At 35.5% G+C, this 56,999-nt stretch carries 61 protein-coding genes (2 of these 61 only partly in view); 24 read left to right on the top strand and 37 right to left on the bottom strand.

Annotated elements, in window-relative coordinates:
• Positions 1–1,192: the start of an excinuclease ABC subunit UvrA gene (gene uvrA / locus PXG98_RS15170; protein WP_276392499.1), read on the bottom strand. Its footprint begins 1,589 nt before the window's first position; 1,192 of the gene's 2,781 nt are visible here — the first part of the coding sequence; the start codon lies at positions 1,190–1,192; its stop codon lies beyond the left edge, outside the window.
• A gap of 242 nt (positions 1,193–1,434) precedes the next feature.
• Here uvrA and PXG98_RS15165 point away from each other — a divergent pair, with 242 nt between their 5' ends.
• On the top strand, positions 1,435–2,016 hold the full coding sequence (locus tag PXG98_RS15165; RefSeq protein WP_276392498.1) for an RNA polymerase sigma factor: 582 nt from the start codon (positions 1,435–1,437) through the stop codon (positions 2,014–2,016).
• 541 nt (positions 2,017–2,557) lie between these two features.
• A complete protein-coding gene (locus tag PXG98_RS15160) occupies positions 2,558–3,139 on the top strand; it encodes an RNA polymerase sigma factor (protein ID WP_276392497.1) in 582 nt (193 codons plus the stop codon).
• A 230-nt stretch (positions 3,140–3,369) separates the two neighbouring features.
• Here the strand turns inward: PXG98_RS15160 and PXG98_RS15155 are convergent, their stop codons facing one another.
• Positions 3,370–4,035 (bottom strand): endonuclease III domain-containing protein, encoded by a 666-nt coding sequence (locus PXG98_RS15155; RefSeq protein ID WP_276392496.1) that lies wholly within the window; start codon positions 4,033–4,035, stop codon positions 3,370–3,372.
• 52 nt (positions 4,036–4,087) lie between these two features.
• Here PXG98_RS15155 and bcp point away from each other — a divergent pair, with 52 nt between their 5' ends.
• On the top strand, positions 4,088–4,540 hold the full coding sequence (gene bcp, locus PXG98_RS15150) for a thioredoxin-dependent thiol peroxidase (RefSeq protein ID WP_276392495.1): 453 nt from the start codon (positions 4,088–4,090) through the stop codon (positions 4,538–4,540).
• Positions 4,541–4,586: 46 nt separating this feature from the next.
• Here bcp and PXG98_RS15145 read toward each other — a convergent pair whose 3' ends face one another.
• Entirely contained in the window at positions 4,587–6,044 is a 1,458-nt protein-coding gene (locus tag PXG98_RS15145) for a TonB-dependent receptor (RefSeq protein WP_276392493.1), read from the bottom strand.
• Positions 6,045–6,120: 76 nt separating this feature from the next.
• Here PXG98_RS15145 and PXG98_RS15140 point away from each other — a divergent pair, with 76 nt between their 5' ends.
• Together PXG98_RS15140 and PXG98_RS15135 are read left to right on the top strand one after the other, a co-directional pair.
• Positions 6,121–6,897: an MBL fold metallo-hydrolase gene (locus PXG98_RS15140; RefSeq protein WP_276392766.1), complete on the top strand. Its 777-nt coding sequence runs from the start codon at positions 6,121–6,123 to the stop codon at positions 6,895–6,897.
• A gap of 44 nt (positions 6,898–6,941) precedes the next feature.
• Positions 6,942–7,436: a hydrolase gene (locus PXG98_RS15135; RefSeq protein ID WP_276392491.1), complete on the top strand. Its 495-nt coding sequence runs from the start codon at positions 6,942–6,944 to the stop codon at positions 7,434–7,436.
• On the opposite strand, the gene PXG98_RS15130 is transcribed toward PXG98_RS15135, so the two are convergent.
• The 9 genes from PXG98_RS15130 to PXG98_RS15090 form a co-directional block, all read right to left on the bottom strand.
• Positions 7,433–8,092 carry an alpha/beta hydrolase gene (locus PXG98_RS15130; protein WP_276392489.1) on the bottom strand — a complete coding sequence of 220 codons (660 nt, stop codon included), beginning with the start codon at positions 8,090–8,092 and terminating at the stop codon, positions 7,433–7,435. The genes PXG98_RS15135 and PXG98_RS15130 overlap by 4 nt on opposite strands.
• A 2-nt stretch (positions 8,093–8,094) precedes the next feature.
• Positions 8,095–8,427 (bottom strand): magnetosome magnetite crystal formation protein family, encoded by a 333-nt coding sequence (locus PXG98_RS15125; protein ID WP_276392486.1) that lies wholly within the window; start codon positions 8,425–8,427, stop codon positions 8,095–8,097.
• A 33-nt stretch (positions 8,428–8,460) separates the two neighbouring features.
• Positions 8,461–9,717, bottom strand: a complete 1,257-nt coding sequence (locus PXG98_RS15120; RefSeq protein ID WP_276392484.1) for a dihydroorotase — start codon at positions 9,715–9,717, stop codon at positions 8,461–8,463.
• Positions 9,714–11,636: a BatA domain-containing protein gene (locus PXG98_RS15115; RefSeq protein ID WP_276392482.1), complete on the bottom strand. Its 1,923-nt coding sequence runs from the start codon at positions 11,634–11,636 to the stop codon at positions 9,714–9,716. The genes PXG98_RS15120 and PXG98_RS15115 overlap by 4 nt, the downstream gene beginning before the upstream one ends.
• A gap of 129 nt (positions 11,637–11,765) precedes the next feature.
• Complete coding sequence (locus PXG98_RS15110) at positions 11,766–12,773, bottom strand: glycosyltransferase family 2 protein (RefSeq protein ID WP_276392480.1); 1,008 nt, start codon at positions 12,771–12,773, stop codon at positions 11,766–11,768.
• A gap of 50 nt (positions 12,774–12,823) precedes the next feature.
• Positions 12,824–14,128, bottom strand: coding sequence for an acyloxyacyl hydrolase (locus PXG98_RS15105; protein ID WP_276392478.1), 1,305 nt, complete (start codon positions 14,126–14,128; stop codon positions 12,824–12,826).
• 107 nt (positions 14,129–14,235) lie between these two features.
• The gene (locus tag PXG98_RS15100) at positions 14,236–15,459 is read right to left on the bottom strand and encodes a Gfo/Idh/MocA family protein (protein WP_276392474.1); all 1,224 of its coding nucleotides are present in this window, start codon (positions 15,457–15,459) and stop codon (positions 14,236–14,238) included.
• 7 nt (positions 15,460–15,466) lie between these two features.
• Positions 15,467–16,153 (bottom strand): SGNH/GDSL hydrolase family protein, encoded by a 687-nt coding sequence (locus PXG98_RS15095; RefSeq protein WP_276392471.1) that lies wholly within the window; start codon positions 16,151–16,153, stop codon positions 15,467–15,469.
• 142 nt (positions 16,154–16,295) lie between these two features.
• Positions 16,296–17,783, bottom strand: coding sequence for a S10 family peptidase (locus PXG98_RS15090; protein WP_276392469.1), 1,488 nt, complete (start codon positions 17,781–17,783; stop codon positions 16,296–16,298).
• Between the two features lie 168 nt (positions 17,784–17,951).
• On the opposite strand from PXG98_RS15090, the gene PXG98_RS15085 reads away from it, so the two are divergent.
• A complete protein-coding gene (locus PXG98_RS15085; protein ID WP_276392466.1) occupies positions 17,952–19,046 on the top strand; it encodes a Gfo/Idh/MocA family protein in 1,095 nt (364 codons plus the stop codon).
• Here the strand turns inward: PXG98_RS15085 and PXG98_RS15080 are convergent.
• A complete protein-coding gene (locus PXG98_RS15080) occupies positions 19,043–19,807 on the bottom strand; it encodes a TIGR02757 family protein (RefSeq protein ID WP_276392463.1) in 765 nt (254 codons plus the stop codon). The two genes, PXG98_RS15085 and PXG98_RS15080, sit on opposite strands and share 4 nt — an antisense overlap.
• 19 nt (positions 19,808–19,826) lie before the next feature.
• On the bottom strand, positions 19,827–20,489 hold the full coding sequence (locus tag PXG98_RS15075; protein WP_276392461.1) for an ABC transporter ATP-binding protein: 663 nt from the start codon (positions 20,487–20,489) through the stop codon (positions 19,827–19,829).
• Between the two features lie 185 nt (positions 20,490–20,674).
• Between PXG98_RS15075 and folE the strand changes: the two genes are divergently transcribed.
• Both folE and PXG98_RS15065 read left to right on the top strand, forming a co-directional pair.
• Positions 20,675–21,274, top strand: a complete 600-nt coding sequence (gene folE / locus PXG98_RS15070) for a GTP cyclohydrolase I FolE (RefSeq protein ID WP_276392459.1) — start codon at positions 20,675–20,677, stop codon at positions 21,272–21,274.
• A gap of 41 nt (positions 21,275–21,315) precedes the next feature.
• Positions 21,316–21,588, top strand: a complete 273-nt coding sequence (locus tag PXG98_RS15065; protein ID WP_276392456.1) for a hypothetical protein — start codon at positions 21,316–21,318, stop codon at positions 21,586–21,588.
• Between the two features lie 75 nt (positions 21,589–21,663).
• Here PXG98_RS15065 and PXG98_RS15060 read toward each other — a convergent pair whose 3' ends face one another.
• The 3 genes from PXG98_RS15060 to PXG98_RS15050 are packed head-to-tail and all read right to left on the bottom strand — an operon-like array spanning position 21,664 to position 23,188.
• Positions 21,664–21,984, bottom strand: coding sequence for a DUF6787 family protein (locus tag PXG98_RS15060; protein ID WP_276392453.1), 321 nt, complete (start codon positions 21,982–21,984; stop codon positions 21,664–21,666).
• Positions 21,985–22,015: 31 nt separating this feature from the next.
• Positions 22,016–22,495 carry a DUF6146 family protein gene (locus tag PXG98_RS15055; protein ID WP_276392451.1) on the bottom strand — a complete coding sequence of 160 codons (480 nt, stop codon included), beginning with the start codon at positions 22,493–22,495 and terminating at the stop codon, positions 22,016–22,018.
• A 60-nt stretch (positions 22,496–22,555) separates the two neighbouring features.
• On the bottom strand, positions 22,556–23,188 hold the full coding sequence (locus PXG98_RS15050) for a DUF937 domain-containing protein (RefSeq protein WP_276392448.1): 633 nt from the start codon (positions 23,186–23,188) through the stop codon (positions 22,556–22,558).
• 204 nt (positions 23,189–23,392) lie between these two features.
• Here PXG98_RS15050 and PXG98_RS15045 point away from each other — a divergent pair, with 204 nt between their 5' ends.
• From PXG98_RS15045 to PXG98_RS15030, 4 genes are read left to right on the top strand one after another with little or no spacing between them, the layout of a single operon-like run.
• The gene (locus PXG98_RS15045; protein WP_276392445.1) at positions 23,393–23,935 is read left to right on the top strand and encodes a hypothetical protein; all 543 of its coding nucleotides are present in this window, start codon (positions 23,393–23,395) and stop codon (positions 23,933–23,935) included.
• Positions 23,932–24,786 (top strand): ABC transporter ATP-binding protein, encoded by an 855-nt coding sequence (locus PXG98_RS15040; RefSeq protein ID WP_276392442.1) that lies wholly within the window; start codon positions 23,932–23,934, stop codon positions 24,784–24,786. The genes PXG98_RS15045 and PXG98_RS15040 overlap by 4 nt, the downstream gene beginning before the upstream one ends.
• Positions 24,783–25,619, top strand: a complete 837-nt coding sequence (locus PXG98_RS15035) for an ABC transporter permease (RefSeq protein ID WP_276392440.1) — start codon at positions 24,783–24,785, stop codon at positions 25,617–25,619. Before PXG98_RS15040 ends, PXG98_RS15035 begins: the two co-directional genes overlap by 4 nt.
• Positions 25,616–26,266 (top strand): hypothetical protein, encoded by a 651-nt coding sequence (locus PXG98_RS15030; RefSeq protein WP_276392438.1) that lies wholly within the window; start codon positions 25,616–25,618, stop codon positions 26,264–26,266. Before PXG98_RS15035 ends, PXG98_RS15030 begins: the two co-directional genes overlap by 4 nt.
• 31 nt (positions 26,267–26,297) lie before the next feature.
• Here the strand turns inward: PXG98_RS15030 and PXG98_RS15025 are convergent, their stop codons facing one another.
• The 3 genes from PXG98_RS15025 to PXG98_RS15015 all read right to left on the bottom strand — a co-directional run bounded on the left by PXG98_RS15025 (position 26,298) and on the right by PXG98_RS15015 (position 29,474).
• Positions 26,298–27,248: a D-2-hydroxyacid dehydrogenase gene (locus PXG98_RS15025; RefSeq protein ID WP_276392436.1), complete on the bottom strand. Its 951-nt coding sequence runs from the start codon at positions 27,246–27,248 to the stop codon at positions 26,298–26,300.
• Positions 27,249–27,277: 29 nt separating this feature from the next.
• Complete coding sequence (gene serC, locus PXG98_RS15020; protein WP_276392434.1) at positions 27,278–28,342, bottom strand: 3-phosphoserine/phosphohydroxythreonine transaminase; 1,065 nt, start codon at positions 28,340–28,342, stop codon at positions 27,278–27,280.
• Between the two features lie 67 nt (positions 28,343–28,409).
• The gene (locus tag PXG98_RS15015) at positions 28,410–29,474 is read right to left on the bottom strand and encodes an acyl-CoA reductase (protein WP_276392432.1); all 1,065 of its coding nucleotides are present in this window, start codon (positions 29,472–29,474) and stop codon (positions 28,410–28,412) included.
• Between the two features lie 109 nt (positions 29,475–29,583).
• Between PXG98_RS15015 and PXG98_RS15010 the strand changes: the two genes are divergently transcribed.
• Complete coding sequence (locus PXG98_RS15010) at positions 29,584–29,934, top strand: 4Fe-4S dicluster domain-containing protein (RefSeq protein WP_276392430.1); 351 nt, start codon at positions 29,584–29,586, stop codon at positions 29,932–29,934.
• An 11-nt stretch (positions 29,935–29,945) separates the two neighbouring features.
• On the opposite strand, the gene PXG98_RS15005 is transcribed toward PXG98_RS15010, so the two are convergent.
• The gene (locus PXG98_RS15005) at positions 29,946–30,728 is read right to left on the bottom strand and encodes an agmatinase family protein (protein ID WP_276392427.1); all 783 of its coding nucleotides are present in this window, start codon (positions 30,726–30,728) and stop codon (positions 29,946–29,948) included.
• 101 nt (positions 30,729–30,829) lie between these two features.
• Here PXG98_RS15005 and ychF point away from each other — a divergent pair, with 101 nt between their 5' ends.
• From ychF to PXG98_RS14985, 4 genes are all read left to right on the top strand, one after another.
• Positions 30,830–31,924: a redox-regulated ATPase YchF gene (gene ychF / locus PXG98_RS15000; protein WP_276392424.1), complete on the top strand. Its 1,095-nt coding sequence runs from the start codon at positions 30,830–30,832 to the stop codon at positions 31,922–31,924.
• 149 nt (positions 31,925–32,073) lie between these two features.
• Positions 32,074–33,927, top strand: a complete 1,854-nt coding sequence (locus tag PXG98_RS14995; protein WP_276392423.1) for a DNA topoisomerase IV subunit B — start codon at positions 32,074–32,076, stop codon at positions 33,925–33,927.
• Between the two features lie 28 nt (positions 33,928–33,955).
• Positions 33,956–36,634, top strand: coding sequence for a DNA gyrase/topoisomerase IV subunit A (locus PXG98_RS14990; protein ID WP_276392421.1), 2,679 nt, complete (start codon positions 33,956–33,958; stop codon positions 36,632–36,634).
• A 105-nt stretch (positions 36,635–36,739) separates the two neighbouring features.
• A complete protein-coding gene (locus PXG98_RS14985; protein ID WP_276392418.1) occupies positions 36,740–37,663 on the top strand; it encodes a sterol desaturase family protein in 924 nt (307 codons plus the stop codon).
• A gap of 49 nt (positions 37,664–37,712) precedes the next feature.
• Here PXG98_RS14985 and PXG98_RS14980 read toward each other — a convergent pair whose 3' ends face one another.
• The 3 genes from PXG98_RS14980 to PXG98_RS14970 are packed head-to-tail and all read right to left on the bottom strand — an operon-like array spanning position 37,713 to position 39,326.
• Positions 37,713–38,522 carry a TerC family protein gene (locus PXG98_RS14980; protein WP_276392415.1) on the bottom strand — a complete coding sequence of 270 codons (810 nt, stop codon included), beginning with the start codon at positions 38,520–38,522 and terminating at the stop codon, positions 37,713–37,715.
• Between the two features lies 1 nt (position 38,523).
• Positions 38,524–38,898 (bottom strand): DNA topoisomerase IV, encoded by a 375-nt coding sequence (locus PXG98_RS14975; protein WP_276392414.1) that lies wholly within the window; start codon positions 38,896–38,898, stop codon positions 38,524–38,526.
• Between the two features lie 56 nt (positions 38,899–38,954).
• Positions 38,955–39,326, bottom strand: coding sequence for a helix-turn-helix transcriptional regulator (locus PXG98_RS14970; protein WP_276392411.1), 372 nt, complete (start codon positions 39,324–39,326; stop codon positions 38,955–38,957).
• Between the two features lie 258 nt (positions 39,327–39,584).
• On the opposite strand from PXG98_RS14970, the gene PXG98_RS14965 reads away from it, so the two are divergent.
• The 3 genes from PXG98_RS14965 (at position 39,585) to PXG98_RS14955 (ending at position 41,850) form a co-directional block, all read left to right on the top strand.
• Complete coding sequence (locus tag PXG98_RS14965; protein WP_276392409.1) at positions 39,585–40,688, top strand: M14 family metallopeptidase; 1,104 nt, start codon at positions 39,585–39,587, stop codon at positions 40,686–40,688.
• A gap of 106 nt (positions 40,689–40,794) precedes the next feature.
• Entirely contained in the window at positions 40,795–41,274 is a 480-nt protein-coding gene (locus PXG98_RS14960) for an Lrp/AsnC family transcriptional regulator (RefSeq protein ID WP_276392407.1), read from the top strand.
• Positions 41,275–41,328: 54 nt separating this feature from the next.
• Positions 41,329–41,850: a DinB family protein gene (locus tag PXG98_RS14955; protein ID WP_276392404.1), complete on the top strand. Its 522-nt coding sequence runs from the start codon at positions 41,329–41,331 to the stop codon at positions 41,848–41,850.
• On the opposite strand, the gene PXG98_RS14950 is transcribed toward PXG98_RS14955, so the two are convergent.
• Both PXG98_RS14950 and aroB read right to left on the bottom strand, forming a co-directional pair.
• Positions 41,847–42,167 carry a hypothetical protein gene (locus tag PXG98_RS14950; protein WP_276392402.1) on the bottom strand — a complete coding sequence of 107 codons (321 nt, stop codon included), beginning with the start codon at positions 42,165–42,167 and terminating at the stop codon, positions 41,847–41,849. The genes PXG98_RS14955 and PXG98_RS14950 overlap by 4 nt on opposite strands.
• Positions 42,168–42,282: 115 nt before the next feature.
• Positions 42,283–43,344 carry a 3-dehydroquinate synthase gene (gene aroB / locus PXG98_RS14945; RefSeq protein WP_276392400.1) on the bottom strand — a complete coding sequence of 354 codons (1,062 nt, stop codon included), beginning with the start codon at positions 43,342–43,344 and terminating at the stop codon, positions 42,283–42,285.
• A gap of 140 nt (positions 43,345–43,484) precedes the next feature.
• On the opposite strand from aroB, the gene PXG98_RS14940 reads away from it, so the two are divergent.
• Positions 43,485–44,651 (top strand): proline dehydrogenase family protein, encoded by a 1,167-nt coding sequence (locus PXG98_RS14940; protein WP_276392398.1) that lies wholly within the window; start codon positions 43,485–43,487, stop codon positions 44,649–44,651.
• 53 nt (positions 44,652–44,704) lie between these two features.
• Here the strand turns inward: PXG98_RS14940 and PXG98_RS14935 are convergent, their stop codons facing one another.
• The 5 genes from PXG98_RS14935 to tsaE form a co-directional block, all read right to left on the bottom strand.
• Entirely contained in the window at positions 44,705–46,306 is a 1,602-nt protein-coding gene (locus PXG98_RS14935) for a hypothetical protein (protein ID WP_276392397.1), read from the bottom strand.
• Positions 46,307–46,864: 558 nt separating this feature from the next.
• On the bottom strand, positions 46,865–48,064 hold the full coding sequence (locus PXG98_RS14930; protein WP_276392394.1) for an alanine dehydrogenase: 1,200 nt from the start codon (positions 48,062–48,064) through the stop codon (positions 46,865–46,867).
• Between the two features lie 127 nt (positions 48,065–48,191).
• Positions 48,192–48,860, bottom strand: a complete 669-nt coding sequence (locus tag PXG98_RS14925) for a hypothetical protein (protein ID WP_276392392.1) — start codon at positions 48,858–48,860, stop codon at positions 48,192–48,194.
• Between the two features lie 88 nt (positions 48,861–48,948).
• Positions 48,949–49,077, bottom strand: a complete 129-nt coding sequence (locus tag PXG98_RS14920) for a hypothetical protein (protein ID WP_276392390.1) — start codon at positions 49,075–49,077, stop codon at positions 48,949–48,951.
• A 467-nt stretch (positions 49,078–49,544) separates the two neighbouring features.
• A complete protein-coding gene (gene tsaE / locus PXG98_RS14915) occupies positions 49,545–49,970 on the bottom strand; it encodes a tRNA (adenosine(37)-N6)-threonylcarbamoyltransferase complex ATPase subunit type 1 TsaE (protein ID WP_276392387.1) in 426 nt (141 codons plus the stop codon).
• A 94-nt stretch (positions 49,971–50,064) separates the two neighbouring features.
• Here tsaE and PXG98_RS14910 point away from each other — a divergent pair, with 94 nt between their 5' ends.
• Entirely contained in the window at positions 50,065–51,330 is a 1,266-nt protein-coding gene (locus PXG98_RS14910) for a hypothetical protein (RefSeq protein ID WP_276392384.1), read from the top strand.
• Here the strand turns inward: PXG98_RS14910 and PXG98_RS14905 are convergent.
• A complete protein-coding gene (locus PXG98_RS14905; protein ID WP_276392382.1) occupies positions 51,327–51,719 on the bottom strand; it encodes a hypothetical protein in 393 nt (130 codons plus the stop codon). The two genes, PXG98_RS14910 and PXG98_RS14905, sit on opposite strands and share 4 nt — an antisense overlap.
• Positions 51,720–51,899: 180 nt before the next feature.
• Here PXG98_RS14905 and PXG98_RS14900 point away from each other — a divergent pair, with 180 nt between their 5' ends.
• Positions 51,900–52,187 carry a DNA-binding protein gene (locus tag PXG98_RS14900; protein WP_276392379.1) on the top strand — a complete coding sequence of 96 codons (288 nt, stop codon included), beginning with the start codon at positions 51,900–51,902 and terminating at the stop codon, positions 52,185–52,187.
• Positions 52,188–52,253: 66 nt separating this feature from the next.
• Here the strand turns inward: PXG98_RS14900 and PXG98_RS14895 are convergent, their stop codons facing one another.
• From PXG98_RS14895 to PXG98_RS14875, 5 genes are all read right to left on the bottom strand, one after another.
• Positions 52,254–52,940 carry a hypothetical protein gene (locus PXG98_RS14895; protein ID WP_276392377.1) on the bottom strand — a complete coding sequence of 229 codons (687 nt, stop codon included), beginning with the start codon at positions 52,938–52,940 and terminating at the stop codon, positions 52,254–52,256.
• A complete protein-coding gene (locus PXG98_RS14890; protein ID WP_276392376.1) occupies positions 52,930–53,826 on the bottom strand; it encodes a beta-keto acid cleavage family enzyme in 897 nt (298 codons plus the stop codon). The genes PXG98_RS14895 and PXG98_RS14890 overlap by 11 nt, the downstream gene beginning before the upstream one ends.
• 372 nt (positions 53,827–54,198) lie before the next feature.
• Positions 54,199–55,311: a pyridoxal phosphate-dependent aminotransferase gene (locus PXG98_RS14885; RefSeq protein WP_276392374.1), complete on the bottom strand. Its 1,113-nt coding sequence runs from the start codon at positions 55,309–55,311 to the stop codon at positions 54,199–54,201.
• 94 nt (positions 55,312–55,405) lie between these two features.
• Positions 55,406–55,696, bottom strand: coding sequence for a hypothetical protein (locus PXG98_RS14880; protein ID WP_276392373.1), 291 nt, complete (start codon positions 55,694–55,696; stop codon positions 55,406–55,408).
• Between the two features lie 25 nt (positions 55,697–55,721).
• A complete protein-coding gene (locus PXG98_RS14875; protein ID WP_276392371.1) occupies positions 55,722–56,165 on the bottom strand; it encodes a hypothetical protein in 444 nt (147 codons plus the stop codon).
• A gap of 213 nt (positions 56,166–56,378) precedes the next feature.
• Between PXG98_RS14875 and PXG98_RS14870 the strand changes: the two genes are divergently transcribed.
• On the top strand, positions 56,379–56,999 hold the 5' portion of the coding sequence (locus tag PXG98_RS14870) for an Nramp family divalent metal transporter (RefSeq protein ID WP_276392369.1). The gene runs 573 nt beyond the window's last position; only the first 621 of its 1,194 coding nucleotides appear in the window; its start codon is at positions 56,379–56,381; its stop codon lies off the right edge, out of view.

Raw genomic sequence — 56,999 nt, 5'->3', positions numbered from 1 at the left:
GCCTTCCTATACATAGGGTACATTTGGTTTTGCCACGGTAACGTGAGAGCATTACCCTGTTCTGTATTTTGTAGCTTTTGTCTTCTAATTTCTTAAAAAATGCATGAAGACCTGTAAAATGTTTATTTCCGTCCCATACCAACTGCCTTTGTTGCTCCGTTAATTGATACCAGGGTTTATGAATAGGGAAATCAAATTTGTAGGCAGTATTCACTAGATGATCTCTATAAGTACTCATACTTTCACCTCGCCAAGGAAAAATGGCATTTTCATAAATAGAAAGACTAGTATTTGGAATCACCAAATCTTCATCAATGCCAATGACGTCTCCGTAACCTTCGCATTTAGGGCAGGCTCCATATGGATTATTAAAACTAAAAAGATGAACATTTGGTTCCATAAACTGGAGGCCATCCAATTCAAATTTATTGCTGAATTGGGTGATCTTGCCAGAAGATAGTTCTTCAACGCTACAATATCCCTTTCCTTCAAAAAAAGCCGTATCAACCGCATTTGCTAATCTGTTGTAAAAATCATCATCGTCCTTGGTAATAATTCTGTCAATCACCAAGTCAAAGGTCTTCCCAATACTTTCATCCGCTTGTTCAATACGTATAACTTCCCCATCCTTTTTTATACGTGCAAAGCCTTGTTTGGATAAGAGTTCCAGAGATTTTACAGTATCTCTATCTTTTGGAATTACTACGGGAGCTAACAACAAAAGCTTGTCGTTTAGCTTAAAAGTCTTAATGTAATTTACTACATCGGTTACCGTATGTTTTTTAACGAGTTTGCCGGATACCGGGGAATAAGTTTTACCTATTCTTGCATATAAGAGTTTTAAATAATCATAGATTTCCGTACTTGTACCAACGGTAGACCTTGGATTGGTTGAATTTACTTTTTGCTCTATGGCAATAGCTGGGGCTATTCCTTTTATGTAATCTACTTTGGGTTTGTCTAGTTTTCCTAAGAACTGCCTAGCATAGGAAGATAGACTTTCTACATACCTGCGCTGCCCTTCCGCATACAATGTATCAAAGGCCAAAGTTGATTTTCCGGATCCGGACAGACCAGTGATAACTACCAATTTGTTTCTGGGTATAACTACATCAATATTCTTTAAATTATGCAGTTTTGCACCCTTTATGATTATGTTGTTTTTTGGATTTACTTTAGATAATACGGTCATAGCTAATAATAGGTTTGCAAAGATACAATATGTTCATTTCAATAACCAATGAGGTTGTTTTGGCCTATAAAAAATGGCTGCACACAACAATAATTCTTTACTCTAATTAAATTTTATTTATATTTGAAGCCTAGTTACTAAACAGAAGCATATAGAAAACAATTACTTTTTTGAAATTCTAATACAACAAAAGTCTCCAACCCAAAGGGAGAACTTGAAGTTTAACCAAAAAAGTAATACGTATGCAACTACACGCAACAGACCCTATTCTTGTACAGAATTATATTGATGGAGACGAAAAGTCTTTGGAAATTCTTATAAACAAACACAACCAGCGTCTTTCTAGCTTCATTTATTCTAAAGTCTTAGATAAAGAAGTTACCGAGGATATATTTCAGGATACTTTTATCAAAGTCATTAAAACTCTAAAAAGAGGAGCCTATAATGAAGAGGGCAAGTTTTTGCCCTGGGTTATGCGAATTGCGCATAATCTTGTTATCGACCATTTTAGAAAGAATAAAAGGATGCCAAAGTTTGATGGGGGAGAAGATTTTAATATTTTCTCTGTCTTAGGCGATGATAAGCTAGATGCAGAGCGTCAATTGATTAAGGAACAAATAGAAACTGATCTGGCTTCCTTAATTGAAGAATTGCCGGAGGATCAGCAGGAAGTAGTGATAATGCGTATATATAAGGATATGAGTTTTAAGGAAATCGCCGAAAATACAGATGTTAGCATCAATACGGCTCTAGGTAGAATGCGCTATGCATTAATTAACCTTAGAAAGCTCATAGAAAAGAATAGTATTGTTTTAACGAATTAATACGTTATAGGACGAGTAATAAGATCTGCTTTTTTAATTGTTACGTTATTTAGGAGTAACAATTATATTTATGAAACAAATTTACTCAGATCAAGCAGACAAGTGCAAACTCGTAAAAGCCAAACCAGAAACGATTCAATTTCTTATTCAATATTCCAAGTCTTTGGATATATGCAACCATAAGGGACTAAGCTTTGAAAGGAATCTAAACTAGGCTAAGCTTTTAAATCATATAAAACCCTTCGATTAAGTTCGAAGGGTTTTTTTATGCCATAAATAGATTGCTATGAACCTATAAATTACGCAGTTGATAGTTTGTAGGAAAATCAAACATGAACTAAGGCTTGTTCAATTTATTGTGTTGAGAAATACAAATTCGTGCTTTGACATCAAAAATAGGCTGTTTTACAACATACTTTTTCGGAGAGGGGGCTATTTATATACTTTTAGTTTGTAATTGTTTCACAGCAGTACTCATAAATAGTAAAAAATAAAACCAAAGGCTTCATAGCTCATAATCTTAACCAAAAAATAACTAACTATGGAATACGAAATTGATGATTCAGAATTAGTCAGAGACTATATCAGCGGTAATGAAAAATCACTTGAAGTATTAATAAAGAGACATAACCAGCGAATAAGCAGTTTCATTTATTCCAAAGTACTCGATAGAGACATTACAGAAGATATCTTTCAGGATACTTTTATTAAGGTTATCAGGACTCTTAAGAAAGGATCTTATAGTGAAGAGGGAAAATTTTTGCCATGGGTTATGCGAATTGCGCATAATCTTATCATTGACCATTTTAGGAAGAACAAAAGAATGCCCAAATTTGAAGGGAGTGACGATTTTAATATCTTTTCTGTAATCGGGGATGATAAATTAAATGCAGAAAAGCAGTTAATTAAAGATCAAATTGATAGCGACTTAGGAAGTTTAATTGAAGAATTGCCAGATGATCAGCGAGAAGTCCTATTAATGCGTATCTATAAAGATATGAGCTTTAAAGAAATATCAGAAAATACGGGAGTTAGTATTAATACAGCATTGGGAAGAATGCGATATGCATTAATCAATCTTCGAAAAATCATAGAAAAGCACAAGATTGTTTTAACAAATTAAGATTAGACCTAGAGTAAAAACAATATATCCATAGTTGTTGCGTTATTAAAGCGTAACAATGCTATACCAATATGGAAAAAATTTACTCAGAACAAGAGAATACCTGTAAATTAGCAAAGGCCAAACCAGCCACAATTCGGTTTTTACTGAATTATTCTAAGTCACTTAGATATACTAAATACAGGGGGTTTAAGTTTGAAACGAACCTAAATTAATAAAAACGGCCCGCTCTAGTAGCGGGCCGTTTTTGTTTTATAGTACTCCGCTAAAACAGACTTTCTGCCAATATTTTGGGTAATTATATCTTTAGTTAGATCCCAGCCTCTAGCCGGGGAAAATTCTCTGCCATACCAAATAATTTGTAAATGCAGATCGTTCCATAAGTTTTTAGGAAATAATCTTTTGGCATCCTTTTCAGTTTGTACTACATTTTTTCCATTCGAAAAACCCCAACGATACATAAGTCGATGAATATGGGTGTCTACTGGAAAAGCCGGTATACCAAAAGCTTGAGATACTACCACACTTGCAGTCTTATGGCCTACCGAGGGTAATTCTTCTAATAGTTCAAGCTCTTGTGGGACTTCGCCCCCATATTTGTCTATTAAGATTTGTGATAGACCATATATGCCCTTAGATTTCATGGGTGACAGGCCAACTGGCTTTATAATCTCTCTAATGTCATCAATAGACATTTTAACCATGTCGAAAGGGTTATCGGCTTTTTTAAATAAAAGAGGCGTAATTTTATTTACACGAATATCTGTACTCTGAGCAGACAGTAAGACTGCTATTAATAAGGTATAAGGATCCTTATGTTCCAAAGGGATTGGGATGGTAGGATAAATTTCCTGTAGCGTATTAATAACATAAGATACTTTTTCGGCTTTCGTCATTTTTGTTTAACTTTACATGAAAAATAATAAACAATATTATAAATTTAAATACATGAACACATTAAAAATAGGGGATAAGGTCTCCAATTTTTCGGTGCCAGATCAAGATGGAAATATGGTGAATTTAAGCGATTATTCTGGTAAAAAACTAATTGTTTTTTTCTATCCCAGGGCAAATACTCCTGGATGTACTGCGGAAGCATGCAATCTACGAGATAATTATGCGGCACTTAAGGATGCAGGTTATGAACTTTTGGGTGTTAGTGAGGACAGTCAGAAAAAGCAGGCAAATTTTAGAAATAAATATGAATTTCCATTTCCGCTTTTAGCAGATGAAAATCACGAAGTGATTAACGCTTTTGGTGTTTGGGGACCAAAAAAGTTTATGGGTAAGGAATACGATGGGCTGCACAGAACCACGTTTATAATTGATGAGCAAGGTGTAGTTGCAAATGTCATAAGCAAGGTAAAAACCAAGGATCACGCAGCACAAATATTGAGCTAATTAAAAAACCCCAATGAAAATAGGGGTTTTTTAATGAATAGTATCTTTAAACCTTTTCTTTAAGGGTATTGGTGTTTCGGGTAAAAAGATGTTTTTCTTTGATGGTCTCCGCAATTCCCTCAGGCAACATTTCTTCCCAACCTCCCTCGTTATTTGTAATTCTCTTCAAGACATCCCTGGAAAAAATATGCATAATCTCTGGGTCATAGTCTATGATATCCATAACCTTACCATTGTACTTGAAGAATTTGTACAATTCTTTCATTCTTGGATGAACCTTTACATTATTACTCGTCATAATTTGACCAGTATCCGGGTTTTTCATCGGATATAAGTAGACAATAAGTTCTTTAAAAAAGAGCTTTCCAAAGGCCTCAAGAATCCCTCCACTAAGGTGGCGGTAATATTTTTCATCAAAAATATCTACCAAATTATTCACCCCCATGGTAAGGCCTATTTTAGCTTTTGTATAGTTATTAAAATATTCAACTACTTTATAATACTCCTGAAATTTAGAAATCATAACAGAGTGCCCCAAAGAGCATAGTAACTCTGCCCTAGCCATAAAGTCACTCTCATCAATTTCTCCTGAAGCTTTTAGATTTGCAAGAGTGATTTCAAAAATAACAATAGTATTATCCATATCTACTGCCGGATCCCTGACGAATATGTCATATGATTTTTCAAACATATCCATATTCACTTTCGTTACAGGTCTAAAACTTCCTCTCAGGGCTAAGATATTCTTTTTGTAAAGCACGGCGGCAGGCAACAGATTATTTCCATCAGGACCGAACATCACCGCATCGGTCATATCATTTCGGATAAGTTGCAGACTAATTAATCTATTATCCACATTTTTAAAATTTGGACCTGAAAAATTAACCATATCAATTTCCAAAGTATCCCTGTCTATGTGATCATATAAATACTTTAGAAGCTTTCGAGGTTTATTGTATTTATAAAATGCGCCATAAATTAAATTGACCCCAACAATACCCAAAGTTTCCTGTTGCAGACGTGCCTCGTTCTGTTTAAAACGAACATGTAAAATAATCTCATCTAATTCTTTCTGTGTCGGATCCAGTTGAAATCGAATCCCAACCCAACCATGGCCTTTATATCTCTTCGAAAAATCAATAGTGGCAACCGTATTCGCATAGGTAAAGAAAAGTCTATCCGGGTGTTCTTCTCTGTCGATTCGCTCATCCATTAGCCGCATTTCATGCGAAAGCATTTTTTTGAGTCGACTTTGAGTTACGTATCTGCCATCCGTTTCCACGCCATAAACGGCATCGCTAAAAGCCTTGTCGTATGCACTCATTGCCTTTGCGATAGTCCCCGAAGCACCACCAGATCTAAAAAAGTGGCGGGCAGTCTCTTGTCCTGCGCCAATTTCTGCAAAGGTCCCATAAATATCGGGATTAAGATTTATTCTAAGTGTCTTGGCCTTGATTGAAGGTACGTTTTCAAAAGCCGGATCTTTTTTTAGGACTGACGCCATTAACTAGAGTTTGCTGTTTACAAAGTTAATAAGATTGCGTTATCTATGTAATAAATAAGTTATAAATTTGAAATAAATAGATGAGGTGTTAAAAATAACCTTTTTAGGAACAGGAACATCGCAGGGAATCCCCGTAATAGGCAGTAAACATCCAGTTTGCCTCAGTAGTAATCCAAAGGATAAGCGCCTACGGGTATCAGTGCTTTTAAGCTGGCAGGATTATAATTTTGTCATTGATTGTGGGCCAGATTTTAGACAACAAATGCTCCGTCATAAAGTAGACAAATTAGATGGCATACTTTTTACGCATGAGCATTCAGATCATACCGCAGGTATCGATGATATTCGCCCATTTTTTTTTCGACAAGGAGACATTCCCGTTTTTGCCGATGAAGTAGTTATTAATTCTCTAAAAAGAAGATTCGACTATATTTTTGCAGATGACAATAGATATCCAGGAGCGCCGGCCGTAAAGGTTAATTTTATTGAAAATAACAAACCTTTTAAGATTGGCAATAAGACGGCTATTCCAATTGAAGCCTATCATAATCGACTTAAAGTCTTTGGATTTCGAGTAGATGACTTTGCTTACTTAACCGATATAAAAACGATATCTTCTAAAGAAATAGATAAAATAAGAGGAGTTAAAGTATTGTCTGTTAACGCACTAAGAATAGAACCGCATCATTCCCATTTCAACTTAGAGGAAGCGCTTGCATTTGTAGAAGAAGTTAATCCTGAAAAAACTTATTTTTCACATATTAGCCACTATCTGGGCTTTCACGAAGAAGTTCAAAAAAAATTACCAAAAAACGTTTATTTGGCATATGATAATCTAACCTTAAACGTTTAAAGTAGAATTTTAACCCACACTAAAAGTAGAAAGAAGTTAAGCATATGAAGAGTAGAATATTTATATACCTGTTTATTTTTGCTTCACTAATTGGACTTTATCTGTTTATTAGTAGTAATAAAATAGTGAGTCTTCAAGAGGAAAAGCTGAATACAATGCAGGCAGAAATTGCCGTTTTAGAAGACTCATTGCAAGGGCGTCAGTTAGAGCTTTTCGATATGCAATATTTTTCTTTAGAAAACAATGACGATGCGCTTGCCTATTATGATCATTTAAAAATAGACAATTTGTCGCGGTATATAGCGGATAAATTGTTGGAGACTAATGAGACAAAAGGGGACAACCCTTTAGTGCCTTATGAGGGGATGGAGAATTCTTTTAAAATAAATAAGATTAAAATCCTAAACCACCAATGGATTGTTACCGATTTTTCGGATGGTAAATATTGGGGAGAGCTTTTGCTTAAATACGAATTAAAGGATGACTTGGGAATAGACTTCACTCTAATAGACCATCTTTTATATACCAGAAGTAATTAAATTCTCTTCTTCAACCAAGTCTGAAATGAATAAAAATTTTCAGGAGATACCCCATGACCAATAGGAAACTCTTTATAGGTAAGGTCTACCTTCAGCTTATTTAGTAAGCCTACCGATTTTTGTGCCCATTCTATTGGAATTACTTGGTCTACTTGGCCGTGAGAGGCGTATATAGCAAGTTTGGAATAGTCTTTTATAGAATTGGTACCACTAAGTAAATTTTCATTAATATAACCACTTAGGCCAATCATATTTCTAATCTTCTCCGGATAAGATAAGGCAATGGCGTAACACAGTATAGTACCTTGGCTAAAGCCTAGCAGATCAACTTTTGTCTTATCAAGATTATAAGCAGTACAAGCTTCTTCTAAAAAAAGTAAAATTTTATCAATAGAGAGTAAAGCTTCTTTATCGTCACTCCATTTACCATACTCCGCATCAAAGTTAATGGAATACCAAGCGTTACCAAATGGAGGAAGGGAATAGGGTGCCCTTACAGAAATAATAAAGTACTCGGATGGTAGTTCATTTGCAAAAGAAAACAAATCCTCTTCATTGCTCCCATAACCGTGAAACATAAATAGCACAGGAGGACTAACATCTTTAAGTGAAGAGGGTCTTATTATGTGAAATAGCGAAAGGGGGGATGTATGCATCGTTATTGAATAAAAGTAAACCAGGTTTGAAAATAATCTCCTAATATAGGCACCTTATTTTTTTGATTTCCTAAGGCGCCAACAAAGCCATATAACCATAGGATAAAATAAAAAATATAAAGTCCAATCCATACATAAAAATGGAACCACTGACTTAGAAAAAGAGCAAATCCCAAAAAAACAATATGTAAGCCAAAGGCCTGACGAGCATGAAATCTTGCAAATGCATGCTTTGGTTCTGAGTTCATAGAAATGGCAATTATAGCGCCTATTAGAGTGAAGTAGGCAATAATGGCCGTGGTCTTTCCCTCTGGGGTAATTGTACTCTCCGTCAATTCTTGGTTATTTTTAAATTCTAAACTTTAATATTATGAAAGGACACTCTTATTGTTCGCAATAATCCCATATATAGTGCCCTGTGTTTTCGCACCAAAACTCATACTGTTCTTAGAGCTTGAAATACTGTCCTCTGAATTAAAAGCACCTTCTGATTTTGGATCAAAAAGGCATAAATTTGCCGCAGTGTCTTGTTCAATAGGGTTCTCTTTAATACCGAAGTATTCTCTCCCTTTGGTTAAAAGTTGTATTGTTGTTTCCAGACCTAGCAAACGATTAAGAGAACCAAAAAAACTTTCAAGACCTATAGAACCGTAATCCGCATTGTCGAATTCAGTCCTTTTTTCTTCAATAGTCAGGGGTTTATGGTCCGAGGTAACAAAATCAATTATTCCGTCTTTCAGACCTTTTATTAAAGCTTTGTTGTCTGAAAGCGTTCTTAAAGGTGGCAATACTTTAAAGCTACTATCAAAATTCTCTAAAGCCTCATCTGTAAATAGAAGATTATTGATAGATACACTACATCGTACATCTAAACCTTTCTTTTTAGCATCGGCTATTAATTGAACAGATTTAGCGCTTGATATAGTTGGTATAAATAATTGACCACCGGTATATTCCAATATAAAAAGATCTCTAACAATTTGTAATTCTTCTGCAAGATTTGGGATACCCTTCAGCCCTAATCGGGTAGATACAATTCCTTCATTAACAACTCCTTTGCCTTTTATTGAATTATCCTGTGGAAACGAAAATACCTTAGCATTGAACCCTTGCGCATATTGGAGCGCTATTTTTAAGAGATTAGCATTTGTTATGGGTTTCTTATAGTCATAAAATCCAAGTGCCCCTGCATTACTCATATCGTATAATTCCGCAAGATCTTCTCCTTTACTTTTTACACTAAGAGCACCTAATGGATGAATTTTTGTAGCTGTAGAATGTGAAGAGTTTTTTAAATAGGAGATGGCGCCACTATTGTCTGGTACCGGCAGGGTATCTGCATTTAAAAGTATGTCCGTAAAGCCGCTTTTGCCAGCCAATTCAAGGCCGTTACCCAGTGTTTCTCTCTCTTCAAAGCCAGGTTCTCCGAAACTTACACCAGTGTCAATCCATCCTTTGCTAATGTGTAAATTAGTATAACGAATTACCTTTTCTTTCGTCGTTTCCTTTATCTCCGCTGCAATCTTTACGATTATACCATTTTTAATGAGAAGATCCCTTTTTTTAAAATGAAGTTTGCTGTTGTTTTGATCTACAATCGTGGCCGATTTTATTAGGATGTTCATTTAATGAATTTTTGAATAAGAACCTCGCAAAGCATAAAGATGATAGCAAAAATAATAAACCATTTCCAGAGCTCGGTTATACTGAGCTCTTTTTCGATATTTTTAAAGGATTCCGTAAGGTTTGATTCTAGGGAAGTAGCACTTATGGTCTCTAAGCTGGGATAATCCATTATGCTTTCAGCTCTATCGTAATTAAAGGCTATATACTGCAGTGTTTCCACCTTGTTGTTAATGGCATAGATACCGTCTTTATTGGGGTTGTCTATGAATTTTATAGTAGTTTTTGTAGGATACCTGATTTGATTTGGTATAAACTCAAAATCAGCATTCAAAAGCCTTAAAACATCATCTTGCCCGAGGGAGACAGGAATATCTACCTCATTATTTCCACCGATTTCAAAAAATAAATTGGCAAGTTTAAGACTATTAGTTCCTATATTATAAAAGGTTGGAACTATTAACGGAGAATTTTTAAAAGTTGAATTGGGACTGCTTAAAGGCGCAGAAAAGATATAAAGGGAACTGTTACCTACCAGAAAGGGAGATTTGTCTTGAAAATTAATTATAGAAGGCAGCTTAGTTCTTAATTCAAAATAGCTTTGGACCTTAGGGAATTGAAAATTTTGAACACTTTGAGTAAATACGCTTCTGTAAATGGGATGATTAAAATTAATATCTGTAACGCTTCTTTCTTCTTTAATAAGACTGTTCAAAGATGTCTCCAAGCCTTTTGGAAATAACGAATTATAATCCGACATACTTCCTTCCAGGGCTGGAATTATCACCAAATTTCCACCCTTAGACAAAAATACGCTTATGGCATCCTTTAAAGAATTTGGAAGCGCTTCTACTTCGTTTAGAATAATTAAATTCTGAATCGCTAATTCACTATAATTAATATTCTTGAGGTCGGTGCTTAGAAAGATAAAATCATCTTTTGTAAAAATCCTTCCTAAAAAACTAGAGTCTTCATTGCCTATAGCCAGAACGCGTATCTGCTCTTTCTTGTTTAAATTAAAGAAGAATTGATTGTCATAGCTTAAGCCCGCATCTGAAATTGTAATTGTTCCCTGTATAGATTCGGCAGGAGGAAGGGTAAAAAGTACTTCAGCTGTCTTGTTTTCATCGAACTTAGCTGCGTTCTTTGCAATTAATCGATCCTTGTCAAAAAGAGATACCGGAATGGTTTCAAGTTCCCTCTGAGAGGAAAGATTCACCCATAACTCTTTCGTAGAAATATTAACATCTCTGATATATGCAGAATCTATGCTTACATTTGATAAGTCATCCGGAATTGTTCTTACATGGTGTATAGAAATATCTTCTCCTAGGAAAAGCGAATCTTGTAGAATTCTACTTTGAAAATCTGAAATAAGAATTAGATTTTTTATGGTATTTTCTTCCTTCGAAAACAGACTTTTGCCTTTGAGGATGATTTGGTTGTAGTCTATTTGTTCATTGGTGAAATCAAGAGACATCAAACTTTCTCTAATACCTTTCATTGTCGTATTTTGAAAAACCTCTTCGTTGGTAAATAGTGAGATGTCCATATCGGCGGGGATTGTTTGGATTAGTTCTTGGACTGATTTTTCCAAGGAACTAATAGTATTTATCCTTGCCTGCATACTAAATGAATTATCTAAATAGATGACCATTTCTCGTTTAAATGCAATAGAGTTATTAGCCAAATAAGGTCGGGTAAATGCAAGGATTAATGCTAGTAAAAAACATAATCTTGTAAGTAAAAGAAGCCATTTTTTAAGCGTACTACTTTTACGAGATTTAGAGATGACTTTTTCTAAAAGCTTTACATTGGTAAAGGGTGTGTTTTGGAACTTTCTGAGTTGAAAAAGATGAATTAAAATAGGAATTATTAGCAGAAATAGTGCCCAAAAGAGTTCTGGATGTTTAAAAAGCATTCCTATTATTAGTTTGCCAAATATAGAGTATAAAGTAGAATGTTCTAAACCATAAAACAAAATATTTTTACAACAAAACATTCGCAATAGTATTGTCTAATTGAACCAAGGCTCTTTATTTATTTGAAGCTAACAAAAAAAGAAGTAGTCTTTTAGAGGATTTTGACCAGAGGTATGCAAGAAGCTCTTTATCTGTTTTTGTGAATTATCATTGGCGACAGTTATAATGCTTTGGGGATTTTCTAATTCTCTTAGTTTTTGATAATGATAGAGAAGTTTGCCGTAAATTTTTTTACCTATTTTTTTTGGGTTATCGCAAATCCAATAAAAATCGATGTTCCTATTCAAAAGTTCTGCTGCCAGTTTTTTTCCTTTACTTCCTGCTCCCCAAAGGCATAGTTCTCTATTCTGATTATAATGGAGTTTTAAAAAATAGTATAATTTTAATTCTAAGAAGTAATTTTGCGTATAATGATTACTTGTTCTTGAAGTTCTACTTGGGTAGTCTCTCCAAAGGTGTAGTTTTAAACGGCAGGGAATTACTTTTAGGTTTTGCTGGTAAAACCTAAAAGTAAGGTCATAGTCTTCCGGATATTGATCTTCATTAAAACCACCACTTTTTTCCAAATCTTTTCTATAAGCCATCCAAGACGGGGATGGGATAACACACTCTTTGTACAATTCAGAATAATTTGTTCCTTTGGCGGTAAGTTCATTGAGCCATAATTCATATCGCCTATAACCATCACCTATCCCAAGTTTAGAAAAATATTTTACCCCTCCAACCGCCAAATGTCCTGCGCCATTTTTCTGTAGACTCTGAAATAATACTAGTAACTTATCTGGCAACATCAAGTCGTCCGAATCCATTCTTGTAATAATATTACCTCGACAGTATTTGTAAGCGGTTCGTAATGCCTCAATAATCCCTATGCCCTCGTTCGTTCTTAATTGGATCCTACTATCCGCCAAGCTATAGTTTTCTAATATTAGTCTGCTTTTATCTGTAGAATGATCATCCACAGCAACTATTTCCCAGTTAGAGTAGCTCTGTCTTAAAACCGAATCCAAGCAACTAACTAAGTAGGCCGAGGTGTTTTTAAATGGGATTAATATACTTATCAAAGCATCCTTCACATCTGAAAATTAAAAAAGTTATACGTAATAAAAGCTATTCGTTGGAGCGCCTACTTCTTCTTAGACTTCATAATTCTTGGCATTTCCTTAAACCTATGAACAAATCCAAGACTAAGTTCGGTGAAATCTGCTTGGCCTAGATTTGCATTGATATGAACGCCTAGATATAAATTGTTTTTTGGATTCTTTACAGTGCTTATAAAATACCATTTAAGCCCTAGCCTAGTTGAAATTGTTCTCTTTAAACGATAATAACTGTCTAATTCTCCTAGTACAATAACATCGTCACCATCTTCCCTTTCAATGGTATATCCATCATTTAATTGCCAATCTACCTTATAAAATGGTTTGTACAAATTAATACCCATATGAATATCTGCCCCTACGTGTCCTAGAAGTAATTCAGCAGAGCCTGAAACTCCAAAATTCGATGCATAAAGAACTGGATGCTCTCTGAAGTATGGGTATAAATCCCTAACAAGTTGTTCGTCATTAACAATATAATTATGGTAATGCTCGTAAACTCTATAATATATTCCAATACCGTATTTAAAGGTTTTATTGATAATTTTCCCAGCTCTTAATCCAATTGTCCAAACCTCTTTCTTATCATTAAAGATGGTAGATAAGACATTTTGGCCAATGCCAAATCTGGCGTCCCAATAGTACTGCGAGGTTCTGGCTTTGGTTATTAGGGTGTCTATGAACATTTCATCGTTTCCCAAAGAAGGCTTGTCTAATTCAACGCTGGCGCTTCCCACAACAGAGTTTAATCCTTGATTTGGGAGTCTGGTATGCCCGTTTGAATGATGAATATATCCCAAACCCAGTCTTAGTTTTAAACTCTTTTTATCGACTAAGGAATAGTACAAAAACGATCTAAATGACCAGTTTATCTTTGTACTTATTGCTTTGTTGTTGGGGTTTGATACTTCGTCGTATTGTCTATTCATATAAGATCCCCCTAGTGCAGCATGAAATTTCCATTTTTCACTTTGTTTTGGAAAAAGTCGAAATTCAATAAAACTTAATAAAGACAAGGCTTGGCCGATGTTTTCACTATTTCCAAAATCTGTATAAGCAAACAGCATTCCTGTGGTTGGCTTATTGAGCTGTCTAGTCCATTCTGCACCATAACCAGAATGTTTTTTTCCGATACCTATTAATCCTCCTTTTTGTGTTTTAAGATCTGGAAAGTCTTTATTAGCACTAAAAGTTTTGCCCATAAAGAATTCCCCCATATAAAACGGTATGTCTCTTGATTCGTGGTAAGAGTCCTGCGCCTTTAAGGAATTTTCAATCCAAACGCATAGAAATAAGATAAGCGAATAAAAAAATGACTTTCTATAATTCAATTAAGTCTAGTTAGTTTGTTAGGGTTGGTTACTTTTTAAATATAGTCTACTAACTTAATGTTTTTCATTTTGATTCTGAATCAGAAACCCACTTATAATATAGGTTCCTATAAGTTTTTCCAAAGTACAGTTTGGTTAGATCTTGCCGAAATCTTTGCTGCGTGAAGAATTTTCATGACAATCATATTATTTTCTATGCTCGAAGGATCAAAAGCAGTTAACTTATAATTTTCATGAACCACTTTCTGTAATAAGGCAAAAGGATCATCGGTTCCGGGTGGTAAGCTGGCTGTTGTCATGTTCTGTTCTCTATAGGTATCCACTTTGGTAAACGAAAGTTCATCCTTGTTTTTACTGTGTAAATAACCCTTTTTACCGTATATCTTTGTATCCTTTATATGCATTGGCCAATTCCAGGAAGCTTGAATAACGATCTGTTTAGAAGGATAGGCTAAGACAATGGTAGCTTCGTCCTCTACTTTTGGATACATTTCTGGCTTTATTTGTTGTGTGGTGCACGATACAGAATAGGGGAGTTCTCCATTTAAAATCCAGGTTGTTATATTGGCACCATAACATCCAAAATCGGTTAATGCACCACCGCCGTTTAAGAATGGATCTGTTAACCACTCTAAAAACTCAGGATTACAGCCTATTTCTATAGGCCCCATATGTCCCGTTCTAAATACCATTTTAGAAACTTCACCCAACTTTTCTTTGTGGTTCACGGCGTCGTATGCCGTGTAAAGTGATTTGTACCACGATGTTTCATAGTTTGTCAATAAGTGTATTTGGTGTTTTTTTGCCAATTCTCTCATCTCCAAGGCATGTTCCAGACTAACAGCCAGGGGCTTTTCAACCATTACATGAATTCCTTTTGGCGCACAAAATTTTACTACCTCCAAATGATCGTAAATGGTATTGAAAGCCGTGACAGCTTCAACATTCGTATTTTCTATCATTTCTTCCATAGAATCGTAAACGATGTCCATAGAAAAGCCGTGCTGTTTGGCATATGCAGAAGCAAGTTTTTTATTTGGTTCTACAATAGCTACTATTTCAATATCTCCTTTCTGCTCTCTGCCGAGAATCCAGTGTACATGAGTATGCACAAGACCAACTACACCGATTTTTAACACTTTTGCAGCCTTATTACTAGGCTTAACTTCTAGATTCGCATATCTATTTATTGGGTGTTTAGAATCTATACCATAAAGTAACCCAAAGGGAGCGATAGAAAAAATTAACAGAAATATGTGTTTAATAAGCGGGGCAATCTTAGCCTGCAATTTCTGTAAAGATACTTCGGTATCTATGGCTGAAGACCCCATAAATTGGTTATTTAATGACTTTTTTAATGGCATCTTGAACCATAGGAGCCATTAGTTCATAACCTTTTCTATTAGGATGCACACCATCGGTGGCAAGCTCTGGTCTCATTCCATTTTTTCCATCGGTCATGGCCGAAAAATAATCTAAATAGAGAGCTCCATTATTTTCACAATAGTCTTTTATCATTTTATTGAGCTTAGGGATTTTAGTATTAGGCTGCAATCCTTTTCTCCAAGGATAGTCATAGGCAGGTAATACTGAACACAAAATAACACTTATGTCATTTGCCTTTGCCAATTCCGCCATAGAAATAATATTGTCTAGAATCATTTCTAAAGAGGATGGTCCGGTATTACCAGCAATATCATTGGTGCCAGCCAAAATCACCACGGCTGCCGGATTAAGATTAATAACATCTTGTCTAAAGCGCAGTAGCATTTGTGGAGTCGTTTGTCCGCTAATACCTCTATTAACATATGGATTTTGCGAGAAGAATTCTGGAATTTGCTTCGACCATCCTATGGTTATAGAATTACCCATAAAAACAACTCTTTTTTCCTCCGGATGAGGTTTCTCTAATAAATTGTTATCTGCTCTAAAATGATTTAAATCCGCCCAGTCCTGGGCGTTAACGTTTAACCAGACGCCGAGGGCCATAGGGATTAAGATAAATCGTTTAATGAAGTTTTTCATTTGGTTTTTATTTAAGGATGGGAAAAGGTACGAAATGTTAGCATACTTTTTTTCCCAAGCATTGGTAGATTCTTTTCATATTAAAATAGAAACACCTGCCAAAAGGCAGGTGTTCTACTGGCTTCTCTTTTAATTGAAAATTTTAGTATTTAGCAGATTTTCCATTGGCCTGTGTTCTGGTAATAAAAGCCCTTATATCCTCATTAGCCTTTTCGAGATCCTCTTTACGAAGATACATCATATGTCCACTTCTATAGCCCTTAAAGTCGAATCTATCTTTCATTCTACCGCTAGGATCAATCTGCCACATGGTGTATTTAGCATTAAAATAAGTGGTGGCTCCATCGTAATAGCCAGACTGGACTAAGACATTCAGGTACGGGTTTTGGGCCATAGCTTGTCTTAGATCATCTCGTGTATTGTCATTTTCATTGTTCCATGGTCTGACGGGTCCAAACATATTGTATTTTATATCTGTTTTGAAATTTAGTTCTTCCTGTAGATAATAATTTATAGCAGGAGTGAAGCTATGCAGCCATGATGTAAGTTCAGCATTGTAATCGGGATTTACACCACTCAATTGTCTATCCAAACCTAAATATCGACTATCTAAGCGACCAATGGTATAGCCACCTTTTTCCCTGAGCAGGGCCTTCCAAAAGTAGGAGGTGGGTACCACTAGATTATGGTCTAATATTTCCTTCTTGCTTAGCCCTGAATAAAAAGCCATCTTTTCCGCAACGGCATTTTTCTCCATATCGCTTATAAACCCTCCTTTGGCAATGGCAGGAATTACTGTATTGATAGTATAGTTCTCAGCCTCGGGTAAGATGTCCAATAGATCTTTTTGTTGAAGATCAGCTGATAGAGCTTTTTGATACCAAGCAGCTGCCGTAAAATAAGGCAAATTTAGAGCACTGCTTACTGGTCCACCCACTCTAATTACTTTATAATCAGCTGGAGACACCATAATGACGCCATTGAGATACATCCATTGCTGATTCTGCAAGGCCAGCGCCAATCCCATCACCCTTGTTCCTCCGTAGCTCTCCCCAATAATATATTTTGGAGAACTCCACCTATTATTTCTTGTTACAAAGGTGTTTAACCACTCTGCTAAATAGGTTATATCTGCATTTATCCCAAAAAATTTACTTCTATCTACCTTATCCCCACTCTCCGGAATTGTCCGGGAATACCCTGTGTTTGCAGGATTTACGTAAACTATATCGGTAACATCCAAAACTGAAAAGGGATTCTCTTTTACCCCATACGGTTGCACAGGATAACCTTCGTCGTCTATCTTGAGAATTCGCGGACCCGTATAGGCCAAATGCATCCAAACAGAACCAGATCCTGGTCCGCCATTAAAGGAAATTAATAAAGGTCTGGCAGCTGGGTTTTTGACATTATTTTTTTTATAATACGTATAATGTAAAGCAGCAATGGGTTGACCATGATCATCCCAAACAGGTTGTGTGCCTGTGGTAGCCGTATAGGAGAATGATGTGCCTTTGACGTTTACACTATGCTGTGTTGTCACAGTGGTATCGATGGGAAGGGTTCTATTTTGTGCGCTCGCGATAGGCGCAATTAGCAAGACTAGAATTAATAGGTAATTTTTTTTCATAATAAAATTTAAGTTTCAAAAATAAATATTTTGGTTTAGATCGATCTATAACTTGCGACTTTGTTTTACTAAGGCTCAATTTAGTTTCTTATATTTAGGAAACACATTATTTAATACTCTCAAGAGACACTTATGGATTTATTTAGTAGACGGAATTTTAATAAAACAATGTCAAAAGGGCTAATAGGTTCTGCTGTTTTAAGTGGTTTGCCCCTTTCCTGTGTTCTAGGCGCCAATCAGAACAATTCCAAAAAACTTGGAGTTGCTTTGGTGGGATTAGGCAGCTATAGCACGTATCAATTGGCACCAGCCTTAGAGGATACAGAGCACTGCTTTCTGGCTGGCATTGTTACAGGAACAGCTGAGAAAGAGAAAATATGGCAGGACAAATACAATTTACCTTCTGAGAATATTTATAATTATGATAATTTTGATGAAATTGTTTCCAATAAATCTATAGACATAGTCTATGTGGTATTGCCCAACGCCATGCATGCCGATTTTTCTATAAGAGCAGCCAGAGCCGGTAAACACGTTATTTGTGAAAAGCCAATGGCCATGAACGTGGAAGAATGTGATGCAATAATTACGGCCTGTAATAAGGCCAAGGTAAAACTTGGCATTGGATATCGCCTGCACTCAGAGCCTTATACAAAGGAGATTAAGCGAATAGTAAGCAGTAAGGAGTTTGGTAAAATAAATTATATAGGGTCTGAGGCGGCATATAGGTCTACCACAAATCCGGATCAATGGAGACTTAATGTTAAACTCTCTGGAGGGGGGGCATTGATGAATATGGGTGTCTATGCTATCCAAAGTGCCATTTATGGAACGGGTGAAAATCCGATCTCCGTTACGGCCCAGGAATTCAGCACCCTACCAGAATATTTTAAAGAAACAGATGAGACGATTACGGCGCAGTTTGAATTTGAAAGTGGTGCTTTTGCAAATATCATGACTTCTCATAATGTCAGCGCCAACAGGCTATTTGGATCTTGTGACAAGGGTTGGTTTGAATTAGACCCTGCAAGTACCTATATTCCTTTAGCTGGCAGAACAAGTAAAGGCCGAATAGAGTTTAAACAAGAGAGCCAGCAGCAACTCCAGATGGATGATTTTGCAAAACATGTTTTATTGGGGACCCCAAATGTTGCCCCGGGCGAAATGGGTAAAAGAGATATGATTATTGTGGAGGCCATTTATAGATCCATTGCCAATGGTGGTGCGAAAATACCACTTGACCTAGGGAATATGGGTCTTTAAAATTTTTCAAATACACCCAATCCAAACAATGCAAAATCATATTTAACAGGATCTGAAGAATCTAGTTTCCTTAGCGCTTTGTCTAATTCCTGTACTGCTTTGGCATCATTTTGTTTTCTTTTCAGTAGACCTAGTTTACGTGCAACATTTCCTGAATGCACGTCTAATGGACAGGATAGAACGCTGGGCGAGATATGTTCCCATATCCCGAAATCTACATTTGTAGCCGATGATCTAACCATCCACCTTAAAAACATATTTATTCTTTTTGCTGCAGATCCTTTGGATGGATCGGAAATATGTTTGGTAGTCCGTTTTGGGTGACTTAGTTCAAAGAAGACCTTTTTTAATGAAGTAATGGCAGGTTGGGTAGATTTACCTTCAACGTGTTTGCTAAAAATTGATTCTAATCCATTATGATATAAATAAATATTCTTTAAGGCTTGGATAAAATATACCGCATCCTCACCATTAAAAGTACGATGTACAAAATGGTTGAACCTTTCTAAGTCTTTCTCTTGATGATTTAGGATAAAGTCATAGGGGGATTCCTCTACCAGCTCCATTAAGCGTCGGGCATTCTTAATAATACTAATTCTATTACCCCAAGCTATGGTCGCCGTGAGAAAGGCACTAATCTCAATATCCTCTTTTTTTTGATAGTCATGTGGAATCTGAATAGGATCGCTATCTATGAAAAATGGACTATTGTACTTTTCCACTTTAGAATCTAAAAAATCTTTTAATTCCGTTTTTTTCAAAAGACTTGTTCTTGGTGGTCTAATTAACAATTAGGCCGTCTACCATGGTTAGCTTTCGGTCTGCCATATTTGCCAATTCATCATTATGTGTTACAATAACAAAGGTTTGACCAAATTGTTTTCTAAGGTCGAAAAACAAATGATGCAACTTATCTGCACTTTCAGAATCCAAATTTCCACTGGGTTCATCCGCAAGTATAACAGATGGATTGTTAATAAGAGCTCTAGCTACTGCAACTCGCTGTTGCTCTCCTCCGGACAATTCATTTGGTTTATGATGGTAGCGTTCTGAGAGGCCTAAAAAATCTAATAGTTCTTTAGCCCTCTTTTCTGCCGTTGTTTTTTGTGTATTTTTTATATATGCGGGGATACATACATTCTCCAAGGCTGTAAATTCTGGCAATAATTGATGAAATTGAAATATAAACCCAATATGATTATTTCGAAAACTGGCTAGTCCCTTTTCTTTTAAGCCCGTAATAGTAATATCGTTTATGTTTAGGGAGCTGTCCTTCTTATTGGATTGGGTGTCTAAAGTACCTAGAATTTGTAATAAGGTTGTTTTGCCAGCTCCGGATGGCCCCACAATAGAAACAATCTCTCCTGCGGCAATTTCTAAATCAACGCCTTTTAATACCTTGAGATCTCCAAAAGACTTTTTAATATTTTTAGCGCTAATCATTCTTTTTTAATTTGGAGGTGAAAGTAAACATAACTAAGAATACTTCAAAATTCTTGGCTTATGCTAGTTTGAAAATTCTTTTGCGGTGTTAAGTCTATTCTAATGATAGAAAAAAACACTATTTCAAGTATTTTTAGCAGTAATCCCTTAAATTCGAAAATAATTATACGGTAAAACAAATGGCTATGTCGTCCTATGCGAATTTAGAAGAATACAATATTCAAATTACTAATGAGATAAAAGAACGGTATTTGTCGATAATAGAGGAGATCGGGGAGGAGACTAAGAGAGAAGGACTTCTTAAAACACCTGAAAGGGCTGCGAAAGCCATGCTTTTTTTAACGCAGGGGTACAAACAAGATGCGGCGACCATACTTAAAAGTGCTATGTTCGAAGAGACCTATAACGAAATGGTAATTGTCAAAGATATTGAGTTGTATTCCCTGTGTGAACATCATATGTTACCATTTTTTGGTAAGGCGCACATTGCTTATATCCCCAATGGAAGGATAGTTGGCCTAAGTAAATTACCGCGGATTGTGGATGTGTTTGCCAGGCGACTTCAGGTGCAGGAGAGACTAACCGAACAAATTCTAGATTGCATTAACGAAACTTTAGAACCTCAGGGGGTTGCTGTTGTTATTGAAGCATCTCATATGTGTATGATGATGCGGGGTGTGCAAAAACAAAATTCGGTAACCACTACTTCAGGATTTAGAGGTAGTTTCCACAGAGAAGAGACGCGTAACGAGTTTTTAAAATTAATTAGCTCACGACTTTCATAAAAGACAATTGTATGAAGATTTGTAATATTGGCTAATAACCTATGCTAAAAGAAAAAAAATATAAGGACCTACTTTGGGGATTGCTTTTTGATGGGATCGGAATGTTGTCATTTATCTTGCCTGGAATCGGAGAATTTTCGGATATGTTATGGGCACCGATGGCTGCCTGGCTTATGACAAAGATGTATAAGGGAAAAGCAGGTAAGGTTGCCGGTGTAATTGCTTTTGTGGAAGAATTGTTGCCCGGGATCGACTTGGTTCCTTCTTTTACATTAATGTGGATCTACACCTATGTGTTTAAAGGAAAAGAATAGTGAACAATAACTTTAATTTGGACTACACAAAATTCTTATTATTAATATTTTATGATTTAGTATAATATTTCCAAACTATTTTTCAAATAAAAAGCCCAATCCGAGCCTAGACAGCATTTTCTTTTCAAAATTCCAGAAAAATTTAAACTGTCCAAAAAGCCATCCAAAGAATACTAAGAGTATCTGATAGAAAGGGAAAACAAGTAATATTCTTAAGGTCCAATATATCCAACCACTCCACCATTCGTCTTGGAAACTTTCTCTTTCAAATCCAATCCAATTTAAAAATGGTTTAGCTACATATACAGCTGCCGAACCAGTAATTGAAAAGACAATAAGTATAACTATTAGTTGCAAATTGGAATGTATTCCCCAGCGCTTTTTAAGACTCTTCATAGGTTTTTTTAACGCGAGCAAAGATATTCATTTAAATATTCGGAGCAAACGGTCCTAGGCGTTGATTGTATTTTCGTTGAAAAAAGATGAAGTAGTTATACAATTGATAGTTTACATCATAGCCATAATCAATTTGCGGATTGTAATTAATTTGTAACTCATACAAATTTGGATCAAAGCGTGCGGGTTCCAGTACTCTTTGGTTCCAGGTGGTTACGTATATCTGATTTCTGTTCTCTAGATAAGACTGTGTGTAATAGCCGGGAGGTTTGGCTACACTCTTAAGCCATGTAACAAAACCCAGTTCAATTATAGTAATTTCGTACTCTACACTATCATTTTTTATAGTTAGTGTATCGCTACTTTTTTCATTAAAAACGGCTTTTTCGTCTTCGGAAATATTTAGTGCCTTTTCCGTTGAATTACAGGAATTAGGTAAAACTAAAAAAAATACTGCTGCTATTCCTAAAAAAAAACTTTGTCTAATTGTTGGTTTTCTACTTTTCAACATTGCTTTGTATTTGAGATTTTTGTCTTTATTACCAAGCACGTTATATAGATTGGATTTAAATTATTTGCCAAATAAGCCTCCCAGCAAGCCGCCTAAGCCTCCTTTTTTCTTTGAGCTGTCCATAACCATCCCCGCTACATCATCTATCATGCTTCCATCACCATCGGCATCTAACAAACTGGTTAGAATACTTTGGGTTTGTGAAGATTCACCACCCATCATGTTACCTAAAAGAGAATCCATCCCGTTCTGATCACTTACCTTGTTAGCGGAAGCCTGCTTGCCTAAGTAGGCCATTACTAAAGGTGCTGCTATCTTTAATATGCTGGAAATGGTGGAAGGATCCATTCCAGATTTGGCTCCTAATGTATTTTCTACATTTGTTTGTTTTTGTCCAAAAACATGACCTAATATTCCGGCACCGTCTTCTAAAACTGAGCTGTCTACACCCCCACCAAAAAAACCCTCGAGATTGTCTAAGGCGCTTCCGTCGTGTTTAGAGGAAAGGGCGTTCATTAAACTTGCTGCACCCTCTGGTGACGCCGCATTTTGTTTCATGGCCCCAACCAACAGAGGCATTGCCATTGCTAAAACATCGGCTGATTTATTTTCGGGCTCTCCCGTTTGCTGTGATACACCACTTATTAATTGTTTGCCCATAGGGCTATTTAGTAAGTCTAATAATCCTTCCATAATTGATTTTTTAAGATTTAGTAAGTTACAAAAGTTTGCTCAATTTAATTGATTTCCTATGGTTTAAGTGCTTTATGCTTTTAGGTTTAATAAGGTACTCGTCTAGTTTTGTAGTAATTGTAAGGCTTTTTCTAAAAATTGTCTTATTTTGACAAAAAATTATACAATTGCCACGCTGTTAGAGTTAATGGATTATGCAGAATTATGGAAAACAATAAAATACCAAAACAGCCACACCTAATAGCCTCCTATTTTCGAGTAGGTCAATTACTTCATTGGTCCCTGATACTATTTGTTCTAGAGTCATGGTTTTACTGGGTACAGTTTGAGGCCTCGATTCAAAAAAGCTCTCTTTTAGTTATGGCTTTTTGGATGAGCTGTTTTATGTTTTCATTTGTTCATATATTTTTGGTAATAATGGATGGATGGTCTAGGTTTCAAAATTATAAAAGGGCCAAGGATCTTTTTTTTGATCATGGTTTTAGCACTAGGGTTGCCGAGATGTATGCTGGATCTAAATGCCAGAGAAATGCTGCTATTGTTGCCGCCGACGAACTGGGATATAAAGATGAGATAGTAGCGTTTTACAAGAAAAAAGGAGTTAAATGGTATCATTATATTCCCTATTTTATGACTAAAGACCCATGGTTTTTATTTCGTAATTATTTTTGGGAAAGGACTTTTTTGGAAAAATCCTATACGCCAAAATACAACTTCAGAAGCATGAGTCTAGCCCATGCAATATGATTTTTAATGCCTCTAAAATTTCAAAGTCTTATGGTACTCTCGCTGCTCTTAGCGAGGTGGATTTAATTTGTCAGCAGGGAGAAATATGTGGACTTATTGGGGCTAACGGCGCAGGGAAATCAACACTTTTTAGAATTATACTAGGTCTCATAAAGCAAGATTCTGGATCCGTAGAAATTCAATCTTCTAGCCCTAAGCCAATTGGAGGAATAATTGAGAAACCGGCTTTGTATGAATACCTTAATGCTAGGGAAAATATAAAGGTGTTTTCAGAAATTCAGGGTATAAAAGTATCAGCAAAAACGTTTAATGAGTTGATGCAAGAGGTGGGGCTTTCACCAGACCGAAAGGACGCTGTTAAGAACTATTCTTTAGGGATGAAACAAAGACTGGGTTTGGCAGTGGCTTTACTAAATAATCCAGATTGCCTGGTTTTAGATGAGCCCTTCTCTGGCTTGGATCCTATGGGGATTTATAGTTTTCATAATCTGATTAAGAAGTTGAGTAGGGAAAATAAAATAACGGTGTTAATTTCTTCTCATATTGTAGGTGAACTAGCGGATTTATGCGATACACTATACGTACTTAGCAAGGGAAGAATAATTAAATCGGGATTCTCTGGGGAAATATATAATTCTAGTGTTTCATCTTATAAGCTGGTAGGAGAAAATTTCCCAGACATGCGTGAACTAGCTGCAATGCATCCGATAAAAATTCAAGGCGGATATTTGGTGCAAATTAGTCGAAAGGAAATAACGGGGCTATTAGAGACTCTTATTAACAGAGGTACTAGAATTACAGCCTGTGTACCACAATCGGATTTGAAAGTTTTATTTGAAGACAAGACATGATGAAGGGAGTAATTAGGGTTGAATTATTTAAAATACTTAGACAGAGTAAAACGCTTTATGCGCTTGTCGCTATTTTTATTATTGAAGGATTTGTTTTAGTGAGCGCTTATTACCAAGGAACCGAAATAATTGATCTATTGTTAGCAAACCTTAAGGATACTTTTGAATTTAAGGGTGACTTATTAAATGGTAACCTTATTATTTACATGATATTAAATTCTTTATGGTTCCATATTCCTTTAATCCTTATGATAATAGTTTCTGGATTTCTGACTTCAGAATACAAAGACAGAACCATTGAGGCGGTACTCCTTCAGCCAGTGAGCAAAACTAAATTTATTGGAAGTAAATATTTGGTTTCTAGTTTATTTACGCTTCTGGTTGTCTTTCTATTGGCAATAAGCACTTTTGGGATATCCTACCTTGTGTTTGGCAAGGGAGATTTGGTAGTCTACTTAAATGGTCTGAACTTTTATCCAACAGAAGAAGCATTTTGGCGTTTAGCTTCTGCTTTTGCTGTCGGAACACTTTCCATGTTGTTTTTTTCGCTGGTGAGTTTAACCTTTGCGGTATTATTTAAGGATGCTACCAAAACTTGGATCGTTTCTGCCATATTTTTGGTATGTACCAACCTATTGTTAAAAATTGATTTCGATAACTCCATTTTAAATAGGTTTTTCTATTCCAAATTGATTGACAGTTGGCAATATTACTTCTACTATGAGATTCCTTACGAAAAAATTTATATTAACATGTCTGTTCTTTTTTTGTATTGTGTATTCGTTTCAATTGCCGGAATTATTGTATTTAAAAAAAGAGACTTGCTGCCATGAAATATTCTTTTCTTATAATTAGCTGGTTTACTTTCTTCAATTCTTATGGACAACAAATAGATCAGGATTTGGCCAATGTTAGAGGTCGTTTAGATTCCATAGAATCTTTTACGGCTGATATAGTAATGGACGTAGATATAAGCTTTATCAATATGCCTACAAAACATGGGAAAGTTTCTTATCAAAGAGGCAAAGGCAGTAAAATAAGTTCAAAAGACTTCATTATGTTGCCAAAAAGAGGTTTAGATCTTACGATGGAAGATATATTTAAATACCCGTTTATTACAGTACAAAGAGGACTTGAAAACACAGAAGGAGTACTGTGTAAAGTTTTAAACATCATTCCTACGTCTGAAAAAGCTGATTTTTCCATTGCTACCATTCATTTAGACCAAAATACTAGTCGGATTATTAAACTTCAGGTAAGTACAAAGAAAGAAGGGGTATATACTTCACTATTAAGCTATTCTAATGCCAAAACGATTTTACCTTCTCTTATAGAAGTTTTATTCGAGGTGAGCAATATTAAAATTCCCTTACAATTTTTAGGAAAAGAAACCGAGGTAGACAAAGAAGCAATGAAGGAGGATGGGGCTAAAACAGGTAGAATCTTACTGCGCCTAGAACAGATGGTTATTGTGCCTTAAATAATGGTCTTTTAATATTAAATATACTTTCCTATTTCAGTAAAGATTTAATTTGGTCTGCCAATTCCAGCCCAATTCTGTCTTGCGCTTCCGCCGTAGCAGCTCCAATATGTGGGGTAAGAGAAATATTTGGGTGCATTAAGATTTTAATTTCCGGATTTGGTTCGGATTCAAAAGTGTCTAATCCTGCAAAGGCTACTTTTCCTTTTTCTATACTTTCAATAAGAGCTACCTCATCGATGACGCCCCCTCTGGCCGCATTTATAATGCCTACTCCTTCTTTCATTAATGCAAATTCACTACTTCCAATTACATAGTCCTTTTGTGCGGGTACGTGCAAACTAATAAAGTCTGATACTTTTAATAATTCTTCCTTGGAAATACCATCTAGGTTGAACACTACTTTCTGATTATCATAGAAATCGAGGGATATTTTAGCTGTATCAATAAAGGGGTCATAAAAAACAACTTGCATTCCTACACCCAAAGCAATCTTGGCCGTGGCTTGTCCAATTCTACCAAAACCTATTACTCCTAGTGTTTTACCTCTTAACTCAATGCCCTTTGCGTAGCTCTTCTTTAATTTCTTAAAATTCCTTTCGCCTTCCAAGGGCATATTTCTATTAGAGTCGTATAAGAACCTTACGCCACCGTATAGGTGTGCAAAAACCAACTCTGCCACAGATTCAGAAGAGGCCGCAGGAGTATTTATTACATGCAAGCCTTTCTCTTTGGCATATGCTACATCGATATTGTCCATGCCAACACCACCTCTGCCTATTAACTTAAGAGATGGGCAATTATCTATTATATCTTTTCTCACCTTCGTTGCACTTCTCACCAAAAGACCTGCTATCTCATTATTATTGATAAAATCGATGAGTTGTTCTTGGGCTACGGTAACAGTAATTACTTCAAAACCAGCACTAGTAAGTGCTTCTTGGCCTTTTAAGGAGATTCCATCGTTTGCAAGAATTTTCATAATAGTTTAGTTCTTATTTAAGTTTTGAATTATCCTTTTCTTTCTAGATCGCTCATAATGTCTACTAAAACACCAACACTATCTAATGGTAGCGCATTGTACATGGAAGCTCTGTATCCTCCTACAGATCTATGCCCATTAAGGCCACTTATTCCCGCATCCTTCCACATATTGTCAAAAGTTTCTTTTAAGGCATTGTCGGTTAAATTAAACGTTGCGTTCATTGAAGACCTATCCTCTTTCTTCGCATAACCTGTGAATAAGGGGTTGAGATCAATTTCAGAATATATCAGATTTGCTTTTTTGTCATTAATTTCTTCTATGGCTGCTATTCCGCCTAAATCTTTTAACCATTGTAGGGTTAGCATGGAAACATAGACTGCAAAAACAGCCGGGGTATTGAACATACTATCTTTACTGATATGGACCTGATAGTCTAACATAGAAGGGATTTGTCGTGTAACTTCTCCTAATAAATCTTCCTTTACAACCACGAGGGTAGTTCCTGCAGGGCCCATATTTTTCTGTGCTCCTGCATAAATTAGGTCGAATTTCGAAAAGTCTAACTGTCGGGAAAAAATGTCGGAACTCATGTCGCATACAAGCGGAACTGAGGTAGTAGGGAATTCTTTTATTTGGGTTCCAAAAATCGTGTTATTACTCGTTAGGTGTAGAAAGTCTAATTCATTAGGTACAACGAATCCTTTTGGAATATAATTGAAGTTCTTATCCTTGGAGGAAGCTATTTCCACTATATCTCCTAACAATTTTGCTTCTTTAATTGCCTTAGAGCTCCAGGTACCTGTATTTATATATCCTGCCTTATTCTCTAGAAGGTTATAGGCCACCATTAAAAATTCCAGGCTAGCCCCGCCTTGTAAATAAAGTGCTTTATATCCTTTACCTTCCAAGCCCAGAAGTTCAAGAGCTAACGATCTAGCAGATTCCATAATTTCTACAAACTCCTTTGAGCGATGAGATATTTCTATCAAAGAAAGTCCAATTCCATCCAATTCAATAATAGCTTCTGAAGCTTTTTTCATTACCTCTTGAGGCAGAATGCAGGGACCTGCACTAAAATTATGTTTTTTCATTTTTAGTTTTTTGCGAGCTAAAGGTCATAAATAATAAGCAAAGTAACCTACGATCTGTAAAATATTTCTAGGATGTTTTTAACAAGAATTCAACAGTATCGATACCATCGGCGTAGTCTTTTAAACTAGGAAGCTGGGCACTGCCAAAAGGCAGGTATTTATCCTTGGAGTTCATGCTAAGTACGCATTGCAGCTGATCCTGCTGGTTATTAAGTTTTTCAACTAATAATTCAAAGTCTTCATAGTATTCATAAAATGCTACGGCAATAGGGGAGGCGTAAGCCTCATCTTCTTTTAAGATAAAGAAACCATTGTCTAAAAATGGAAATTCACTCATAAGATAAACCGCCTTATTATAGTCATAGTTATTTACGTATTTATGTTGGTTTTTTAAATAGGCATAGGGTTCAATATTTTCGAAGAATTGATTAAATACATAGCCCTTGGGAACGTAAAGCTTTGATACGTTTCTACAACCCAAACCATAATATCGAAATATATCTTCTCCCAGTAGGGCTAAATCAGAATCACTTTCCTTACCTGATAATATGGCTACAGAATTCCGATTACGTCTGATTATATTTGGTTTCTTACCAAAGTAATGTTCAAAATATCTGGAGGTATTATTACTGCCAGTAGCAATAACAGCGTCATAATTCAATAATCTGTCTTTTACAAAATCTATCTGTAAACCAAGTTCTGGCTCTACCTGAATTAAATAATCGGCTATGGTTGGCAGTAAAACAGTGTCTTGAGAAGATAGCTTAACAATCGCCTTGTTTCCGGTGAGTAGGGTAGACAGGAAGTCATGAAACCCTACTAGCGGTATGTTTCCGGCCATAATTAGGGCTACACTGATTGCTTTGTTTGATTCAATGTCATAATCCGACAGCCATTGTTTTAGTTTTGCTTCCGTAAGTAAATCCCCCCAAGAATTGAGCGAATACAGCACTTGCTCTTCAGTAAACCAAGTATTTTTTTGGCCAGCTAAGTAGATCGCTTTTTCCAAGGCAGCTATCTCAGGAGTATTAATGTTGTTAAATTCTGGAGAATCCTTTTTAAAGGCAAAGAATTGCCTAAGGAGGTCTCCAAGTTTAACAAAAGCTTTTATTCGGCTTTCTAGTTTGACCATTATATTTGTAGATAAGTCATTTAGGATTTACCTTTGTGCAAAAGTAGGTATGACATTAGTTGGAAACAACTCTTTCCTAATAATTGTTAATTAAAAGAAAAAGAGAATTATGGCAATAATAATTACCGATGAGTGCATAAATTGCGGAGCCTGTGAACCAGAATGTCCCAATACCGCAATATACGAGGGAGCGGATGAATGGCGATACAGTGATGGTACTTCTCTCAAGGGCGATGTTGTTTTGCCCAATGGCACTGAGGTTAATGCAGAAGAAGTTCAGGAACCTATTAGTGATGAAGTGTATTATATAGCACCAGATAAGTGTACCGAGTGTATGGGTTTTCATGAAGAGCCACAGTGCGCTGCTGTTTGCCCTGTAGATTGCTGTGTCCCCGATGAAGACCATGTGGAAGCGGAGGAAGAATTGTTAGGCAAACAGCGTTTCATGCATCCAGAGTAACTAAGCTCGGGCTATTGAGATACCATTTTTGATGCCAACTCCTTAAATAATTTCCCACATAACATTCCAGTGATTCCATTGCTATCTCTTGTAGGATTGAATTCTACTAGATCTGCTCCTAACAATGGTCCCTTAAGGTTCTGAATAAAACGAAGTACTTCTCTTGTAGACACACCTCCTGGCTCGTGGTGTGATACTCCAGGAGCAAAGGCGGGGTCTAAGACATCGATATCTAGGGATATATAGCTTGGCAAGCCATTTAATTCTTCGTTTATCAGTTCCCAATGGTCTATTGCAGCCGATTTTACGTCAAATTTTTTACGTGCTGTCAATTGTTCCTTATTTAAAGTTCTTACGCCAATTTGAAATAGATTTAGTCCAATTTCATCTTCCATAATTCTTGAAAAAGTACAGGCATGCGAATACTTTTCTCCCTCAAATTGATCATATAAATCTGCATGTGCGTCTAAATGAATGATATTAATTGGGCCATAGATCTTTTTGAAGGCCTTTAAAACCGGATAGGTAATAGAATGGTCTCCTCCTAAGGAAATCAAAGGGACCCCTTTAGTTAAATTCCTAGTCGAAATATCTTCAATATCAAAGTAGGTGTTTATAGCAAAATCTCCCTTGTCATCTACTAAATCAGGACTTATTTCTATGCCATTTTCGGCGTAAAGATTGGAAGAATCACTGTTGTAGAATTTTCGGATTAATGGTGGTGCCAGCGCGCAGCCCTTCAAAAAAGAAGATTGCTTGTCATAAGCAAAACCTTGTAAACATATTTTCTTCATATACAGCTATAAATAGGTGTTAAATATACAGGTAAAAACTATATTTGCATCCAATTTAATCTAGAGGCCTTTTCTAGTATAAGACCTTAAACTGAAATAGAATGAAAGCAGGTATTGTCGGATTACCCAATGTTGGAAAGTCAACCCTTTTCAATTGTTTGTCCAACGCAAAAGCACAGAGCGCCAATTTTCCATTTTGCACCATAGAGCCTAATATAGGTGTAGTAAACGTACCAGACCCACGTCTAGAGAAATTAGAGGAGCTAGTTGTGCCTGAGAAAGTAATACCAGCAACCGTAGAGATAGTAGATATTGCAGGCTTAGTAAAAGGAGCCAGCAAAGGGGAGGGGCTGGGAAATCAGTTTCTTGGAAATATAAGAGAAACGGACGCGATATTGCACGTTTTGAGATGTTTTGACAATGATAATGTAGTGCATGTAGATGGTTCTGTAGACCCAATTAGGGATAAAGAGACTATTGATATGGAACTTCAGCTCAAAGACCTGGAAACTCTAGATAAGAAGTTAGATAAAGTTGCGAGAGCGGCGAGAACTGGAAATAAGGAGGCACAAAAAGAAGTGGAAGTTCTTCAAAAAGTAAAGCAAGGTTTAGAAGAGGGTTTGTCTGTGAGAGCAATTGAAATGGATGAAGACCATCATTCAGAGTTTATTAAGCCTTTACAGTTTATCACAGATAAACCAGTTCTGTATATCTGTAATGTAGACGAAAATTCTGCCGTTAATGGCAACGACTATGTTGAACAAGTTAAACAGGCCACAAAGAAAGAAGAAGCGCAGGTTCTGGTGTTAGCGGTAGGGACGGAGGCAGACATTACTGAATTGGATACCTATGAGGAGCGGCAAATGTTTCTTGAGGACTTAGGGTTAACAGAAGCAGGTTCTGCCAAGATGATTAGAGCAGCCTACAGTTTGTTAGATCTACAGACCTATTTTACGGCCGGAGTTAAAGAAGTTAGGGCTTGGACTACAAAAGTAGGTGCAACGGCACCACAGGCCGCCGGTGTAATACATACGGATTTTGAAAAAGGATTTATTCGTGCCGAAGTAATTGCATATGCCGATTTTGTTAAATTTGGCAGTGAGGCAAAAGTAAAAGAGGCAGGTAAAATGAGAGTTGAAGGCAAGGATTACATTGTAAAGGACGGCGATGTAATGCATTTTCGATTTAATGTCTAAGGCGAATTAGTAAGTTTCCATAGATTACCCAAAGCCCATCCCAGAAATCTATCAACAATAAATACCTCTTTATTGTTAATTACTTTCTATAGTGTCCATTTTGTTTTCTGCCCTATAATTTTATATTAGCGTAGGAAACCCCAAAACATATGGCAAAGTCTCAATATACAGAAGATAATATTCGTTCTTTAGACTGGAAAGAGCATATTAGATTACGGCCGGGAATGTATATTGGGAAGCTTGGAGACGGTTCTTCCGCTGACGATGGAATTTACATTCTTCTCAAAGAAACTATTGATAACTGCATAGACGAATTCGTCATGGGTGCAGGAAAAACCATTGAGATATCTGTACAGGGCGAGAAGGTGTCCGTGAGAGATTACGGTCGGGGTATTCCCCTGGGGAAGGTGGTAGATGTTGTCTCGAAGATGAATACCGGCGGGAAATACGACACTAGAGCTTTTAAGAAATCAGTAGGGTTAAACGGCGTTGGAACCAAAGCGGTAAATGCGTTGTCCACTTTTTTTAGAGTAGAATCTACCAGAGACGGTAAGTCTAAATCTGCTGAGTTTGCTACAGGCGAGCTAACCAAAGAAGAATTATTGGAAGAAACATCTAGAAGAAGAGGAACCAAAATTACTTTTATTCCTGATGAAACAATTTTTAAAAAGTATAAATACAGGAATGAATATATAGAAAGAATGCTTAAAAACTATGTCTACCTAAATCCGGGTTTGACCATAGTTTTTAATGGCGAAAAGTACTTTTCTGAAAATGGTCTGAAGGATCTATTAGAAGATAATAATAGTGTTGATGACTTACTATATCCCATAATTCACCTGAAAGGCGATGACATAGAAGTAGCAATAACGCATAGTAAGACCCAATATAGTGAAGAATACCATTCCTTTGTAAACGGACAGCATACAACACAGGGAGGCACACATCAGGCAGCATTTAGGGAGGCAATCGTAAGGACAATTCGCGATTTTTACGGAAAGACGTATGATGCTTCGGATATCCGCAAATCTATTATTTCAGCTATTTCAATAAAAGTGATGGAACCTGTTTTTGAAAGTCAGACCAAGACTAAACTGGGATCTACAGACATGGGAGGTTCTTTGCCAACCGTAAGAACTTATATCAACGATTTTATTGGGAGGTATTTAGATAATTACCTTCATAAACATCCAGAAACAGCTGAGAAAATTCAAAGAAAAATCGTTCAGGCGGAAAAAGAGCGAAAAGAGTTGTCTGGAATTAGAAAGCTCGCCAGAGAAAGGGCTAAAAAAGCAAGTCTTCATAATAAGAAATTAAGGGATTGTAGAATTCATTTGGCGGACATGAAAAATGACCGTCGCCTGGAATCCACATTATTTATAACCGAAGGAGATTCTGCCTCTGGGTCTATTACTAAATCGCGAGACGTAAACACACAGGCAGTTTTTAGTTTAAGGGGAAAACCCTTAAATTCTTATGGCATGTCTAAAAAGATCGTATACGAAAATGAAGAGTTTAATTTACTGCAGGCTGCCCTAAACATTGAAGAGTCTATAGAAGATTTGAGATATAACAATATCGTAATCGCCACGGATGCTGATGTAGATGGCATGCATATTAGACTTTTACTCATTACCTTTTTTCTGCAATTTTTCCCGGAGCTTATTAAAGAAAATCATCTGTATATATTACAAACACCACTTTTTAGAGTAAGAAATAAAAAGAAAACCTTTTACTGTTATAGCGATGAGGAAAAACGGGATGCCATTGAGGAGCTTACAGGGAAGCCTGAGATAACAAGGTTTAAAGGTTTAGGAGAGATCTCACCAGATGAATTTCAAAATTTTATTGGAGACGATATTAGACTTGAGCCGATTATGTTAGACAAAGCTCTTTCCATAGAAGAACTACTAAAGTTTTATATGGGGAAGAATACACCTGATAGACAGGAATTTATTATTCAAAACCTTAAAGTAGAAATCGACTTAATAGAAGACAATTGATTGAAAGTTATAATATTATGTGTATTTTATGCAGGATAATGATGATGTAAACGAAGGAATAGAAAAGGAGTCTTCTAACAATCAGGTGGCCCTTACGAGAGTTACTGGGATGTACAAGGATTGGTTTCTGGACTATGCTTCTTATGTAATCTTAGAAAGAGCTGTACCTGCTATTGAAGATGGTTTTAAGCCAGTGCAACGTAGAATAATGCATGCACTTAAGGAGTTAGACGACGGTCGATATAATAAGGTAGCCAATGTAGTTGGGCATACAATGCAGTATCACCCTCACGGGGATGCGAGTATAGCAGATGCCATGGTTCAAATAGGTCAAAAAGACTTATTAATAGATACCCAGGGAAACTGGGGGAATATATTAACCGGTGACCGAGCTGCAGCTTCGCGATATATAGAAGCAAGGTTGTCTAAGTTTGCTTTGGAAGTTGTTTTTAGCCCTAAAATAACCGAGTGGCAGGCATCTTATGATGGACGAAAAAAAGAACCTGTAAATTTGCCAGTAAAGTTTCCTCTTCTGTTAGCACAGGGAGCAGAAGGTATAGCCGTAGGTCTTTCTACTAAAATTCTGCCACACAATTTTAACGAAATAATAGATGCTTCAATAAAGCACCTAAAAGGACAACGTTTTAAGTTGTTTCCCGACTTTCCCACCAGCGGGATAATAGATGTTACCAATTACAACGACGGCCTAAGAGGTGGCAAAATAAGGGTGCGTGCGCGAATCTCACAGCTAAATAAGAACACTCTTGTGATTAGTGAGATTCCTTATGCAACCAATACTTCTTCATTGATCGATTCAATTCTTAAGGCTAACGATAAAGGCAAAATTAAAATAAAGCGCATTGAGGATAACACTGCTGCCGAGGTGGAGATATTAATTCACCTGCCAAGTGGAATATCGCCAGATAAAACCATAGACGCCCTATACGCCTTTACTTCATGTGAGTCCTCGATTTCTCCCCTTGGATGTATAATAGAGGATAATAAGCCATTGTTTATTGGCGTAACAGAGATGTTAGAACGTTCTACCCAGCATACGGTAGATATGTTACGGGAAGAACTGGAAATTCAGTTGGCAGAACTGGAAGAACAATGGCATTTTGCATCTCTGGAACGAATATTTATTGAAAATAGAATCTATAGAGACATTGAGGAGGAAAGCACATGGGAAGGTGTTATAAAGGCTATAGACAAAGGCTTGAAACCTTTTACTAAGGATCTTAAACGAGAAGTGACAGTAGATGATATCGTAAGATTAACCGAGATACGAATTAAAAGAATATCAAAATTCGATATTGATAAGGCACAGCATTTTATTGAAGGTCTGGAAGAAAAAATAGCCCAGACCCAGCATCATTTGGATAATCTGATTGAATATGCGATTGACTATTTTAAGCATTTAAAAGATAAATTTGGGAAGGATAGGAAGCGCAAATCTGAAATTAGAATCTTTGATGATATAGAGGCTACGAAGGTGGTTATACGAAACACCAAGCTTTATGTTAATCGGGAAGAAGGGTTTATTGGTACTTCTTTGCGAAAAGACGAGTATGTGACAGATTGTAGTGATATTGACGATATTATCGTCTTTACAAAAAGTGGTCAGATGATGGTTACTAAAGTTGGTTCCAAGATTTTTATAGGAAAAAACATAATTCATGTTGCGGTCTTTAAGAAAAAAGATAAACGAACCACTTACAACATGATTTATAAGGACGGGCGCGGGGGTTCTAGCTATGTTAAACGTTTTTTTGTAACTAGTATTACTCGCGACAAGACATACGACCTAACTACTGGTAAAAGTGGCTCAGATGTGAGTTACTTTTCTGCTAACCCAAATGGAGAGGCTGAGGTTGTCACTGTTAATTTAAGGCAGGTAGGAACCATTAAAAAACTAAAGTGGGATCTTGATTTTGCTGACGTAATGATTAAAGGAAGGGCTTCTAAGGGAAATATAGTTACGAAGTATGCGGTTAAGCGAATAGAGCTCAAGGAAAAAGGTCTGTCTACTCTCAAGCCGCGTAAGTTGTGGTTTGATGAAACAGTTCAAAGACTGAATGTAGATGAAAGAGGAAGTTTTTTGGGAGAATTTACAAGCGAAGACAGACTGCTTATAATAGATCAGAAGGGCTATTTAAAAACGGTGATTCCAGAATTAACTTTGCGCTTTAGTGATAATATGATAGTGTTGGAAAAGTGGATTCCAAACAAGCCAATTTCTGTTATTTATTGGGAAGGAGAGAAGGAGCTGTTTTATTTAAAGCGGTTTTTAGTGGAAAACCCAGAAAAGGAGGAGAGTATTGTTACAGATCACCCTAAGTCGTATCTGGAAAAGGTGTTTGTAGATTATCGGCCAATGGCTGAAATAGTATTTGCAAAAAAGCGAGGTGTGGCAAGAAAAGACAATTTAGAAGTAAATATAGAAGAGTTTATTTCCATAAAAGGGATTACAGCTATGGGTAATCAGTTAAGTAAAGAAAAAATTCTTGAAATAAACACTTTGGAATCCTTACCTTTCAGTCCTCCTGTAGTCCATGAGCCAAAGGACATAGAAGTAATAGATCAAGAAGATGTTCTTGCCAATAATGAAGTGGTTCAAAATGAGAGTAATGCCTCAGCACCTCCCAAACTTCCTTCAAAGAAGGAAAATAATGGAGACGATGAGCCCGGGCAAACCACACTGTTTTAATTAATTGGTGTTTATGTATTGCATTTAGAGCAATATTGTTAAAAAAAAATTGCTTGGTTAGTAACACCAAAACCTGCGACAACTAAAAAATACGAGATTAGATTTATGGATTTTACTAACCCTTTAATATATGGTGTTCCATGTTTTTTTATTTTAATAATACTTGAGATTTTATACAGCCGAACACACGGCGACAATAATTTATATAACTGGAAAGATTTTCTCGCTAGTGGAGCAATGGGTGTTGGAGCAGCTATAATAGGCCCCTTTTTTAAAATAATTTTTGCAATTGCACTTTTTGAAGTGTCTTACGAGTTTTTTAATCCCATGACAGACGGTGTTCGAACTAATTTGTTGGGTTACGAATCTTTTGGGTATGCCTGGTATGTTTGGGTGTTCTGTATGTTGGCCGATGATTTTACATACTATTGCTTCCATAGGGCCAATCATGAAATAAGATTATTTTGGGCAGGTCATATAGTACATCACTCGTCTAATAATTTTAATCTAGGTACAGCGGTACGAAATGGATGGTTTACTATATTCCATAAGCCTTTTTTTTATATGTGGATGCCAGCTATTGGTTTTCCTCCGGAGATGGTCATTGTTTGTATCGGAATAGAAATTATGTGGCAATTTCAGTTGCATTCCGTTTACATTCCTAAAATGGGATTTCTAGAAAAAATCTTTAATACCCATACAATGCATCAGGTACACCATTCTCAAAATATTGAATATTTAGACAAAAACCATGGTGGTATTCTAAATATATTCGACAAGGTATTTGGAACTTGGAAAGAATTGGACGACGACATTAGAATTCAATATGGAGTAATTCATTCTCCTAATTCGTATAATCCACTGGTAATTCTTACTCATGAATACAAGGATATTTGGAAAGATGTAAAAAAGTCTAAAAAACTATCCCATGCATTCATGTATATTTTTGGTCCTCCAGGCTGGAGTCATGACGGCAGTACTTTAACAGTAAAACAGCAGCAACAAAGGCTTGAAGCGACTTTAGAATAATTGCTTTAAGGGGCCATGAATTAAAGAATAGGGGTGTTATCGGTTTTTACTACTTTTCTGACACCTTGGCTTCTACAGTATTTTTGCGCATTTTGAGATTCAAAAATTCTACCAATAGCGAAAAGGCAATAGCAAAATACAAGTACCCTTTTGGGATAGCTCCAATCTGTTGATTAAACACTTTGGCCTCACTTAAATGAGCCGCTTCTGCGATTAACATAAACCCAATTAATATTAAAAAGGAGAGGGCTAATAATTGCATTGACGGGTGCTTATTGATAAACACCCTTATAGGATTAGCAAAAATCATCATAATTATAATAGAAATGACTACGGCAATTATCATCAAGACCAAAGCGTCCATGGGTTTATTTCCTATTCCATTTGTCATTCCCACAGCGGTTAAAATAGAATCAATAGAAAAAATAAAGTCGATAAGAACAATTTGAGTGATAGCCTTTGAAAAGCTGGTAATTTTTTTTTCGATTAAAGCTCTTTCCTCATGACCAGGCATTTCAACTTTCTCATGAATTTCGGACGTACTTTTGTACAATAAGAAAAGCCCTCCAACAAAAAGTATAATAGCCTGTCCACTAATACCAATGCTTATCCAGCTTTGTTCTACATAGAAAAAGGGTTCCTTTAATCCAATTAAAAAGGAAACGGCGAAGAGCAATATAATTCTCTGAACCATGGCCAGTAAGAGACCTATATTCGTGGCCCTTTTTTGATCTTTTGCAGGAAGTTTATTCGCGGTAATTGATATAAAAACAATATTATCTATTCCTAATACTATTTCTAAAAATGTCAAGGTTAAAAGTGCCACCCATGCATCTGGGCTGCTGAGTATTTCAAACATTTTATTTTATTTTAAAAGCGGTTCCTTTAGATTTTTTAGTTTCCCCAACAAGACCGTATGAAAACGTATAAGAACTATCTGTAGTACTAATAATTTTAACATGTATCGACTTTTCTTCGGCCTTATTTTTTGGTCTTATCTTTTTTATGACATACTCACAATTATTTAGCCATCGAACGGAGGAAGTATCTGTTTGATTGTTGAAACGGTCTATTTCTATGGAGTCTATTCGGGTGAAGGTGGTGCTGACTTCTTCCTTGTTTAAGGAAGTGGTGAATGTAAAGGTGCCATTTTTAAACTTTTCACATTCTCTAGTGGGTTCATAGCAACCAAGGAGAATAAAAAATATAAAAAGAGAGTAGAGGGTTTTTTTCATACTTGCAAAATACTGAAATAGCCGAACAAAAATAACCGTATAAGGTATTTTATATTTTATGCTATAGAATTGTATTCCTTGTCGTATACTTTAAAGCTACCATCAGTATAGAAAATAACAATTTTCTCAACCTTTTTAGTCGGTACCGTTTTATCGGTTAGCTTGTGATAAATTGGTTTATCGGCTAAAGAGTTTTTAGTTTCCTGTGGAAATTTCCCCTTCCCGTTTAGGAGCCAATACAAATTTACTTCTGGAAAGGACTTTACAACTTTTAAAACAAATTCTAAACTAGGTTTGTTTCTTCCTGCCAAAAGATGTGAGATAGAGGACCTTTGAACTCCTATTTTGTCTGCAAAGGCTGAGGCAGTTAGTTGGTAGTGTTCAAGAATTATTTCAAGTCTGAGTATAAAAGCTTCTGTGTTTACCATTGTAATCAAAAATCAATTCAAAAATATAAAAACACCTATATTTCGAACAAAATAAAATAAAGTATTAGTTTGCATAAAACTATATAAAATATTGATTCACAATAATATAAAGTTTATAAATTATATTTATTTACAATTGTCTAATTAAGGCCTCAAATTTCTCCAAAATCGTTCTGTATTGTGTTTACAAAAGTAACAATATAAGTTATTATTGTAAAAATAAATGGGGCTACATTTGTATATATTTAGTTGTTGCATATGGAGTCAATAGATCAAAGAATTTCCTATTACAAAGATTCGGATATTTTTGGAAGGTATATCACCAATAGTGACTTGGAGCTTTTTATAGAAAGAAAGGGGCTTTCAAATGAGGCAATATTATTGGGCTCTTCCATAGAGAATAAAAGTATTTACGGATTTTCCTTTGGTACAGGAAGCATAAAAATTCTTATATGGTCACAGATGCATGGAAATGAATCTACAACGACAAAGGCGGTATTTGATTTTATTAGTTTATTAAAAAGTACCGACATTAAGTCTAAAGACTATTTAAAAAGAATCAACTTTCTAATAATACCAATTTTGAATCCTGACGGAGCGGAAAGGTATACTCGGTTTAATGCAACGGGAATCGATTTGAATAGAGACGCACAAAATCTTAGTCAGCCAGAATCAAAAGTTTTACGAAAGGCTTATGAAGAGTTTAAGCCTCACTTTTGTTTTAATATGCACGACCAAAGAACCATTTTTTCTGCTGGAGAGACGAAATATCCTGCAACACTCTCGTTTTTGACCCCTGCTTTTAATAAAGCATGTGACCTGAACGAATCAAGAGATAGGAGTATGAGGCTTATTACATGCATAGAGCAAGGGATTTCTGACTTGATTCCACATAGAATTGGGAGATATGACGATGCTTATAATCTTAATTGTGTTGGGGATACTTTCCAAAGCCTAGGTACACCAACTTTATTATTTGAGGCTGGTCATTACCCTGAAGACTATCAAAGGGAAAAAACCCGACGATTAGTATACTATGCTTTAGTTCTTGCCATGGAGGCATTAATTACGAATAAAATTGAAAAGGCCAGTACGGAGGCTTATTTTCAAATACCCGAAAACAAAAAATTATATTTTGATATCTTGATTAAAAGTGTCTCTGTATTAAATCCAGAATTGTCTGGTGATTTGGGTATTCTCTACAAAGAAATCTTGGTGAACAATAGCATTCAATTTAAGCCGTACATCGCAGAAGAAGGAAATCTATCTGAGTATTATGGACATTCGGAATTTGATTGTCTGCTTCTTAGCGACTTAGAAAACCTAAAAAACAACAAGGAATTGGGTAAAATACTTTTTTAGATTTATAACGAAAATACCGCTTAATATTACATATAACTCAGAAAATAATAACATTTATTACATTAAGTTCTTTAATTTTATACTTTAGCAAAAAAATTATTAAAAAATGGGTAAAATTAAATTGGACGAAATAGATCATCAGATACTAGATATGTTGATCGATAATACAAGAACACCCTTTACAGATATTGCAAAAAAATTGCTAATCTCTGCGGGTACAGTCCATGTTAGAGTAAAAAAAATGGAAGAATCCGGTATTATTAGAGGCTCGTCTTTAACTCTGGACTATGTAAAACTTGGTTATGCTTTTATTGCCTATGTAGGAATTTTTCTGGAAAAAACACATCAGACTAAATTTGTTCTTGAGCGGCTAAATCAAATCCCCAATGTAACGGTGGCCCATATCACCACCGGTAAATTTAATATCTTTTGTAAGATAAGAGCAAAGGATACGAATCATGCAAAGAATATTATCTTTAAAATTGATGATATTGAAGGTATTAGCAGAACTGAGACCATGATTTCCTTAGAAGAGAGCATCAATGATAAAAAGAGATTGATGCATAGAATTTTTAATGAATTATAGAGGGTTCTTCGGTACCAAGAACCGGGAGAAGTATAACCAGCAAAAGTCTTTTTGATGAAATCGAATGAATTATTGAAAAGTGATTACCATGAGTACTACGGCCCCTATATTGAAGTATTGGGTACCAACTCTTTAAATGAGTTGCTGATAAAGCAACTTGATAATTTTCCTCAATTTATAGAAAGTATAGCTGACGAGAAACTACATTATGCATATACGGAAGGGAAATGGACAATTGCTGAAGTTTTACTCCATATAATAGATGCCGAAAGAGTTTTTCAATACAGAGCCTTGAGATTTGCCCGTAATGACACAACTAAATTACCTGGTTTTGATCAGGATGCTTATGTGGAGACATCTATGGCAAACACATGGAGCAAGGAGGATATCATAAAAGCATATCGAGCTGTACGGCAGTCTACCATTAGTCTTTTCCTCTCATTCAACGAGAGTCAATTAAAAAGAAAAGGTATTGCAAGTAATTCGCCGATGAGCGTTGGTGCTTTGGGTTTTATTTGCTGCGGGCACCAAAAACATCATCGAAACGTAATAAGAGCAAAGTATCTAAACACTTAATCTAGCTCTGTTTGCGGTCGTTCTTCCCTCTTCAGTTGTGTAGCCATCTTCATAGAATTTACATGAGTTGCATTTTCTGGCGCTAATTCTTTCTCAAACTCTTCATCAAAATTCGCCATAAAAGTGGCTAAACTCTTGCTTATCTTAACTAGAAATAACGTGTCTTCAGTTCTTAATTCAACAGCTTCAATTAATTGTCCTTTGGAGTTCATAAAGGAAATGATGTCATCGTCTCCATATCCATCGGGATACGATTCAATTAAGCGACTCGCCAGTGGTCTTGCAAGTTTTTTGTAATCTATTAAAACTCTTTTCATTTTAAGTATTGGTTAATTAAACTCTGTGTTAGTTATTACAATACCTAAGCTAGTTTTTTTTTAAATAAGAAAATCTAAAGAGTTGTCAAAAGCGCAAATTAAGTAGGTGTATTATCTATTCTGTGTAGTATGCGAAAGCCTCATTGATTAATTGGTCTGAAACCTTATTGTCTATAAGGGCATCTCCAATTCTTTTAAGTAGTACAAAATTTACATTTCCATGAGAATTCTTTTTGTCGTACTTAAGTAAATCAATAATTCCCGAAACATCATCTGTTTCAAAAGAAACGGGTTTAAAATGTTGCAGTACAGAGGATTTTATATCCTCTAATTGGTAAATCGAGAGACCTATGAGCTTGTGAGATAAAAAGGCTTCCATGATCATACCTACGGCAATAGCCTCTCCATGTAAGAGTGTAGTCTTATTTTCATTGTCGAGAAAGTAAGATTCTATGGCATGTCCTAGTGTATGTCCAAAGTTTAAAATCTTTCTTAAACTTTTTTCAGTGGGATCTTGTCTCACTACTTCATTTTTGATTACAATAGATTCATATATAAAGCTCTCAAATGCTTCCAATGAACTGACGTTTTTTATATCACTCCAATATCTTTGATTAGTAATTAGTCCGTGTTTAAGCATTTCGGCAAATCCGCTATTCAGTTGGCGATTTTCAAGAGTGTGTAAGAATTCTGGGAATATTAATACCATTTGAGGTTGATTTATTACCCCGATTTGATTTTTAAGCATACCTAAATCAACACCAGTTTTACCGCCCACGGAAGCGTCTACCATTGCCAGAAGAGTGGTGGGAATGTTTATGAAATTTATTCCTCTTTTGTATGTAGAAGCCACAAAGCCTCCTAAATCTGTAATTACTCCTCCTCCTAAATTAATTAAGAGACTTTTTCTATCACAGTTTTCATCAGAAAGTATATTCCAGACCTTTAAACAAGTATCAATATTCTTGTTAACTTCTCCCGAGTTTATTTCAATAATCTTGTATTCGTAATCAGATCCAATATGTTTTTCAAATAGCGGTAAACAATGCTCTCTAGTATTCTCGTCAACCAAAATATAGAGATTGGAATAATTTGCATATTTAAGATGCGCTTCAATCGATTCTGCTGCCTTACTATTAAAATGGATAGGACAGGTTGAGGATATAATAGATTCCATAAAAGTATTTTAAGTTTTAATTGGTAACACTTCCAGACATAAAACGGTGTTACATAAAACGAAACACAAAATAAAGGCAATTTTTTAGTTATCGAATAAGTTTTCTGTGATTATATTTAAATTAGCTTTAAATTTTGTAAATGAAAGGAATATTTGAGGATACTGCCACAGCTTTTTCTTTAAAAACGGATTCGGAACTAGAAAGAGCTTTTTTTCTATTTAAACTTATTGCAAATGAACCTTTGGTGAGAATTGGAACGGCGATGACAAACTTTGCCATTAAGGCAAGACTTCCGGTTGATGGGTTAATTAGAGCTACCGTCTTTGATCATTTCTGTGGTGGGGTTAGTGAAGAAGACTGCTTGTTGGTTGTTGATAGAATGTGGAGTAAAGGAGTTGCATCAGTTTTGGATTATTCCGTGGAAGGGAAAAATACCGAAGACCCCCTAGATGATGCTCTTGCCAAAGTTTTAAAGATTCTAGATTTTGTAAAGGAAAAGGATGCTATACCTTTTGCGGTATTTAAGCCGACCGGTTATGGTAGATTTGCCTTATTTAAAAAGGTAAGTGAAAATAAAAGTCTTAACGCCAAGGAAAAAGAGGAATGGAACAGGGTGGTGAATCGATTTGAAACTACCTGTAAAAAAGCCCATGATTTGCAAGTTTCACTCTTAGTAGATGCGGAAGAAAGCTGGATGCAGCCTGCTGCTGACAAGCTTGTAGAAGAGATGATGCGTAAATACAACAAAGAAAAAATTATTGTCTATAATACCTTACAATTATATAGATGGGATCGGATAGATTACCTTCAGAAATTAAAAAAAGTGGCCGACAAGGACGGTTTTAAAATAGGAATTAAAGCGGTTAGAGGGGCCTATATGGAAAAGGAAAATGACAGAGCTGAAGAACGCGGTTATCCTACACCTATTTGCGCCTCAAAAAAAGAAACAGATGAAAACTTTGATAGAGGGGTAGAATATATTATTGATCACTTGGATACAATTTCTCTATTCCTTGGGACACATAATGAAGAGAGTACTTATAAGCTAATGACGCTTATGGGCAAGCAGTCTATTGCTCCAGAAGATAAACGGATTTGGTTTGGACAGCTCTATGGAATGAGTGATCACATTTCTTTTAACCTCAGTGCAAAAAACTATAATGTGGCCAAATATCTTCCATTTGGACCTGTAAAAGACGTTATGCCATATCTTATTCGTCGCGCTGAAGAGAATACCTCTGTGGCAGGGCAAACAAATAGAGAGTTGGACCTACTAAAGAAAGAACGTAAAAGGAGAAAAATATAAAGCTTAAATGATTTATGGAAAGATGAAGTTTTTAATCCATAACACGAATAAAATTAAGGCTGAACTTCAATTAATACTGCCTCACAGCTTTTTAGGTCGGAATTCAGAATTATTTCTTCGGATTTGCTATTGTCCTTAATTTCTAAGGAAACGGTATTAGGAGGATAGTTTCCTAAATTATGTGCGTATAGAAAAAGATCATTCTTCTTATTTGGGTCTAGCGTCACCTCAAAGCTTTTTTTCTTATAAGTAAGAATGTGATTAGCAATTACGGCCTTACCATTTAGATAGATTGAGACGATGTCTCCATCCTGACGACCGTGGTCATATAAGTTGATTGTTAGCGTTTCGCTGTCTACTAAGATTTTCTTCTGATAGGATATTTTTCTGCCAGCAAATAATTTTCTTTGTTCTTCTAAGGCTTCAGCACTTAGTTCTGTTTTCAAATCTGTAGACTTGGAGTCGTTTTCGTAAATTACATTATTGAATTTAGTAGTTGCTTCGGTGGCAGTGGCTGTTACATTTAAACTGCTATCCTCAGTTAGCAAGATTTCATTGGCTTTGTTTGCTTCTACTTTTTGTCTTTCCTTTCTTATTGAAAAATATGGTGTGGCAAACTTCGCGATATGGAACTTATTCGTGGGAAATAATTCTATGCCCATGACCTTGTACGTATCTCCTTCAGGCAAGCCTTTTCGAAGATCAATGTTCTCAATTTCTCCAGTATTCTTGAATACCCCTAAAACCTGAACAACGATATCATCCCGTGTTAGGAAGAACTTTATTGTTTTATCGGAGTCTATATTTTTAGTTTGCCATTTTATAAGTACTCTGGAAGGAGTTTTCCATATAGATCCACTCTTAGGATAGCCAATAAGAAGAGAAGGTCTCCAGGTAATTTGTTCTTGCGTTCTCTGCTTTATTATTGGCTTAATAGAATTTGCGAAATTGGTGTAAGGAGGAAATTGGGTAATTCCGAGATTCTCTTTTTGTAGAATGGTAAAAAAATCTGATAATTCGGTCAAGGCTTGTACTACAGGAATATGTGAACTATAATTTGTTTTTATCGATGCAATTTTCTTTGACAATTTCTTGTTTTTATCTGGACTTGGATTGGACTTGTTTTCGAAATCTGTTTGCCCCAGTATCTCGAGAGCGATTCCCAACTTTTCGGTACTAAACCGATTATCCAAGAATCGAATTCCCATATCATAGTTCAATTGCTTTGAGGTATAGAACGTCTGGGCAATTTCCTGCGCAACCAGATACTCTTGCTTGCTCGCCTCAATACTTGCAAAAAGTAGCTTTTCTGTAGCCTTGGCAGGTTGATAAAGAATTTCTTCTAATAAACCAATGAATTCGACTTTGGGTATTCCTTCATCCTTAACATCGTTTTTCCCAAGGTATGAGTCAAAAACCATATTTGGCGACTCAAGGATTAGGTAGATGTTTATATCCTCATATTCATATGTATCGGCAGTTGCCAAGGAAAGTATTTCTTCTTTTTTTGTATTTGTCCATTGCTTCTTAGTTGTTTGCAATGTTTTGGAAGCAAAAGGAATTGGGTCTTGCTGTAATACAGATGCCGATAGTATATTTACCAGAATTAGGGAAATTAGCAAAAAAAGATTTTTACAAAGATTTTGTGTTTTCATAACGTAAAGGCTATAGCCCTTTTCTAAGTTTACCTCAAACTGCAAAGCATTGACTTCTGATTTAAGCTATCGGTATATTACATAACTTTGGATTTATTTTATCCAATCCTGAAAATATAACTCTTTAAACCTACTATTTAGTATAATTATAGGTTCTGTATTCTCCAAATCAATTAATAAAGTTGAACTCTTTTATAAGGGCTGTACTATCACAGTTTTGAATTCGTAAGAAGGCCAATTTAGAATCAATTTCACCCTTAATGTAATACTCTTTGCATTTTGGAATCTTTGTATTGCTTTTATTGAAGATAATTTTACCCTCCATTAAAAATTTTTGGAGCCTCAGAGAATCCAATACTTGGTCATGGAAGAGTGTTTGTGACAAATCATTCTCAATTAGCTTTTTAGACCTAATATCTTTTAAAACTCTGCAATTTGGAAAATAGCAAAAGCTTGTACCGCTTTCGTCAGATTTTTTTTTAAGGAAGAAGAAAAGAAACAGGAGACCTATAGAAAAACCTATTAGGTAATAACCTAAGCGCTTTAAGAAGGCCATATTTAAAAGATCAAAAAATTAATATCGCTATATTTCAAATCGAACCATTCGCCTACAGATTTATTAGTAAGAATTCCATGATACATATATAGCCCATTACGCAAACCCCTATCAAATCGCAGGGAATTTTCAAGTCCGCCTTCTTCCCCGATCTTCAATAAATAAGGTGTAAAGATATTACTTATGGAAACAGAAGCTGTTCTTGGATATCTTGCAGGAATATTTGGCACGCCGTAGTGTATCACACCGTATTTTTCATGGGTTGGCTTGTCGTGTGTTGTAAGTTCACTTGTTTCGAAACATCCTCCCATATCAATACTCACATCAATAATGACAGCACCTTTTTTCATATTCTCTACCATGGTATTACTAACAATGACTGGAGATCTATCGGTGCCCCGTACGGCACCAATCGCCACATCACACCTTCTTAGACTTTTTAGAAGGTTTTTTGGTTGTATGGTACTTGTGTATATAGTCTGCTTTAAATTAGTTTGTATATTTCGAAGCTTGGTCAGGGAATTATCAAATACTTTTACATTGGCTCCAAGACCTAAGGCAGACCTGGCTGCGAATTCTCCTACAGTGCCTGCACCAAGAATTACTACTTCAGCAGGAGGCACGCCGCTTATATTCCCAAACATTAGTCCATTTCCTTGATTAGTAGCTGCCATAATCTCCGCAGCAATAAGAACGGAGGAAGTGCCCGCAATTTCGCTAAGACTTCTTACCGCAGGATATTTCCCATCCTCATCCCTAATATATTCAAAGGCAATGGCTGTTATTCTTTTTTTGGCTAACTCTTCAAAATACTCTTTAGACCTAGTTTTAATTTGTAAGGCCGATATTATTGTAGCCTGCGGATTCATCATTTGAATTTCCGCCAGGGTAGGGGGTTCTACTTTTAGTAAGATAGGGCAAGAAAACACTTTTTTAGTATCCCTACTTATTATGGCGCCTGCCTCTGTATATTCTTTATCAGAAAAACTGGCACTTTCACCTGCACCCGCCTCCAATAAGACCTTATGCCCATTGGATGTAATTGCATTTACAGCATCGGGCGTTAAACAAATTCGCTTTTCTTGGTATTGGTATTCATTAGGAACACCAATAAATAATTCTCCTTTCTGTTTAAAGATTTCTAAAGTTTCCTCTTGTGGTAAAAGTTGTTGTTGACTAAAAGGAGAGGAGGGTTGGTTCATTGGTATTTCTATAAATAGTATGGCTTACCTAATTCAAAATTACGATTTTTTATAATATCTCCTTCATAAAGATATTTCTTAAGAATAGATTGTTACCGCGGCAAGTAGTGCGAGACTGTTATGCTGTTTACAAAAAGAAATTAAAAAAACTTTTAAAAGAATGTTGTAGGGAATGAAGGGCAGATTTTAGTGTTTTGTCTGAAATACTCTTAGACTCATCGGTTTCTGTCTCTTCGTTGGCAGGAGGAGAATAGACATCCTCTTTCAGGTGCTTGGGTGCTATTTTTTCTATTTCCCTTCTCTCTTTCTCCTTATAATATTGAAGCTCTGCATCCATTGCATCTAAATCTATACCAAGAACATACTTGTCGTAAAGCTTAATTCTTATTAAATAAACAAAGGGAATAACAACCATACATACCGGTAATAGCCAAAGCACATTTTCTGTATCGACAAATAATTCATCTCCATAAACTACTTCAAAGATTTGAAAAGCATACATGCAAATAGGTATCAGAAGAATGTGATACCACCAATGTTTATTGGTGAAAAACCAAATCATGAGTAAATAGAAGGGAATAATCTTTGTTAGTAAAAACCACGTAAATGTTCTAATATCATCGAATCCATGCCTATCAATACTAAACCACAAGATATCTATTGTAGCATTGGGGTCTTGCGGCATAAAATCATGCAACTTAAATAAGAAAGGCGCGGCGATAATCAAGAATATACCAATTGACTCGGTAAATAAACGCCTTTGTGCTTTTTTATTCTTTTTTTGAGAAAAATTCATCTACGCAATATTTGGGAGAATTATATTGCTTGAACGAAAAAAAGGGCAATTTATGATTGCCCTTTTTTAAAAAAATGTAAGTTTTGTCTTATTTTATATGTATTTTTCTCTTGTCAACTCCATCTTCATAAAGATCATCAGAGGCGCTATCGGTGCAAGCAGAAGCCATTAAAACGAGGCATGTACATATGCCAAAGAATAGTTTTTTTGTGTCCATCGTAATACGTTTTTCGTTAAAGATTTGATTCATTTTCACTTACAAATGTAGGAAAAAAAATACGAACGGAAGACATTACGTCGAGAAAATATTACTTTTAATCCTAAAAAATGAACACTTCATCGATAATCTATATTTTCCTAAGTCATTTGTTGGCACTTTTTTTGTAAGAATTGGAAGTCAGTTGAAAGAGGTGAAACTTATTCTTCATAAAAAAACATATCTAGACGGATTTGTACAAGACAAAATTGTTTTAGATGATAATTATGTTCAAAACAAAGAAGAAAGAAAGCAACACTTGATGCTAATGAAACTTTTTTTGAAGCAGTATTCTTTATCCGATATTTAGTGCACTTTATCGAAGGCTCTCTAAATTTCTATAGTTGGTTAAAGACAAAATAGAGCTTAAAAAGACAACTTTTTGGCTGTTCCTGAAAAACAAACTCTGCTAAAAATTTACTGTCTAATTATAACTTTACTTCTTCAATAATTAATTCGCGGCTTAAATTATTAATGGTATTAACGGATATTTTGGTGTAGGACAAGGGTAAAAGACTTTCTACTTTATTGGCCCATTCTACAAAAAGCCAGCTGCTTTGACTAAAATAATCTTCAATACCGAGGTCTAGGGCCTCCGATTCGGATTCCAAACGATAAAAATCAAAGTGAAAGCCTAATAACTTGCCATTTTGGTATTGGTATTCATTGACAATACTAAATGTTGGACTACTAGCCTGTTCTGACCCCTCTAGTTGGGATACCACTGCCTTAATAAGCGTTGTTTTGCCAGCGCCCATATCACCATAGAAACATAAAAATCTAGTCTGGCTAATCGCAATTAGGCTTTTTGCTGCTTCCTCAATATTCTCTAGTGTATAGAAAATTTTCTGCATTTAAAATAATTATGTATATTTATTTATATGGAAGATTAGTAATAGCGAAATTATATCTTTTTTTTAATTAAAAATCGTAATCGAATAATTTGTTATGGTTTGGGAGGGAGCTACATCTTGGAAGGGTAAGTTTAGATTAGATATGGTTATCGCCTTAATAATTTTCATTATACCTTTTTTTGCATATTGGCATTTATATTTCAGTGATGTAGCTTCTGAGTTTATAATATTTGGAAAGAACTATCCTCATATTTTTGCAAGTAATAGAACATTTATTTGGTATTTTTTTAGAAATAGCATTCCTGTTGTTTTATTAGTTATTTGGTTCTTTACGACTTCTAGAAATTGGAAATATCTTTTACTTCCTATGGTAATTGTTTATGTAAAAAGTTTACTTACATATTTTTCCGATATGCCAACACGGTCAATGGATGTAAAACTATTAGATTTCTACAGTAGAAATTTTATTGATCCTTTTGTAATTACTGTATTTATAGGATTAATTCTTTTATTCGACAATTTTTTATTTAAGGCGTCTAGAAAACAAGTTTTAGAAATTTCTTTTGATAGTATTTTTTTTGATAACCTCAAAAATAAAACTAAGACATACCGGCTTTTTGTAGACAAAATAAGAAACAACAAAAATCGTTATTCTTCTATTAATTACCTATATCGAATAGTAAATATTAAACTTTTGGTGGAATTGTGGTTGTCTAAAAATTTTACCTTTAAAATAAAAAACACTTCAAATCAAAAAATCACCAAAAATGATTTCTTAGCAATTCTTATGTTTTGTTTAGTTCTTTCATTATGGTATTCACACCATCTAATACCAGAACATCTTGAGGAATTCACCTTGGGATTTATTAGTATCGATAGTAATGGTTTTGATAATATAAGAACATATATCTGGTTCTTAACAAGGAAGTTAATTGTAATTATACCTATGCTTACCTGGTATATTATTTGCACAAGTTGGTGGCGTTTTGCGATTCTCTCCCCTTTGGTAATCTACTCTTACCAGTTGTGGGAAGCAACACAAGATGTACAATATTTAGATGCAGCAGGAAATATTAAGTCCTTCCCAATTATTGTCTTGCTGGTAATTATACTTATAACGGTTTCTAAAATCATTAAATATAGGGTAGATCTCTTGGTCTTATACGAGACCCTGGTGAAGGAAATAGATGTTATAATTGAAGATGGAGAATTCAATGCCAACAAGACGTTTCAACGAAATTTAAGGCAAATAAAACAGTTGCGAAAGGAAATTGCGGGAGAGTCTAATCAAAATACCAAACTGATCCGATTAATTTCCCTGAGAGATCAGCTTTTAGAAGGACGATACGGGGTGGACTAGTTCTTTTCCAGGTCTTTCTTCATTTGTTCAATCTCATCCGAGACTTCTTTTATTATTGACTTAATCGCTATTTCTTGACGACTTCTTATCTTTTTTTCTATTAACTGTTCAATCTCGGTTTGCTTTAACTTAGAAAGATCTTCAAATTCTAGAATTTCCGATACCTCCTTAGTTTTCAACATTTCGCCTTCTCCTGTAATTAACCAGGCAACATTAAGCTGCGGGTAGACCTTTAGAATGGTTTCTATTACGTCGCTACCAATGGAGGCCTGGTTTTTCTTCATACGCAACGTATAACCATTACTGGCACCAATGGATATATCAAATTGTCTGGCGCTCATATCAATATGGTTAATAAATTGAATTAAGCGATCTACGGTTTTTAGCATAAAATAAATTCGTAATACTTCATTGCACTATAGGCTACAAGCGATTCTTAATCTAAGATACTATAATTAAATTAAATAGAAAAAAAACTATAAAAAAATTTGTTTATATAGAAAATAATCTATATTATTATATATGCTTTAAATACCATATCTCTTCAATAATCTCTAAGACATTTTAGTATGAACAAAATCAAAACCCTCGAAAATTTACAAAAAATGCACTTGCTCATTGAGTCGGAGTGTACTGGCCGGCCTCTTAACCTGGCCAGGCGAATGAACCTTAGTGAACGTTCTATTTATAATCTGATAGATTTATTAAAAGATTTTGATGCTCCCATAGAATATAGCAGAAGCAGAAAGACCTATTACTATACCAGACCCTTTCGAATAGATTTTAAAATATCCCTCTGTGTTACAAGTAATAATGAGGTCACGGAACTGTTTAGTGGGAGTTATCTCAGTTATTAGAGGGGGTAAGGGCTTCTAGCAAAATAGAGGATGTTTGTGTTTTTCGTTAATCCTCTTTTAAAAAGGTCAACTACTAAGGGTTGGCCTTTTTTCTGAATAGGTGTTTGGTAAGTTTGAATAATTTCGTAGTAGAGTGAAATATCTATACTTCTTAAAAAGAGTAATATTGAGATATAACTGTTTGTTTTGGGCACTAAGCTTTCTCTTGAAATTTTTCGATGAAGTATTAAAATACTGAGTAATGCTATAAATGTTTTTTATCCCCAATTCTTTTAAAATCAAGTAACTATGGTATCTGAGATAGGGTGCTAAATTCTTGCCACGATGATTTTCAAAGGTATACATATGGAAGAGATATGCTTCATTTTTGTTTAAAGAAATTTTCCGTTTGTGGTAGTAAAAGTCCTCAAGTTCTATAAACATAAATGCGGCAATCTCATTTTTATATTTTACGCCAATTGCCTTTTGTTTATCATTAAAAATAGGTAGATCGGAAGCAGGAGTATTTGCAATTACTTTTTTTCTAACCCTGTGAATTTCGTCAAGATTTAAATGAACAATGGAGTATTCATTTTGTTCTTCTTTAATTTTAGGAATGTCTATTTCGGTATAACCTTCTTCAACCCAATAATATGGATCTATATCTAGCCCAATTTGCGCGAGTCTATTTCTTATACCAAATAACAACAAACCGTTAGATAATATATTCCAAAACCATTTTAGTCTATAGAATCTATTATTATTAACTTCCATGTTCTATAGGTTTAAGGAGAGAATCTCTTCCGTATTCACCATTACCTTTATTGAGTTGCATACACCTTCTAAATTCTTGAGATGTCATTAATTCTCTTTCATTGGCATGGGCGATGGTTTGAACTCTTTTAATTAAATCTCTATTGCGAGCCAACTCTGTCCTTTTAATATCGAACCAAATATTATCTTCAAGACCTACTCTAACACCTCCACCGATGGCAATACTAAGGGAATTCATTTTTAATTGAGCGGCTCCAATACCCGCTAGACTAAAATAAGAATCTTCCGGTAGATCTTGAATGAGCATGCCGGCGTGGAGTAAATTTGGTTGAGAACAAGCTATATTTCCCAATAACAGATTATAGTAAAAAGGAGCTTTGATAAGATCTTTCTTAATTAAATATTTGGAAAAATTAATCATTCCAAGATCAAAGGCTTCAAGTTCTGGTACAATCCCTTTATTTTTCATTTTGGAAGCCAGAGCCTTTATCATTTCTGGAGAATTTACACTAGCAACCTTGTTAAAATTTAGTGAGCTTAGGGTTAGACTACCCATATCAGGTTTTAGTTTTCCTTCTAAATCGAGGACCTCAGACCGCTGATTTAATTCTTTAAAATTTCTACCACTTAGCGAAACGCAAATAACCAAATAGGGATCATGAGCCCTTATTTTATTAATTATTTCTGCATAAATTTCTTTTTTATAGCTTGGAACACCTGTTTTTTCATCTCTGGCGTGCAAGTGTACCATAGTAATTCCAAGTTCACGGGCTTCCAAAACATCATCAACTATTTCATTAACAGTAATGGGGACATAAGAAGTCATTTCCTTGGTCGGAATCATTCCTGTTGGGGTGAAATTAATGATTAGTTTATTTGTATTCATATATTGAAAATTCTATAAAGCAAATAGCATTGTTCGCAACTCCTTGTCTTTTATTGGGCATATATCTCTTTTATGAAGCATTTTAATGAATATTAACCAAACTGCATTGCAAAGGCTTTTCTAGCTTTATAACGTAAAATATTGGCATTAGTTATGCGCCCTTAAAGACAAAAACATAAAGAGACCATATTATGCAGAAAAAACAAAAGGCATAAAGTAAATAAGACTGGGTAGTTTTTTTCTTCATAAACTGTTTTTATTATAAACGTCAGTAGAAGGGAAATACATCTTATCATTCCTTAAAAAGTAAGAAAATTCGTTAAAATGTCATACTTGCGCGTCTAATTCTGTGTACGAGCATGGTCTAGAGTTCTATCCCATTACCGTTTTCAAAGCTGTAGTGAAGGATTTTACATCTTCTAGTCTACCGGTGCTTATGCGCGCCCAGTTTAAGAGAGGAGGGAAGGGTCTTCCCACAATAATATTTTTGGCACTCATCTGCTCACTAAAGGATGTAATAGGAATACCTGTTTTAAAGAACACAAAGTTGGTATGAGAGGGGATATACTCCATTCCTAAATCTTCTAAAGTTTTGTAAATTAATTCTTTAGCTTTAATATTTTGTGTAATACTATATTTGTAAAAGGCATCGTCTTTCAGGGCCTCTTTGGCTGCTTCTATTGCTAAAGTATTCGTATTTGCCATTACAGCGGCTTTTAAATTTTTAGCTATTTCTGGTTTTGCTATAAGATATCCGATTCTTAAACCAGCCAGGCCATATACTTTAGAGAAAGTCTTTGATACAATGACATTACGGCCCTCTTTAACCAATTTCGTCATGGAAGGGTAGTCGGCTTCTGTGATAAAGTCATAATACGCCTCATCACTAAATATCAAAGCCGACTTATCGAATGCTTTACAAAAATCTATAAGATGATTTCTGTCTAAAAGTGTTCCAGTCGGATTATTTGGATTACATATAAAGATTAGTTTGGTGTTTTTGTTGACTTTTGCTGCCATGGCGTCGAGGTCGTGTTCCATTTTAGGATTTAGAGGAACTCTGTGCACTTTGGCGTCGAAGGTTTCAGCATAGCTAAGCATCGCTTGAAACGTTGGGTCAGCAGCAATGATTTCTCCCTTATATAAGCCATACACCAGGCCAGTAGCTTTAAGGCCTTCAGTAGATCCACCTGTAATTACAATAGAATCTCTATGGATTTCTTCTTTTTCAGCAATTAAGTCTACTAAACTCGACAGACTTCTAAAAGGATATCTACATCCAATATTTAAATTATCCGAAATTACTTTTTTTACTCTTTCAGAAGGACCATAAGCGTTCTCATTGGCATTTAGCATTATGGGAGAATTGCTAAAAGTGGTATTAACTGGCTCGTCTAGAGCTAAGAGCTCTGAAGGCTTTAATAAGGCTAAACCACCAGTTAAACCTAACGTTTTCAGCCATTCCCTTCTGTCTATATTTGTCATTACTTATGGACCTTTATTTGCACTTTTAAGATACAAAGAAATCCAGAGAAAGTATTTGGACATATTGAAATATCCGTACGACCAATAATTTTTTCTAATACAGGGTGTTGGAAACTAGAATAGTAAGTATTAAAATCACCATCGCTGAGTTTACCGTAAGAGCGATGATTTTCTTTTCGTTTATGGGTTCTTCACGTCCTTTATAGAGAATAAATGAACCAAAAATCCCTAGCAAACCAGAAGCTATTATTGGTAGTCCGAATAAGTATCGTGAGAGTACGGCATTATTGTTCACCATAATGGCGAATGCAGCGAATGTAAGTAAATATAGTATTACTTTGCTTAATCTATAAGATCTCTCGGTGTAATAGTTGTCCGTTTCCATTTGCTTTGTTTTATGTTCAACTTTGCTAAATGACTCTACTTCTTGCTCTCAGTCCTTCTTTTATTCCAATAATATTTTCAACAGTTTCGTTTAAAAAATACTTGATTAGGGTATGCGGTATTCGTATAGTGGTAAATCCATCTTGAAAAGAGTGCATCATATTAGTCAGGTTATTTATGGCCTGCTCATGACTCATCATATGATAATCCGTATCTATTTCAATATTAAGCTTTACACGAGAAAAGGCTAAATCCACAGATTTTTTACCATCCCACCATTCTAGCATTGGATTAGCACCTTCTTGCTTTAAGCCATAATAAAGCTGTATTGCTTCAATTGGTGTACAGTTATTTCTGTGTAATTTGTCCATTCGAGCCTTATGTCTCTCACATAATTCAATCCCGTAGTGGTCCATGGCACTTTTATGTTCTGCGTAGCTGAGTTTCTTTTTACATTCTATGCACGTCATTATTTGTAGGCAAGTTTTGATTTGGGATAAGTATAACCCTTGCTTTTTAACTTTAGTATAAATATTCGATGTATGACTACCTACTTTTAGACGAACTACATTTTTTTAGATGAACTACACTATTTTTATTTTTTATTTGCCTCCATGATAGTTCGCAGATAAATCATAAAGACCATATATTTACCTCTCACTTATTCCAATAAATAGAAAAGGATGTTTAAAAAAATTGGTCCGGGGGTATTAATCGCAGCTGCCTTTATTGGCCCGGGCACCATTACTGCCTGTACTCTGGCCGGGGTTCAATTTCAATTTGCGCTCCTGTGGACGGTTTTACTGTCTATTATTGCCACCATTGTATTGCAAGAAATGTCTATGAGAGTAGGAATTATTTCAGGTAAAGGTCTTTCAGAGGTAATACGGGATTCCATTAAAAATACATGGGTTAAATACTTTGTTTTAGCTATGATTCTTTGTGCCATTGTATTGGGAAATACGGCATATGAGGCTGGAAATATAAGTGGAGCCACTCTAGGATTAGAAGTTATTTTTGGTGGTGTAGGAAGTTCACTATACCCTTTAATAATTGGATTTATTGCCTTTTGCTTGTTGTTTTTAGGTTCCTACAAAATACTAGAAAGATTTTTTGTAGGACTTGTATTAGTAATGAGTATATCATTTGTTATTACGGCCCTGATAACACAACCAAACATATATGATCTTCTTAAAGGTCTCTTTATTCCTAATATTCCTAAGGGAGGCATTTTAAGCATAATTGCATTGGTTGGAACTACGGTTGTGCCCTATAATCTATTTTTACATGCCTCCTTGGCCAAA

The sequence above is a fragment of the Eudoraea chungangensis genome, from assembly GCF_029360665.1.
In the GTDB taxonomy this organism is placed as follows: Bacteria; Bacteroidota; Bacteroidia; order Flavobacteriales; family Flavobacteriaceae; genus Eudoraea; species Eudoraea chungangensis.
This window is presented reverse-complemented; position numbering and strand designations above follow the sequence as displayed.

What these genes read in the sequence shown, in the direction of transcription:
- PXG98_RS15045 (WP_276392445.1), top strand. Translation starts at nt 23,393, where the DNA reads ATGGAAAACAATAAAATACCAAAACAGCCACACCTAATAGCCTCCTAT.
- PXG98_RS15010 (WP_276392430.1), top strand. Translation starts at nt 29,584, where the DNA reads ATGGCAATAATAATTACCGATGAGTGCATAAATTGCGGAGCCTGTGAA.
- PXG98_RS14970 (WP_276392411.1), bottom strand. Translation starts at nt 39,326, where the DNA reads ATGGTAAACACAGAAGCTTTTATACTCAGACTTGAAATAATTCTTGAA.
- ychF (WP_276392424.1), top strand. Translation starts at nt 30,830, where the DNA reads ATGAAAGCAGGTATTGTCGGATTACCCAATGTTGGAAAGTCAACCCTT.
- PXG98_RS15040 (WP_276392442.1), top strand. Translation starts at nt 23,932, where the DNA reads ATGATTTTTAATGCCTCTAAAATTTCAAAGTCTTATGGTACTCTCGCT.
- PXG98_RS14960 (WP_276392407.1), top strand. Translation starts at nt 40,795, where the DNA reads ATGGGTAAAATTAAATTGGACGAAATAGATCATCAGATACTAGATATG.
- PXG98_RS14965 (WP_276392409.1), top strand. Translation starts at nt 39,585, where the DNA reads ATGGAGTCAATAGATCAAAGAATTTCCTATTACAAAGATTCGGATATT.
- PXG98_RS14950 (WP_276392402.1), bottom strand. Translation starts at nt 42,167, where the DNA reads ATGAAAAGAGTTTTAATAGATTACAAAAAACTTGCAAGACCACTGGCG.
- PXG98_RS15060 (WP_276392453.1), bottom strand. Translation starts at nt 21,984, where the DNA reads ATGAAGAGTCTTAAAAAGCGCTGGGGAATACATTCCAATTTGCAACTA.
- PXG98_RS15005 (WP_276392427.1), bottom strand. Translation starts at nt 30,728, where the DNA reads ATGAAGAAAATATGTTTACAAGGTTTTGCTTATGACAAGCAATCTTCT.
- PXG98_RS14975 (WP_276392414.1), bottom strand. Translation starts at nt 38,898, where the DNA reads ATGAAAAAAACCCTCTACTCTCTTTTTATATTTTTTATTCTCCTTGGT.
- PXG98_RS15130 (WP_276392489.1), bottom strand. Translation starts at nt 8,092, where the DNA reads ATGCATACATCCCCCCTTTCGCTATTTCACATAATAAGACCCTCTTCA.
- serC (WP_276392434.1), bottom strand. Translation starts at nt 28,342, where the DNA reads ATGAAAAAACATAATTTTAGTGCAGGTCCCTGCATTCTGCCTCAAGAG.
- PXG98_RS14900 (WP_276392379.1), top strand. Translation starts at nt 51,900, where the DNA reads ATGAACAAAATCAAAACCCTCGAAAATTTACAAAAAATGCACTTGCTC.
- PXG98_RS14910 (WP_276392384.1), top strand. Translation starts at nt 50,065, where the DNA reads ATGGTTTGGGAGGGAGCTACATCTTGGAAGGGTAAGTTTAGATTAGAT.
- PXG98_RS14930 (WP_276392394.1), bottom strand. Translation starts at nt 48,064, where the DNA reads ATGAACCAACCCTCCTCTCCTTTTAGTCAACAACAACTTTTACCACAA.
- PXG98_RS14985 (WP_276392418.1), top strand. Translation starts at nt 36,740, where the DNA reads ATGGATTTTACTAACCCTTTAATATATGGTGTTCCATGTTTTTTTATT.
- PXG98_RS15075 (WP_276392461.1), bottom strand. Translation starts at nt 20,489, where the DNA reads ATGATTAGCGCTAAAAATATTAAAAAGTCTTTTGGAGATCTCAAGGTA.
- PXG98_RS15145 (WP_276392493.1), bottom strand. Translation starts at nt 6,044, where the DNA reads ATGGCGTCAGTCCTAAAAAAAGATCCGGCTTTTGAAAACGTACCTTCA.
- bcp (WP_276392495.1), top strand. Translation starts at nt 4,088, where the DNA reads ATGAACACATTAAAAATAGGGGATAAGGTCTCCAATTTTTCGGTGCCA.
- PXG98_RS15095 (WP_276392471.1), bottom strand. Translation starts at nt 16,153, where the DNA reads ATGAAAAACTTCATTAAACGATTTATCTTAATCCCTATGGCCCTCGGC.
- PXG98_RS15030 (WP_276392438.1), top strand. Translation starts at nt 25,616, where the DNA reads ATGAAATATTCTTTTCTTATAATTAGCTGGTTTACTTTCTTCAATTCT.
- PXG98_RS15165 (WP_276392498.1), top strand. Translation starts at nt 1,435, where the DNA reads ATGCAACTACACGCAACAGACCCTATTCTTGTACAGAATTATATTGAT.
- PXG98_RS14880 (WP_276392373.1), bottom strand. Translation starts at nt 55,696, where the DNA reads ATGGAAACGGACAACTATTACACCGAGAGATCTTATAGATTAAGCAAA.
- PXG98_RS15065 (WP_276392456.1), top strand. Translation starts at nt 21,316, where the DNA reads ATGCTAAAAGAAAAAAAATATAAGGACCTACTTTGGGGATTGCTTTTT.
- PXG98_RS15055 (WP_276392451.1), bottom strand. Translation starts at nt 22,495, where the DNA reads ATGTTGAAAAGTAGAAAACCAACAATTAGACAAAGTTTTTTTTTAGGA.
- folE (WP_276392459.1), top strand. Translation starts at nt 20,675, where the DNA reads ATGTCGTCCTATGCGAATTTAGAAGAATACAATATTCAAATTACTAAT.
- PXG98_RS15120 (WP_276392484.1), bottom strand. Translation starts at nt 9,717, where the DNA reads ATGAACATCCTAATAAAATCGGCCACGATTGTAGATCAAAACAACAGC.
- PXG98_RS14905 (WP_276392382.1), bottom strand. Translation starts at nt 51,719, where the DNA reads ATGCTAAAAACCGTAGATCGCTTAATTCAATTTATTAACCATATTGAT.
- PXG98_RS14875 (WP_276392371.1), bottom strand. Translation starts at nt 56,165, where the DNA reads ATGACGTGCATAGAATGTAAAAAGAAACTCAGCTACGCAGAACATAAA.
- PXG98_RS14995 (WP_276392423.1), top strand. Translation starts at nt 32,074, where the DNA reads ATGGCAAAGTCTCAATATACAGAAGATAATATTCGTTCTTTAGACTGG.
- PXG98_RS14920 (WP_276392390.1), bottom strand. Translation starts at nt 49,077, where the DNA reads ATGGACACAAAAAAACTATTCTTTGGCATATGTACATGCCTCGTTTTA.
- PXG98_RS14940 (WP_276392398.1), top strand. Translation starts at nt 43,485, where the DNA reads ATGAAAGGAATATTTGAGGATACTGCCACAGCTTTTTCTTTAAAAACG.
- PXG98_RS14935 (WP_276392397.1), bottom strand. Translation starts at nt 46,306, where the DNA reads ATGAAAACACAAAATCTTTGTAAAAATCTTTTTTTGCTAATTTCCCTA.
- PXG98_RS15085 (WP_276392466.1), top strand. Translation starts at nt 17,952, where the DNA reads ATGTCAAAAGGGCTAATAGGTTCTGCTGTTTTAAGTGGTTTGCCCCTT.
- PXG98_RS14980 (WP_276392415.1), bottom strand. Translation starts at nt 38,522, where the DNA reads ATGTTTGAAATACTCAGCAGCCCAGATGCATGGGTGGCACTTTTAACC.
- PXG98_RS14895 (WP_276392377.1), bottom strand. Translation starts at nt 52,940, where the DNA reads ATGGAAGTTAATAATAATAGATTCTATAGACTAAAATGGTTTTGGAAT.
- PXG98_RS15135 (WP_276392491.1), top strand. Translation starts at nt 6,942, where the DNA reads ATGAAGAGTAGAATATTTATATACCTGTTTATTTTTGCTTCACTAATT.
- PXG98_RS15025 (WP_276392436.1), bottom strand. Translation starts at nt 27,248, where the DNA reads ATGAAAATTCTTGCAAACGATGGAATCTCCTTAAAAGGCCAAGAAGCA.
- PXG98_RS14885 (WP_276392374.1), bottom strand. Translation starts at nt 55,311, where the DNA reads ATGACAAATATAGACAGAAGGGAATGGCTGAAAACGTTAGGTTTAACT.
- PXG98_RS15115 (WP_276392482.1), bottom strand. Translation starts at nt 11,636, where the DNA reads ATGCTTTTTAAACATCCAGAACTCTTTTGGGCACTATTTCTGCTAATA.
- PXG98_RS15155 (WP_276392496.1), bottom strand. Translation starts at nt 4,035, where the DNA reads ATGACGAAAGCCGAAAAAGTATCTTATGTTATTAATACGCTACAGGAA.
- PXG98_RS15015 (WP_276392432.1), bottom strand. Translation starts at nt 29,474, where the DNA reads ATGGTCAAACTAGAAAGCCGAATAAAAGCTTTTGTTAAACTTGGAGAC.
- PXG98_RS15090 (WP_276392469.1), bottom strand. Translation starts at nt 17,783, where the DNA reads ATGAAAAAAAATTACCTATTAATTCTAGTCTTGCTAATTGCGCCTATC.
- PXG98_RS15050 (WP_276392448.1), bottom strand. Translation starts at nt 23,188, where the DNA reads ATGGAAGGATTATTAGACTTACTAAATAGCCCTATGGGCAAACAATTA.
- PXG98_RS15160 (WP_276392497.1), top strand. Translation starts at nt 2,558, where the DNA reads ATGGAATACGAAATTGATGATTCAGAATTAGTCAGAGACTATATCAGC.
- PXG98_RS15035 (WP_276392440.1), top strand. Translation starts at nt 24,783, where the DNA reads ATGATGAAGGGAGTAATTAGGGTTGAATTATTTAAAATACTTAGACAG.
- PXG98_RS14990 (WP_276392421.1), top strand. Translation starts at nt 33,956, where the DNA reads ATGCAGGATAATGATGATGTAAACGAAGGAATAGAAAAGGAGTCTTCT.
- PXG98_RS14955 (WP_276392404.1), top strand. Translation starts at nt 41,329, where the DNA reads ATGAAATCGAATGAATTATTGAAAAGTGATTACCATGAGTACTACGGC.
- PXG98_RS14890 (WP_276392376.1), bottom strand. Translation starts at nt 53,826, where the DNA reads ATGAATACAAATAAACTAATCATTAATTTCACCCCAACAGGAATGATT.
- tsaE (WP_276392387.1), bottom strand. Translation starts at nt 49,970, where the DNA reads ATGCAGAAAATTTTCTATACACTAGAGAATATTGAGGAAGCAGCAAAA.
- PXG98_RS14925 (WP_276392392.1), bottom strand. Translation starts at nt 48,860, where the DNA reads ATGAATTTTTCTCAAAAAAAGAATAAAAAAGCACAAAGGCGTTTATTT.
- PXG98_RS15100 (WP_276392474.1), bottom strand. Translation starts at nt 15,459, where the DNA reads ATGGGGTCTTCAGCCATAGATACCGAAGTATCTTTACAGAAATTGCAG.
- aroB (WP_276392400.1), bottom strand. Translation starts at nt 43,344, where the DNA reads ATGGAATCTATTATATCCTCAACCTGTCCTATCCATTTTAATAGTAAG.